Here is a 42966-nt window from a genome sequence, read left to right as displayed (position 1 = left end):
CACCACGACCGTCCGGCGGCTAACTGCTTGGCTTTTTCCACCACCACCCGCGGGCCGTGGCGCGATGACCTCGCGCCACGGCCCGTCGTCGTGCTCGTCCAGCGTCGAGCCCCGGAAGGTCGCGTCGAAATCCGGAGTTCCAGGCGCCCGACGTCTCAGCGTTGGTGGTGTGCGGCCAGCTGGTGGCCGCACCCGGGTCCGCCATTTAGGTTAGCGGTGTTATTCTTAGCCGTGAAATAGTATCGCGAGCGCGGAGGTGCACGAGGTGGCGCGACGCAACCGGTCCCGTCCTGATGCCGTGGACTTCATGCTGGCCGAGTGGCAGCGGGAGTGCCCGGACCTCGACGCTTCCGGGATGGCGGTGTTCGGGCGGTTGCACCGCGTCTTCCACCGCTACCAGGACCAGTTGAACCAGCTCTTCCACTCGTTCGACCTGACGATGGCAGGGTTCAGCATCCTGGCGTCGCTGCGTCGAGCCGGGAGCCCGTACCGGCGCACGGCCGGTGAACTGGCCGATGTCGCGCTGGTGACCACCGGCGGGATCTCGCAGCGGGTGGACAAGCTCGCCGCGGCGGGCCTGGTGTCCCGCGAGCGCGACGAGCGCGATCGCCGCACGGTCTACGTGCAGCTCACCGAGGAGGGGCTGGCCTTCGTCGACCGGGTCAGCGCCGCGCACTTCGCCAACGAGTCCCAGATGCTGTCGGGCCTGACGGCCACCGAGCAGGAGCGCTTGGCAGATCTGCTCAGCCGCCTGGAAGGTTCGCTCGATCACTCGGCGGCCCAGCGCGAGACCGCCGAGTGACCGGGCGCGAGGATCACCGCGCCCAGGGCAGCGGGTCCTCGTCGAGTCCCCAGTAGATGCTCTTCTGCCGCGTGTAGCGCAGGATCGCCTCGCGGCCCTTGTCGGTGCCCACGCCGCTGGCCTTCATCCCGCTGAACGGCGTGGAGATGCTGAACTGCTTGTAGGTGTTGATCCACACCGTCCCCGCGTCGATGCGTCGCGCCAGCCGCCAGGCCTGCCGGTAGTCCCGGGTCCAGATCCCGCAGGCCAGCCCGAAGATCGTGTCGTTGGCCTGGGCCACCAGGTCTTCCTCGTCGCGGTAGGACAGCACGACGCCGACCGGGCCGAAGATCTCCTCCTGGCAGGTTCGCGAGTCGTTGCCCAGTCCGCCCAGCAGCGTCGGCGAGTAGTAGGCGCCGCAGGCCAGGGCCGGGTCGTCGGGCACGTCGCCGCCGCAGAGCACGGTGGCTCCTTCGGCGCGCGCCCGGTCGACCATCGCCGCGACCCGGTCGCGGTGCTCGAAGGTCACCAGAGGCCCCACCTGGGTTCCCGGGTCGGTGCCGGGACCGACCCGCAGCCGGCGGGCCCCGGCGACGAGCCGGTCGACGAACTCCTCGTAGCGGCTCTCGGGCACGAAGATCCGCGAGCCGGCGATGCAGCTCTGCCCGCTGGAGGAGAAGATCCCGTAGAGGATCCCGGCCACGGCCTGCTCTGCATCGGCGTCGGGCAGCACGATCGTCGGTGACTTGCCGCCGAGCTCGCTGGTGAGCGGCATGAACTTGTCGGCGGCGAGGCGACCGATGGCGCGACCGGTGTCGGTACCGCCGGTGAAGGACACCTTGCCCACCAGCGGGTGCCGGACGATCGCGTCGCCGACCACCGATCCCTTGCCGGGCAGCACCGACAGCAGCGCCGGGGGAACCCCGGCTTCCACCACGAGTCGCGCTAGCGCGAGCGAGACCAGCGGCGTGGCTTCGGCGGGCTTGAGCAGCACGGCGTTGCCCGCGGCCAAGGCGGGGGCGATCTTCTGGGCGTCGCTGGCGATGGGGGAGTTCCACGGCGTGATCGCACCGACCACGCCGATGGGCTCGGCCACCCCCATCGTCAGGTACGGCCCGCGCGCCGGTGTCAGCGGCGTTTCGGTGGTTTCCAGCGCTGCGGCGTAGAAGCGGAAGGTTGCGGCGGCGCTGGCCACCAGGGCGCGGGTCTCGGTCAGCGCCTTGCCGGTGTTGCGGGTTTGCAGGTGGGCGAGTTCCTCCGCGCGCGCCTCGATCAGCTCCCCGATGCGCGTGAGGTAGCGGGCCCGCTGGTGCGGGAGCAGGTCCCGCCATCCGGGGTCGGCCGCCGCCGCGGCTCCGGCACCCGCGGCTTCGTCGACGTCGGCGGGTGAGGCCGCGGTGAGCTTCGCGATGACCTCGCCCGAAGCCGGGTCGACGCAGTCCAGCGGTCGGCCGCGGCCCGCGCGCCAGCGGCCCGCGACGTGGATCTCGTCCGGCGCCCCGGAACTCGTCATGCTGCACCTCCAGGTCTGAGCGGTGATGGCAAGAAAGCTTACTGCTAAGGGAGCTGGCGCGACAGGGCTGCTCCTTCCCGTGTGCTCGACGGGGCTCTCACCAGCGAATATCTGATGATCTACGACGAATTTCGGGATGGGGGGTTGCGTGGGTCACGTCGTCGTGGCAATACTTCTCACCGCTAGCTCACTTACCGCTAAGGGATTGAGGAGGTCGCCGCGATGACCGCAGCAGACGCCACGACGCACACCGACCTGGAAGGGCTGATCGACTCCTGCATCGCCTCCCGGGCGAGCAGGCACGAGGACTGGGACACCCTCGCGTTCCAGACCAAGGCCGGCGACGAGTTCCGCCGCGCGCAGATCCGCTACATCGGCTCCGGCGCCACCGGCAACCACGACGGCGACAGCCGGTCGCTGCCCTCGGAGCACTTCACCTTCTCCAACATGCGGCTGCCGGTGGGCGCGATCGGCCCCGAGCACACCCACCACGACGTCGAAGAGGTCTTCTTCGTCCTGGAGGGGCAGCTGGAGGTCAGCGTCCACGACGTCGAGGACGGCACCAAGACCGCCACCCGCGTGCTCGGCTACCGCGACCTGATCCGGGTGCCCGCCGGGGTGCCGCGCAGCCTCAAGGCCATCGGCGACACCGACGCGCTGTTCTGCGTGGTCATCGGCGCGCAGAAGCCGCAGCTGCCCACCTACCCGGCGACCTCGCCGGTGCACGGCGTCACGCGCGACTGAGAAGTCGAGGAAGGTCCGGGTGAGGAGCATGTCCCACGAAGTTCGCGTGCACAGCACGACGTGGCTGGCATCGGGTGTGGTGCAGGTGGAGTTCCGCGACCCGGCGGGAGCCGACCTGCCGGCGTGGGAGCCGGGAGCGCACCTGGCGCTGCAGCTGGGCAACGGCACGACGCGGGAGTACTCGCTGTGCGGCGACCCGGCCGACCGGCGCAGCTGGGCGGTCGCGGTGATGCGCGAGCCGAACTCGCGCGGCGGCAGCAGCTGGGTGCACGAGCGGTTGACCGCGGGCACGCTGCTGAAGGTCGACGGGCCGCGCAACAACTTCCCGCTGGAACCCGCCGAGCACCACCTCCTCATCGCGGGCGGCATCGGCGTGACCCCGATGCGGCCGATGGCCGCCGAGCTCGCCGACCGCGGCGGCGACTGGCGGATGCTCTACTGCGGACGGTCGCGGCAGAGCATGGCCTTCGCCGCGCAGCTGCGCGACATCGGCGGCGACCGGGTCCGCGTCCACGCCGACGACGAGCACGACGGCCCGCCGGACCTGCAGGCCGAACTGGCCGACCTAGCGCCCGGGACTCTGGTGTACTGCTGCGGCCCGGAACCGCTGATCAACGCCGTCGAATCGGCGTTGCCCGACCCGTCGGCGCTGCGCGTCGAGCGGTTCCGGGCACCCGATCAGCCACCGTCCACATCGGACGACGGTTTCGACGTCGTCTGCGAGGACTCCGGCGTGCGGGTGTTCGTCGGGCCGGACGTCTCCGTGCTCGACGCGCTGGCCGACGCCGGTGTGGACGTCCCGAACTCCTGCCAGGAAGGCGTGTGCGGGACCTGCGAGACCAAGGTGCTCGGCGGCGAGCCGGAGCACCGCGACCACGTGCTCAGCCCGGGAGAACGGGAATCCGGCGACACCATGATGCTCTGCGTGTCCCGCTGCCGCTCCGCCGAGCTGGTGCTGAACCTGTGAACGAGAACCACCATGACCGCCGTCGCAGTGCTCAACCACCGCCAGCTCGCCATGTTGCGGGCCGTCGCCGGTGGCCGAGCCGAGATCACCTGCAGCTGCGAACCCGACCTCTACGTCGACGGACTGCCCTGCTGCGACCAGAGCAGCGCCCGCGACCTGGTGCAGACCGGTCTGCTGCGCGCAGCCGGGACCGGGCCGACCGGACAGCGCGTCACCGCAGCGCTGACCGACCTCGGTCGCGCCGCGCTGCGCTAGGAGGCACGGGAACCGGTGTCGAAGCACTGGAGGAGAACTGACATGCCGCTGAACCTGGAGCCGGTGCAGACTCGGCTCGGGCCCACCACCAGCTACGCGGACGCCTTCGCCGACGAGCTCGAAGCCATCTACGGGCGAGGCGTGCACGACCTGCCCGGCGTGGTCGCCGCGCTCAACGAGACCGGGGTCCGTCCCGCCGACGGCTCGGACTGGACCGAGCAGACGTTCACCGGCGAACTCGCCCGCCTCGGCGCGAAGGAGATCTGACGATGACCACACCGCGAACGGAGCAGGACCTCCTGCTGCTCGGGCTGCGGGACCGCTGGTACCCGCTGTGCCCGTCGAGCCACGTCCGCTCCGGCGAGCTCACCCGACTGGACCGCGCGGGCGAGGAACTGCTGCTGTGGCGGGACAGTTCGGGCGTCGTGCACGTGCAGGAGGACCGCTGTCCGCACCGCGCCGCGCGGCTGTCGATGGGCGTGCACATGGGCGACCGGATCGCCTGCAACTACCACGGCGTGCAGCTCGACGGCGACGGCGTCGTCGCCTCGGTCCCCGGCAGCCCGGGGTGCGCGCTGGAAGGACGCCGAGCGCTGCGCACCTTCCCCGCCGAGGAGCACGCCGGAGCGATCTTCGCCTGGTTCGGCTCCGATGAGGACGCCGAGCCCACACCGCTGCAGGTCCCCGCACCGATCGGCGGAGGGGAGTGGGACAACTTCCTCTGCTACGTCGAGTGGGACGCCTCCTACCTGCTGTCGCTGGACAACCTGCTCGACCCGATGCACGGCGCCTTCCTGCACCGCAACAGCCACACCATGTACACCGGCAAGCGCGAAGCGGCCTTCCAGATCCGCGACACCGACACCGGTTTCGTGTTCGAGAAGACCGATCAGCGCGGCGTCAACTTCGACTGGTCGGAGTGGATCGACACCGGCGGCCTGCAGTCGGTGACCCTCGACATCCCGTACCCGGCAACCGCCGGTCCAGGCGGGCCGTTCACCATCGTCGCCTGCGTCACCGCGATCAACGAGCAGCAGCACGCCGGTTTCTTCTGGCGCTGCCGCAAGGTCAGCGGCTGGGAACGCGACAGCTGGCGGTTCCTCTACAAGAACCGGATCGAGGCGCGGCACTGGCAGGTGCTCGAGCAGGACCGGGCGATGGCCGAGGGCATGCCCGACGACGCCTGGGCCCGCGAAAACCTCTACCAGCACGACATCGCCCTCGTCCGGCTGCGCCGGGTGCTGCGCGCCGAGGCCAAGCGCCAGGCCACCGCGGCAGCCGCCCGCGCCGAGCGCAAACCCGCCCGCGCGGCCGCCCGCTGATTGGAGTGCCCGAACATGCGATTGCCCGATGACGGACCGGTGGTGAAGCTCCGGTCGCTGCGCTCGGTCAGCCTGCGCACCGAGCGGTTCGCCGAAGCCGCCGAGTTCTACCACGAGGTCTGGGGCCTCACCCCCGTCGAGACCGACCGCGAGGCCGCGTGGTTGCGCGGCACCGGTTCCGAGCACCACATCGTCGAACTGCAGCAGGCCGAGCAGAACGGGCTCGGCAAGATCGCCTTCGCCGTGGGCACCCCCGCCGAGATCGACGCCGCCGGAAAGCGCCTGGCGGACCTGGGGATCCCGATGCTCGCCGAACCCGGCCCGCTGGACCAGATCGGCGGCGGCTACGGGCTGCGCTTCGTCGACCTGGAAGGCCGGCTGGTCGAACTGTCCTGCAACGTGGAAGCCGTCGTGGCCCAAGACCCCTACGGCCTTCCCGCGGTGCCGCGCAAGGTGGCGCACGTGGTGCTCAACACCGTGGACATCGACGCCGCCTGCGACTTCTACACCCGGGTGCTGGGCATGCGGATCTCGGACTGGTCGGAGCACCAGATGGCGTTCCTGCGCTGCAACTCCGACCACCACGTGATCGCCTTCAACCAGGCCGAGTGGACCTCGATCAACCACGTCGCCTACGAGATGCCGTCGATGGACCACTTCATGCGCGGCATCGGGCGGCTCAAGCACAACGGCATCACCCCGCTGTGGGGGCCGGGACGGCACGGCCCCGGTTCCAACACCTTCTCCTACTTCGCCGACCCGGCCGGACTGGTCTGCGAGTACACCTCCGACGTCGCCCAGGTCGAAGAGGACGCCTGGCTGTGCCGGGTGTGGCGGCGCACCCCGGAGCTGTCCGACCAGTGGGGCACCGCCGGCCCGCCGTCGAAGGACGCCCGGGCGCACATGGCCGGCAAGCCCGACCCCGGCCACCGGGAGTGGGTGCGGGCATGAAGGTGGCGATCCTCGGCTGCGGCGCCATCGGCGGCGTCGTGGCCCGCGCGGTGCAGAACGGGGAGGTGGCCGGCGCCGAGCTCATCGGAGTCGTGCACGCCGAACCCGCTGACCCGCCCGGACTTCCGGTCCTGGACGTCGAGTCCGCGATCGCGCGGGCGGACCTGGTTGTCGAGTGCGCCGGGCAACGCGCACTGGCCGAGCTCGGCCCCTCCATCGTGGCCGCCGGGACCGATCTGCTGGTGGTGTCGGTCGGCGCGCTGGCCGACGACGCGCTGCTGGCCAAGCTCCGCGACACCGGCCCCGGGCGACTGCACCTGTGCAGCGGCGCGATCGGCGGGCTCGACGCGCTCGCCGCCACCGCCCGGATGGGCGGGCTGGACGCGGTGCGCATCGTGACCACGAAGAAGGCCCCCGCGCTGATCCAGAAGTGGATGGACGAGCCCACCGCGCAGCGGTTGCGCACCACCGGCGAACCGGTGCAGCTGATGCGGGCCCCGGCCCGCGAGGTCACCGCCGCGTTCCCGGCGTCGGCCAACGTGGCGGCCTCGGTGGCGCTCGCGGTGGGCGACTGGGACCTGGTGGAAGCGACCGTGGTCGCCGACCCGAACGCGCCGCTGACCAGCCACGTCATCACCGCCGACGGCAGTGCGGGCAGCTACCGGTTCGAGATCCGCAACCACCCGTCGGTGGACAACCCGGCCACCAGCGGTGTGGTGCCGCACGCGGTGCTGGCGTGCCTGGCCCGGCTGGCCCAACCCACCGGAGCGTTCGCGTGACCCGGGCGAGGGAGTCCGACGTGGACGTCGTGGAAGCGGGCAGCGGAACGCCCCTGGTGCTGCTGCACGGGATCGGCGGTGCGGCCGAGGCCTTCACCGCGCAGCTGTCGGGGCTGTCCTACGAGCACCGGGTGATCGCCTGGGACGCCCCCGGCTACGGGCGCTCCGCCGACCTGCCCGGCGAACCGGACCTCGACGCCTACGCCGACGCGGTCATCGCGCTCCTGCGCGACCTGGACGCGGAGCCTGCGCACCTGCTCGGGGTGTCCTGGGGAGGGGTGATCGCCACCCGCGTCGCGCTCCGCGCACCGGAGGTGCTGCGCTCGCTGGTGGTGGCCGACTCCTCCCGCGGGTCCGGCCGCACCGCCGAGGGCCGCGAGGCGATGGCCTCGCGGGTCGAGGAGCTGCGCACCCGCGGGGCGGGCGCCTTCGCCGCCGCGCGGGGACCACGTCTCACCGCGCCGGGAGCCGCGCAGCCGGTGGTCGACCAGGTCATCGCGCTGATGTCGCGGGTGCGCCTGCCCGGCTACCGCAACGCCGCGCGGGTGATGGCCGCGACCGACCACTCCGCGCAGCTGTCGCGGATCACCGCGCCGACGCTGGTGATCGTCGGAGCCCAGGACCAGATCACCGGGGTGGCCGAGAGCCGCGCCCTGGCCGAGCAGATCCCGCACTCCCGGCTGGTCGAGATCCCCGACGCGGGCCACGCGGCCAACCAGGAGGAACCCGAGGAGTTCAACGCCGCCGTGCGGCGATTCCTCGCCGAGGTCGACAGCAGCGGAGGTGCGCCGTGCTGAACGGACGACTGGTGGTGGTCACCGGAGCGGGCCGCGGCCTGGGACTGGCCATCGCGCACGACCTGGCCGACGCCGGGGCGCACCTGGTCATCGCCGAGCGCAACCCCGAGTTCGCGCAGGCGGCGGTGGCCGAGCTCGCCGAGGGCGGCGTCCCGGTGCACCGGGTGGACACCGACGTCTCCGACCCCGACTCGGTTCAGCGGCTGGCCGAGCGGGTCGCCGCGCTCGGCGGCGCGCACGGGGTGGTCAACAACGCCGCGCTGGCCGACGGCGTCGGCGGCAAGCACTTCCAGGACATCGAACCCGAGGAGTTCGATCGGATCATCTCGGTCAACCTGCGCGGGACCTGGTTGGTGTCCCGAGCGCTCTACCCGCAGCTGCGGGCCGCCGGCGGCGGCCGGATCCTCAACATCGCCTCCGACGTCGCCTTCTACGGTCCGCCCCGGCTGATGCACTACGTGGCCTCCAAGGGCGCGATCGTGGCCATGACGAGGGCGATGGCCCGCGACGCGGGCCCGGACGGCATCACCGTCAACGCCGTCGCGCCCGGCATCACCGAATGCGAAGCCACGCAAGCAGTTCCGGCCGAACGCCACGAGCTCTACCGGATCAACCGCGCGCTGCCGCGGACGCAGCAACCCGAAGACCTCGTCGGCGCGGTGCGGTTCCTGCTGTCCGACGCCGCCGCCTACATCACCGGCCAAACGCTGCTGGTGGACGGTGGATTCGTATGCCGTTGAGGAGGACGTGATGGATCTGGGCCTGACCGGTCGCACCGTGCTGGTGACCGGCGCGAGCTCCGGCGTCGGATTGGCCACCACCAGGATGCTGCTGGCCGAAGGAGCCAACGTCGCGGCGTGCGCCCGCGACGCGGAGCGGTTGAAGACCGCCCTGGACGGGCTGCCGGGCAACCTGCACCTCGGGGCGTGCGACGTCCTCGACCGCGACTGCGTGCAGGAGTTCGTCGAGCGCTCCGCCGAGCGCTTCGGCGGCATCGACGGGGTGGTCAACAACGCCGGGCGCTCGCTGATGGCGCGGCTGGCCGAGACCGAGGACCGCCAGTGGCGCGACGAGCTGGAGCTGAAGATCTTCAGCGTCCTGCACGTGGTCCGGGCCGCGCAGCCGTGGCTGCGCGAGTCCACTGCCGCGTCGGTGGTCAACATCAACGCGATCCTGGCCCGCCAGCCCGAAGCGCGGCTGGCCGCCACCTCCGCGGCGCGGGCCGCGCTGCTCAACCTCAGCAAGACGCTGGCCGGTGAGCTCGCCGCCGACGACATCCGGGTCAACTCGGTGTGCCTCGGACTGATCGACACCGGGCAGTGGCGGCGCCGCTACGAGCGATCCGGCTCCACCGCGGAGTTCTCCGAGTGGAGCGCCGAGCTGGCCGCCGACCGCGGCATCCCGCTGGGCCGGCTCGGCACCGCCGACGAGGTCGCCTTCCCGATCGTCGCGCTGCTCTCGCCGCGCGCCTCCTACCTCACCGGCACCGCCCTCGACGTCGGTGGCGGCATCGCCCGATACCTGTAGCAACCGAAGAGGACTGTCATGCCCCACTCTCACGGCGGTGACCTGCTCGTCCAGGTCATGCGCGACAACGGAGTCGACACCGCGTTCGGCGTGGTCAGCGTGCACAACCTGCCGCTGGTGGAAGCGGTGAGCCGCGAACTGCGGTTCGTGGCGGTGCGGCACGAGGCCGCCGCCGTCAACGCCGCCGACGGCCACGCCCGCGCCACCGGCGGTCTCGGCGTCGCGATCACCAGCACCGGGACCGGCGCGGGCAACGCCGCCGGTGCGCTGGTGGAGGCGCTGACCGCGGGCAGCCGGGTGCTGCACGTAACGGGTCAGATCGACTCGCCCTTCCTCGGGCAGGGGCGCGGCGTCATCCACGAGACCAAGGACCAGCTCGCGATGCTCGGCGCGGTCTCCAAGCACGCCGCCGCGATCACCGAGCCGGACGCGGCGGAGACCGCGCTGCGGCAGGCGGTGCGCACCGCGCTGTCGGTGCCCTGCGGACCGGCCAGCGTGGAGTGGCCGATCGACCTCCAGTACGCCCCGCAGCAGGTCAACCCGGCACTCGCCGAGCGGGGTTCGGAGCCACCGCCGGTCGATCCGGAGGCGGTGCGGCGCGCCGCCGAGCTGATCAGGGCGGCCGAACGGCCGATCCTGTGGGTCGGCGGTGGTGGCACCGGCGCGGGCGACCAGGTGCGCGAGCTCGCCGAACTGCTCGACGCGGGCGTGCTGACCAGCAACTCGGGCAGGGGAGCCGTCCCGGAGGACCACGAGCTGGTGATCGGCAACTTCGCCGCCAACCCGGCCGCCGCTCCGCTGCTGGCCGACGCCGACCTGCTGATCTCCATCGGGACGCACTTCCGCTCGAACGAGACCAAGCACTACGCGTTGGAACTGCCCGCCGACCACGTGCAGATCGACGTCGACCCGGCCGCCGTCGGCCGCGTCCACCCGGCCACCGCCGGTCTGGTCGGAACCGCCGAGCAGGTGCTGCCGCGGCTGCTCGCCGAGCTGGCCGGAACCGCCGGCGCCGGGCGGGGCTGGCGGGAGGAGGTCGTGCGCACCCGCGCCGCCGTGCGCGCGCACCTGCGGGAGGGCATCGGCAGCTACGCGCTGATCTGCGACGCGATCCGCGAGACGTTGCCCGCCGAGTCGGTGATCGCGCGGGACGTGACGATCCCGTCGAGCCAGTGGGGCAACCGGCTGCTCGACATCCACGATCCTCGCACCAACGTCTTCCCGGTCGGCGGCGGCATCGGCCAGGGACTGGCGCACGGCATCGGCGCGGCGCTCGGCGCGCCCGACGCGCCGACGCTGGTGCTGGCCGGTGACGGCGGGCTGAGCGTGCACCTCGGGGAACTGGCCACCTTCGCCCAGGAACAGCCCTGGATGGTGCTCGTGGTGTTCAACGACGGCGGCTACGGGGTGCTGCGCAACATGCAGGACCGGCACGCCGGGCGGCGTTCCGGCGTGGACCTGTTCACCCCGAACTTCGGTCGCCTCGCCGAAGCGCTGGACCTGCCGCACGCGCTGGTCAACCGCGCCGAATCGTTCGCCGAGACCTTCACCAAGGCCGTCGAGGAACGCGGGCCCTACCTGATCGAGGTCGACGTCACGGCCTTGGAGCCGACCCCGTCCCCGTTCGTGCCGCCGGTGCACGTGCCCAGTTAGAGGAGGCGCAGCGATGCTGACCGAACCGGCCCACCACCACGCGCACGGCCCCGCCAACCGGGGGAGGCGCGTGCTGCGCACCGCCGCACCGCTGTTCGTGCGCTTCCCGCGGATCCCGCCGCGCGCGGCGGTGGTGGTGCTGCACGACGCCTACGGCCTCACCGAACCGATCGAGGACTGCTGCCGGGCCCTGGCCCGCAGCGGCTACGTCGCCGTGGCCCCCTACCTCTACTACGAGACCGGGGGCAAGGAGTTCCGCCCCGAGCACGAGGACACCGCGAAAGCCGCGATGTCGCTGCTCGCCGACGACGACCTGGCCGCGGACGTCGCCGGTGCGCTCGACCACCTCAGCACCAGGCTGGCCGTGCCGGCGCGGACCACCGCGGTGCTCGGCGTCGGCACCAGCGGAGTGCTCGCGATGCGGGCCGCGGCCGACCACGAACTCCCGGCGGCCGCGGTGTGCGACCCGCTGGACAACACCGAGTACCCGGGAGTCGCACGCGACCGACGGGACGAAGCGATCCGGTTCATCAACGGCCGGATCGGCTGACCACACCGTTCACGAGGATCCCACGACCGGTCTCCAGACCCAGGAGGCACCACGCGCGAGACCGACCGGACTCGCCTGAAGCCACGGAAGTTACCGTTTCATGTCACGATCCCACCCGTGGCATGCGTGTCCCAAAGGAGGGGCGCATGAGCATCTCCGCTCCCGACCACACCGTCCAGCACGACATCGCCGCCCGGCTGGAGCGGCTGCCGATGTCGCGATGGCACGTGAGCATCCGCCTGATCATCGGCGTGGTCACCTTCTTCGAGGCCTTCGACCAGCTGCTCATCGCGTTCTCGCTGCCCGAGATCACCCGCGAGTGGGGGCTTTCGGCGGCGGGCGCCACCGCCACACTCACCGTCGGGTCGATCGGCATGCTGGTCGGTGCGCTGGCCTCGGGCTGGCTCGCCGACCGCATCGGCCGCGTCCGGGTGATCACGCTGTGCGTGGTGGTCACCGCGCTGGGCAACCTCGGCATGGCGTTGAGCCCGGCGCTGCTGCCGCTGCTGATCATGCGGTTCGTGCAGGGCTTGGCGATCGGCGGCGAGGTGCCCACCGCGGCCTCCTACATCGCCGAGCTCAGCCGGGCCAAGAAGCGCGGCCGCTTCGTGCTGATGTACGAGGTGGTGTTCCCGGCCGGGCTGACCGTCGGTGCGCTGGCCTCGGCGTGGATCGTGCCGAACTGGGGCTGGCGCGCGCTGTTCCTGATCGCCGCGGTCCCCGGCATCGCCGCGTTCTTCCTGCAGCGCAAGGTGCCGGAGTCGCCGCGCTGGCTGGCCGCGCGCGGCCAGAACGACAAGGCGCGCGAGGTGATGTCCCAGATCGAGTCGAAGGTGCGCGCGTCCACCGGTGCGGACCTTCCCGCCCCGGCCCCGGTCGCGGGCCTGGTCGGCACCGGGTCGGCGAGCAACGGGGCGCTGCGCGACCTGTTCACCGGCCGCTACCGGCGGCGCACGCTCGTCGTCTGGACGATCTGGTTCGTCGGCTACCTGGCCAACTACGGGCTGACGTCGTGGCTGCCGACGCTGTACAAGCAGGTCTTCCACCTGCCGATCGGCACCGCGCTGTGGTACAGCACCTTCGCGTCGGTGGCCGGGCTGGCCGGTTGCGTGCTGGCGGCGCTGACCATCGACCGCCTCGGCCGCCGCGTGGTGCTGAGCATCGGGCTCGGCGGCACCACGGTCGCGCTGGGCGTGCTGGCGCTGCTGGGCGTGACCTCGGTCGGTCAGCTCGTGGTGTTCTCGGCGTTCGCGGCGATGTTCAGCTTCACGGCCAACATCAGCCTCTACCTCTACACACCGGAGCTGTACCCGACCCGCAACCGCGCGCTGGGCTGCAGCATGGGCGGGGTGTTCAACCGGCTCGGCATCATCACCGGCCCGATCGTGGTGGCGATGGTGCTCTCCAGCGGAGCGGGCCTGTCGGCGGTGTTCGCCAGCATCGCCGCGATCACCCTGGTCGGCACGATGATCACCGCGGCCTTCGCCGAGGAGACCAAGGGACGCACCCTGGAGGAGCTGTCCCCGTGAGCGCCGCGGCGGGGGAGCCGGTGGGCGAACCGGCTCCCCAGCGGCGCGGGTGGTGAAAAACGCAGCAGGGCCCCGGACTTCGAGTCCGGGGCCCTGCTGCGATTTCGGCGTCAGGCCAGCGGGCCGACGACCTTCTCGGCCGCGGCGACCAGCTCACCGCTGCGGCACAGCTCGACGGCGGCCTCGATCTCGGGGGCCAGGTGGCGGTCGGTGCCGGGACCGGCGACCTCGCGGCGGATGCGGTCGCGCACCGCCGCGGTGGCGGGGGAGGGCTGCAGCGGCTCGCGCATGTCCAGCGCGCGGGCCGCGGTCAGCGCTTCGACCGCCAGCACGCGGGTGAGGCCGTCCACGGCGCGGCGCAGCTTGCGGGCCGCCGACCAGCCCATCGAGACGTGGTCCTCCTGCATCGCCGAGGACGGGATGGAGTCGGCGCTGGCGGGCACCGCCAGGCGCTTGAGCTCGGAGACGATGGCGGCCTGGGTGTACTGGGCGATCATGTGCCCGCTGTCGACGCCCGGGTCGTCGGCCAGGAACGCCGTGAGGCCGTGGTTGCGGGCCGGGTCCAGGAACCGGTCGGTCCGGCGCTCGCTGATGCTGGCCAGGTCGGCGGCGACGATGGCGAGGAAGTCCAGCACGTAGGCCACGGGTGCGCCGTGGAAGTTGCCGTTGGACTCCACGCGGCCGTCGGGGGTGACCACGGGGTTGTCCACCGCGCTGGCCAGCTCGGTGTCGGCCACCGATTCGGCGTGGGCGAGGGTGTCGCGGGCGCCGCCGGCCACCTGCGGAGCGCAGCGCAGCGAGTAGGCGTCTTGGACGCGGGTGCAGTCCGGGCCGGCGTGGCTGGCCACGATCCCGGAGTCGGCCAGCAGCAGCCGCATGTTGGCCGCCGCGTCGGCCTGGCCCCGGTGCGGGCGCAGTTGCTGCAGGTCGGCGGCGAAGACGCGATCGGTGCCCAGCTGGGCTTCCACGCTCATCGCGGCGGTGATGTCGGCCAGGCGCAGCAGGTTGCGCAGGTCGCGGCAGGCCAGCACGAGCTGTCCGAGCATGCCGTCGGTGCCGTTGATGAGCGCGAGGCCCTCCTTCTCGGCGAGCTCCACCGGGGCGATGTTCGCCGCGGCCAGGGCCTGCGCGGCCGGCATCGACCGGCCCTCGGCGTCGCGGACGGTGCCCTCGCCCATCAGCGCCAGCGCGACGTGCGCGAGCGGGGCCAGGTCGCCGGAGCAGCCCAGACTGCCGTACTCGTGGACGATCGGGGTGATCCCGGCCGACAGCAGCGCGGCGTAGGTGGTGGCGACCTCCGGGCGGACGCCGGTGCGGCCGGTGGCCAAGGTGGACAGCCGCAGCAGCATCAGCGAGCGGACGACCTCGCGCTCCACTTCGGACCCGGTCCCGGCGGCGTGCGAGCGCACGAGGCTCTTCTGCAGCTGCTGGCGCAACTCGGTCGGGATGTGCCGGGTGGCCAGGGCGCCGAAGCCGGTGGACACGCCGTAGACGGGCTTGGGTTCCTCGGCCAGGCTCTCGATGCGGACGCGGCTGGCCCCGATGGCCTCCAGCGCCTCGGCGGTGAGCTCCACGGCGGCACCGTCGCGCGCCACGCGCACCAGGTCGATCGCGCTGACCGCGCCCACGCCGACCTGGACGGGCGAGGTGGAGTGCTGCGGTGCGGTTCCGGTCGTGTACTGCGCGCTCATGCGCGAACCTTCTTTCTCACGAGGGTGGATCCTCGGCGCGAGGGAGCGCCGAGGCGGATCGCTCCCGCCGAGGCACCACTGCTGTGGTGCCTCGGCGGGCAACGAGGTGCGGTTGCCGTGAGGCGGACGGCAACCGCTTCAGCGAACGCTGGTTCCGGAAGGGGAACCGAGCTGGTGGTCGTCCAAGGCGCTGTCCTCGGCGGTGTTGCGGATGCGGAGCCAGTACACGAGCGAGAGCAGCGCGATCCACGCCGCCCCGACGTAGAGCGCGACCCGCGTGTCGGCCGAGAAGGCCAGAACGGCGAACACGAACACCAGGAAGGCGATCGTGATGATCTGGGCGTAGGGCCAGAAGGGTGCGGGGAACCGCAGCGCGGCCACCCGATCCGGGCTCATCGCCCGGCGCGCCCGGTACTGCGAGAGCGCGATCATCAGCCACACCCACACGGTCGCGAAGGTGGCGATCGAGGCGATGATCTCGAAGACGTTCTCCGGGATCAGGTAGTTGAGCACCACCCCGACCAGCAGCGCGGCGGTCATGATGACCACCGTCATCCACGGGACGCCGTTGCGCGAGACCTGCCGCATGACGGCCGGGGCCTGACCGCGCTGGGCCATGCCGTAGAGCATCCGGCCCGCGCCGAAGATGTCGCTGTTGATCGCCGACAGCGCGGCCGTGATGACCACGACGTTGAGCACGGCCGCCGCCGAGGTCAGCCCGAGCCCCTCGAAGATCTGCACGAAGGGGCTGCCGGAGGACCCGATGGTCTGCCACGGGGCGATCGACATGATCACCGCGAGGGTCAGCACGTAGAACAGCAGCACGCGCACCGGAACGGTGTTGACCGCGCGCGGGATCGTCTTCTGCGGGTCGGCGGCCTCACCGGCGCTGACGCCGATGATCTCGGTGCCGCCGAAGGCGAACATCACGACCGCGAACGAGAGCACGAAGCCCTCCAAGCCCATCGGGAAGAACCCGCCGTGCGACCACAGGTTGCTCACGCCCGCGCCGTGGTCGCCGGTGAACCCGAAGACCAGCACCGCGATGCCGCCGAGGATCATCGCGATGATCGCGCCGACCTTGGCGATGGAGAACCAGAACTCGAGCTCGCCGAACACCTTGACGCTGAGCAGGTTGGCCGCGCCGATGATGAACAACGTCGCCAGCACCCAGATCCACCTGGGCACGTCGGGGAACCAGAAGCCCATGTACACGCCGAGCGCGGTGACGTCGGCGATGCAGACGATGATCATCTCGAAGGCGTAGGTCCACCCGGTCAGGAACCCGGGCAGCCTGCCCAGGTGCCTGCTCGCGTACTCGCCGAACGATCCGGGCACCGGATCGTCGGCGGCCATCTCGCCGAGCGCGCGGAGCACCATGAACACCGCGGCGCCGCCGATCAGGTATGCCAGCAGCACTGACGGCCCCGCTTGGCTGATGGATTCCGAAGATCCGTAGAACAGCCCGGTGCCGATGGCCGAGCCGAGCGCGATGAAGCGGATGTGCCGTGCGTTGAGGCCTCGACTCAGCGCCGCCGTGCGTTCTTTCACCATGTCCTCCCTCGGGAACGTCATTGTTCCCTTAGCTGGCGGCTGGATTGGGGTGGGTCCGGAGCGTCCATCGGCCTGTACCGCGCAACACGCTCACGAACGACGCGATAGGTATAGTGCTGTATATACATTTACGTCAAGGGGGTGACGGCAGATCCATGAGCAAGGAATCCAGCACCTCGCCGGCCGTGGGGCGCGCGCTGGACATCCTGGTCCGGCTCGCCCAGCGGCCCGGTCCCGTGCGCGCCTCAGCGCTGGCCCGCGACCTCGGGCTGCCGCGCTCGTCGGTCTACCACATCCTGTCGGTGCTGGAAGACCGCGGTTTCGTCGTCTACGTGCCCAGCGAGAAGGCCTACGGCCTCGGCGTCTCCTCGTTCGAGATCGGGTCGGCCTACCTGCGGCAGGACCCGCTGGAACGGCTCGCCCAGCCGATCCTGGAACGCCTGGCCCGCAGCCTCGGGCAGACGGTGCACCTCGGCGTCCTGCACGGGGCCGAGACCGTGTACCTGCTCAAGCAGCGACCGTCCTCGGGCCCGTCCGCCGATGTCGCGCTCATCACCGACGTCGGGGTCCGGCTGCCCTCCCACCTGACCGCCAACGGCCGGGCGCTGCTGGCCGGCACCTCCGACGCCCAGCTCGCAGCCCTGTTCGCCCGCCCCGGGGCCTTCGTCACCCGCACCGGCGGCGGCCCGCGCTGCCTGCGCGACCTGCAGCGGATCCTCGACCAGGACCGGCGTCGCGGCTGGTCGGAGGAGGTCGAGCTCGTCTCGCAGGGACTGCGGTCGGTCGGGGTGGCCGCCTACGACCACGCGGGCAGGCCGGTGGCGGCGCTGAGCACCACCTGGTCGCGGCGCAGCGGTGACCGCGACCCGCAGGAGGTCGGCGAGATCCTGCGCAGGGGAGCGGCCAAGCTCACGACCAGCCTGCACGGCCGCGCGCCCGCGGCCTGAGCTCCGGGCTCACATCGAGTCGAAGGTGCCTTCCAGGCGGAAGCGCGATCCGGGGTGCAGCAGCCGGGCAGCGCTGACCAGCTGCCCCTCCGACCACGTCCGGCGGTGGATGAGCAGGCACGGCTCGGCCTCGGCGATGCCGAGCAGGGCGCAGTCCTCGGCGGTGCCCAGCACCGCCTCGACGATGTGCTCGCCCTTGCCCAGCGGCGCTATCCGCGAGAGGTAGTCGTTGGGCGTGCGCGCGGTGAAGTCCTGCTGCAGGTACTCCGGGGCGAGCTCGGGGTGGACGTGGCGGTCTTCGAGCTGGATCGCGTTGTCGTCCTCGAAGTGGACCACGCGCGAGTGGAAGATCGGATCGCCCTCGGCGATGCCGAACATCCGGTGCGCGCGCCGGTCCGCGGGTTCCTCGCGCACGAACACGACGTCCGTGCGGTGCCTGCGCCCGCGGCGGCTGACCTCCTCGGCGATGTTGCGCACCCCGTAGAGCGCCGAGCTGCTCTTGCGCTCGGCCACGAACGTCCCCACACCGGGCATCCGCACCAGGAGCCCGTCGGAGCTCAACTCCCGCAGCGCCCGGTTGATCGTCATCCGCGACAACCCCAACGACTCCACGAGCTGGTTCTCCGACGGCAGCAGCTCGCCCTCGGACCACCGCCCGGTGCCGATCTGCTCGGTGATGACGTTCTTGAGACGGCGGTAGGCGGGCGCCGATTCGCGGCGGCTGGCACCGAACAGCGCGGCGACGTCGAGCGCGTCGATGGCCACGCGGATCACCCGTTCCATTCGTCGATCATTCCGAGAGCGGACGACCAGCTTATCCGGTGTGGACCACACATCGCGGCAGGCCGGTCGCGACCGGTCTCGGATCCGAGAATCTCGCCGTTGCGCCTTGGCCGCCGATCCGGCACCGGGATTGCATGACGTGGTCAACAGTTCGCTTCGACCTCGGAGTTCCCCTATGACCAGCGTTCACCCGACCGCAGGCGCCCGGCCCGTCAGCGCTCCTCGCGGCACGACCCCCAGCTGCCTCGGGTGGCAGCAGGAGGGCGCGCTGCGGATGTTGATGAACAACCTCGACCCCGAGGTCGCCGAGGACCCGGACGCCCTCGTCGTGTACGGCGGGACCGGCAAGGCCGCGCGCAACTGGGCCGCCTTCGACTCGATCGTCGACGCGCTGCGGACGCTGGAGGACGACCAGACCCTCCTGGTGCAGTCCGGCAAACCGGTGGGCGTGCTGCGCACCCACGAGTGGGCGCCGCGGGTGCTGATCGCGAACTCGAACCTGGTGGGCGACTGGGCCAACTGGGAGGAGTTCCGGCGGCTGGAGGCCGAGGGCCTGATGATGTACGGCCAGATGACCGCCGGTTCCTGGATCTACATCGGCAGCCAGGGGATCCTGCAGGGCACCTACGAGACCTTCGGCGCCGTGGCGCGCAAGAAGTTCGGCGGGAGCCTGGCCGGCACGATCACGCTGACCGCCGGTCTCGGCGGCATGGGCGGCGCCCAGCCGCTGGCGGTGACGATGAACGACGGCGTGGCGATCTGCGTGGACGTCGACCCCCAGCGCATCCAGCGCCGCATCGACCACCGCTACCTCGACGTCGATGCCGTCGACGTCGCGCAGGCGCTCGAACTCGCCCGCCGCGCCCGCGACGCGCGCGAACCGCTGTCGATCGGGCTGCGCGGCAACGCCGCCGAGATCTTCCCGCAGCTGCTGGCGATGGACGCGCCCATCGACATCGTCACCGACCAGACCTCCGCCCACGACCCGCTGTCCTACCTGCCGCTGGGCGTCGAACTCGACGACTGGCAGGCCGAGGCGCAGCGCGACCCGGCCGGGTTCACCGAGCGCGCTCGCGCCAGCATGGCCCGCCACGTGGAGGCGATGGTCGGCTTCCTCGACAAGGGCGTCGAGGTCTTCGACTACGGCAACTCGATCCGCGACGAAGCCCGCAAGGCCGGCTACGACCGGGCTTTCGACTTCCCCGGGTTCGTGCCCGCCCACATCCGCCCGCTGTTCGAGGAGGGCCTCGGCCCGTTCCGGTGGGCCGCGCTCTCCGGTGACCCGGCCGACATCGCCGCCACCGACAAGGCGATCCTGGAGCTCTTCCCGGACAACGACCACCTGCGCCGGTGGATCACGATGGCCGGCGAGCGCGTGCAGTTCGAGGGCCTGCCGGCGCGGATCTGCTGGCTGGGCTACGGCGAACGCCACCTCGCCGGGCTGAAGTTCAACGAGATGGTCGCCTCCGGCGAGCTGTCGGCCCCGGTGGCCATCGGCCGCGACCACCTGGACTCGGGCTCGGTCGCCTCGCCGTACCGCGAAACCGAGGCGATGGCCGACGGTTCCGACGCGGTCGCCGACTGGCCGCTGCTCAACGCGCTGGTCAACACCTCCTCCGGCGCGTCCTGGGTGTCGCTGCACCACGGCGGTGGTGTCGGCATGGGCCGCTCGATGCACGCCGGTCAGGTCTGCATCGCCGACGGGACCGACCTCGCCGCGCAGAAGCTCGCCCGCGTGCTGACCAACGACCCGGCGATGGGCGTGCTGCGCCACACCGACGCCGGGTACGAGCACGCCGCTTCGGTCGCGCGCGAGCGCGGGATCCACGTCCCGACGCTGCACGGCTGACCAGACTCGGGCGCCCCGGGCGGTTGCGGCACGAGCCCCGCCCGGGGCGCCCGGACCACGAACGACTCACGATGAACGGAGATGTGGCCATGCAGGGAACCGCGAGCAGGTCGGTGCCGGTGTGGACCGGTCGCGACGACGGTCCCGGCGCCGAGCACCTCCGCTGGCACCACGTCGTGCACCGGTGGGACGGCACCGGCGGACCGGGCGGTTGCGCCTTCGTGGGGTTCCGCAGCGACGAAGGAGTTCGCCGCAACAAGGGCCGCCAGGGGGCCGCCAACGGGCCCGATGCGCTGCGCGGTGCCCTGGCCTCGATGGCGCTGCCCGCCCCGCGATCGGCCTTCGACGCAGGCGACGTCGAGGTCACCGGAGGAGACCTGGAGTCCGGTCAGCACGAGCTCGGGCGCGTGGTGACCGGTCTGATCGACGCCGGGCAGCTGCCGGTGGTCTTCGGCGGCGGGCACGAGGTGGCCTTCGGCAGCTACCTGGGGCTGGTGCACGCCGCGCAGGTGGCGCAGGGCGCCCGCATCGGGGTGCTCAACCTCGACGCGCACTTCGACCTGCGCGCAGACGAGACCCCGAGCTCGGGAACCCCGTTCCGGCAGATGGCCGAGCGAGAACGGGTCAGGGGAGCGGACTTCCGCTACGCGGTGCTGGGCATCAGCCAGCCGAGCAACACCGCCGGGCTGTTCGCCACCGCCGATGAGCTCGGCGTCCAGTACCTCACCGACGACCGCTGCGGCGTGCTCGACCGGCCGCTGGTCGACGACTTCCTGGACGACTTCCTCGACACCTGCGACCTGGTCCACCTGACCATCGACCTGGACGTGCTGCCGGCGTCGGTGGCACCGGGGGTGAGCGCCCCGGCCGCGTTCGGGGTTCCGGTGGAGATCATCGAGCACGCCTGCAGCCGGGTCGCCGCCAGCAGCAAGCTCGCGCTGTGCGACGTCGCCGAGCTCAACCCGGACCTGGACATCGACTCCCGCACCGCCCGCACGGCCGCCCGCCTGGTGCACCGGGTCTTGACCACTCCGCCGAGCCGAGCCGGTGCGGCGCCGCGCTCCCGCGCCCGAGGCGGGTTCGAGCGCCTGCTCGACGACGACGGCCGCACCATCCACCGCGGACTGGAGTGACCGTCTACTGCGGACGGTAGGCGCGCAGGAACGTCTTGACACCGGCCGTGACGATCTCCTCGCGCTCGGCGTCGTCGAGTGGGACCGCCCCGAAGTAGCGCGGGTTCCCCCCGGCGCCCCCCCCCCCCGTCCCTAGTGCCCCCCCCGCCCGCTTGGCGTCCTGGACGTCGAGCAGCCCGTGCTCGGCCAAGCCCGCCAAGCGGTGCGCCAGGTCGGCCTGCACCTGCTCGGGGCCCGTTTCCTGCCACGCGCGCAGCACGTCGACCGGGATGTGCCCGACCTCGGCGTGGATCTGGCGCACCAGCGCGAAGTGCGCGCTGAACCGGGGCATCACCGTGGTGAACGCCAGACCCAGCGCGATGAGGTCTGATTCCAGGTCGACGATCTTGCCCAGGTTCCGGTCCAGGTCGCCCAGCTGGACCTCGCGGACCTGCTCCGCGCTCTCCAGGATCACCGTGCGGAACAGCTCCTCCTTGTCCTGGAAGTGGTTGTAGATGGTGCGGGTCGACACGTCGGCGGCCTTGGCGATCGCACCGATGCTGGCGCGCGTGTAGCCGTCCCGGCCGAACACCTCGCGGGCTCCTTCGAGGACCGCCCGACGCTTCTCGGGTCCGCGCGCGGTGGCGTTGTCGCTGCTCAAAGCACACTCCCGGAAATAAGTACAACGAGCATTGCAGTAAGTGCATTACATGTTGTACTTTACCACTCGTCAGGTTCGAGCACACCGATTCCCCAGGAGTGAAGATGTCCGCACTGCGCCTCGCCGTGATCATCGGGAGCAACCGCGAAGGCCGCTTCGGGCCGACCGTGGCCGACTGGTTCGCCGAGCAGGCCCGGCAGTTCGACGGGCTGGAGGTCGACGTCATCGACCTCGCCGAGATCCCGCTGCCCACCGTCATCGACTTCGGCGCCGCCCCGGACGCGCACGTCAGCCAGCTGGGCGAGCGACTGGAGCGCGCCGACGCCTACGTCGTGGTCACCCCCGAGTACAACCACAGCTTCCCCGCAGCGCTGAAGAACGCGATCGACCTCTACCGCGAGCAGTGGCGGGCGAAGCCGGTCGGCTTCGTCTCCTACGGCGGCATGGGTGGTGGCCTGCGCGCCGTCGAGCAGCTGCGGTTGGTCTTCGCCGAGCTGCACACCGTCACGGTGCGCGACAGCGTCAGCTTCCACAACGCCTGGGACCGCTTCGACGCCCACGGCCGGCCCGTCGACGAGGGCTGCAACGCCGCGGCCAAGGGAACGCTCAACCAGCTCACCTGGTGGGCGCGCGCGCTGCGCAACGCCAAAACCGCCGAACCGTACGACGTCTGAGCGGGAAGGTCACCGAACCGTGAAGAACAAGTTGACGCTGGCGGTCGTGCTGCTCGGCTACCTGGCGCTGCCGATGTCGATGTCGGGAACGACGGTCGCGCTGCCGCAGATCGGGGCCGCCCTCGGCGCCTCCGGCGGCGCGCTGCAGTGGGTCGTGACCGGCTACTTCCTCACCGCGTCGTCGTTCATGCTGGTCGCCGGGTCCACCGGGGACCTCTTCGGCCGCAGGCGGATCTACCGCCTCGGCGCCGCGACCTACGCGCTGGGCAGCCTCGTCGCCGCGCTCACGCCCCACGTGCTGCTGCTGGACGTGGCGCGCACCGTCACCGGCGTCGGAGCGGCCGGGGTGATGGCCGGTGGCGGCGCGATCCTCGCCTCCACCTTCACCGGCGGCGAGCGGACCAAGGCGTTCGCCGCGATGGGCACGACCGCCGGCGTGGGCATGGCGATCGGCCCGACGCTGGCGGGCTGGCTGGTCGGCGCGCTCGGCTGGCGCGCCACCTTCGGCGCGTTCGCCGTCACCGGATTGCTCCTGCTGGCAGGCACCGTCGCGATGGCCGAGTCCCGCGCCCAGCGGCGCGCCCGGGTGGACTGGCTCGGCGCGGTGAGCTTCATCGCCGGGCTCGCCTCGATCATGTTCGCGATCACCCAGAGCTCCCGGGCGGGGTGGACCAGCCCGCTGGTGCTCGGTCTGCTCGCGGCCGGAGCGGGGTTCCTCGGCGTCTTCGCGGCCGCCGAGCGGCGCAGCGCGAACCCGGTGCTGGACCTGACGTTGCTGGGCAACCGGCGGTTCGTGGGCTGGCTGCTGGCCGGGGTGGTGATGGTGCTGGGCTTCGGCGGCATGATGTCGTTCCTGCCGACCTACCTGCAGGGCGCGAGCGCGATGTCGGCCCGGGACTCCGGTCTGGTCATGCTGTTCTCCACCGCACCGACGCTGGCCCTGCCGATCCTCACCAGCCGCCTGGTCAACCGGGGCGTCTCACCACGGATGCTCATCACCGGCGGTCTGCTGCTGATCGCGATCGGCAACGCGTGGCTGACCCGGCTGCACCCCGGGATCGGGGGAGCCGAACTGCTCGGCCCGCTGCTGACGGTCGGCATCGGGATCGGCCTGGCCACCGGGTTGATCGACGCGCAGGCGATGAACCAGGTGGACCGCTCCCGCACCGGCATGGCAGCCGGATTGCTCAACACGGTGCGGGGAGGCACCCAAACGCTGGTGATGGCGCTGTTCGGCTCGGTGCTGATCACGGTGCTGACCAGCAGGCTCGGCGGAGAGCAGGCCGACCGGGTGGCCACCGGAGAGCTCGCCGGAGCTCACCAGGCCGCGCAGCTGACCGACGCCTGGCAGCTCGTGCTCTGGGGGATCGCTGGGCTGACCGCACTCGGCGCGCTGGCGGTGGCCACCCTGCTCGCCCCGCCACGCGAGGTCGTGCAGCCCGCGGAGCCGGTCGCGGCGCCCGCCTGAGGCGACCTACGGCGCGGCCAGCCCCCCACCGGTGTCCTCCCGCAGCAGGTGCAGGAACGCCTCCGTGGCGGGCGAGGTCCCGGAGGACGGCCACAGCACCTGCACCGTGCGGGGCGGCACACCGGTGGTGGGGACGCTGTGCACGTGGTCCTCCGCCTGACGCTCTGACCACAGTGGACAAAATCCGGAAACCCCTCCAGGAGCGCGAATTCGCGGTGGACGGCGGTGAATCCACAGATGTGGCGCGCTAAGGTGTGCTTCGCCCGACCGACGAACTGATCACCGGGAAGACTCATGCGCGACTCCGATCCACCACCGGGGAGCTCCACGGAGTTCCCGTGGTTCGAGCGCACCCAGGTCGTGGTCGTCGAGGGAGAGGTCCTGGCCTCGACCTACGAGCAGCCGGGACCTGGCCACGACGCCTTGTTGCCGCCGCGTTCGGGCTGCTAATCCTCGTGCAGGATCTCGGCGAGCGAAGGAGCTGACCGGTGAGCGCAGGGGAGTTCGACGGGCTGGCGGCGGTGGTGACCGGCGGCGGTTCGGGCATCGGTCTGGCGGTGGCGCGCATGTTGGCCGACCGCGGTGCCAAGGTCGCGGCGCTGGACCTGGACCCGGGCGGGGTTCCGGCCGGAGTCGTGGGGCTGAAGTGCGACGTCACGGACGAGGACGCGGTGCGCGCGGCGGTGGAGGAGGCCACCGAACGCCACGGCGGTCTGGACGTGCTGGTCAACAACGCGGGCATCGGCGCGCAGGGCACGGTGGAGACCAACTCCTACGACGAGTGGCGCACCGTCCTGGACGTCAACGTGCTGGGCATCGTGCGCACGTCCCGCGCCGCGCTGCCGCACCTGCGCAGGTCGTCGGCCGCGTCGATCGTGAACACCTGCTCGATCGCGGCGACGGCGGGCCTGCCGGATCGCGCGCTCTACAGCGCCAGCAAGGGCGCTGTCCTGTCGTTGACGCAGGCGATGGCGGCCGACCACATCGCCGAGGGGATCCGGGTGAACTGTGTGAACCCGGGCACCGCCGACACGCCGTGGGTGCGCCGGTTGTTATCGGTGGCCGACGACCCGGCCGCGGAACTGGCGGCGCTCAACGCCCGGCAGCCCTCCGGCCGGCTGGTCTCCGCCGACGAGGTCGCCGCGGCGGTGGCCTACCTGGCCGGTCCTTCGGCCGGGGCGACGACGGGAACGTCGCTGGCCGTCGACGGCGGCATGCAGGGCCTGCGGTTGCGGAAGTGACGGTCCTGGGCGGCTCCGGGGTGCGGGTGAGCGCCCTGGGGTTCGGTGGTGCGGTGATCGGCAACCTCTACCGCGAGGTGTCCGATGAGGCGGCGTCGGCGACGGTGGACGCGGCCTGGGAGTCGGGCGTGCGCTATTTCGACACCGCACCGCACTACGGGCTGGGTTTGGCCGAACGCAGGCTCGGCGCGGCCCTCGCCGCGCGGCCCCGCGAGCAGTTCGCGGTGTCGACCAAGGTCGGCAGGCTGCTGGAACCGGTCCCGAACCCGGACCGCGCCCAGGACGTGCCGGGCGGGTTCGCGGTGCCCGCGGACTTCGCCCGCCGCTGGGACTTCAGCGCCGACGGCGTCCGCCGGTCCCTCGAATCCAGCCTGCAGCGGCTGGGACTCGAGCGCGTCGACCTGGTGCTGCTGCACGACCCGGACGAGCACTGGCAGCAAGCCGTGGACGAGGCCTACCCGGCCCTGCACGCGCTGCGGGAGCAGGGCGTGGTCGGTGCCATCGGTGCCGGGATGAACCAGTGGCCGATGCTGCGCCGCTTCGTGGTCGAGACCGATGTGGACGCGGTCATGCTCGCCGGCCGGTACACGCTGCTGGATCACAGCGGTGAGCCGCTGCTGGCCGAGTGCGCCGGGCGGGGCGTTCCGGTGCTGGCCGCAGGGGTGTTCAACGGCGGCCTGCTGGCCACCGATGCCCCGGCAGCGCAGCCCGTCTACGACTACCGGCCCGCGCCCCCGGAGCTGGTCGCCAGAGCGGAGCGGCTGGTCGAGATCTGCCGACGACGCGGTGTTTCCCTTCCGCAGGCGGCGATCGCGTTCGTGGCCCGGCATCCGGCGGTGGCATCGGTCGTGCTCGGCGCTCGCTCCCCCGAGGAGGTCCGGCGCAACGCCGAATCGCTGAACGCGCCCGTGCCCGAGGAGTTGTGGGAGGAGCTGGCAGCGGAGACCGCGTGCTGAGCCCGGCCTCCGCGCGCCATCAGAACCGGATGCCGAGCCGGCCCCGGGTGCCTCCGGCTTCGAGACGGCGGTGCGCTTCGCACCCCGCTCGGCCGGGTAGGTGTCGGCGACGCGCGGCGTCAGCGCACCGTCCTCGACCTGCTGCCGGAGCGCGTCGAGCTCGTCGCGCTCCTGCCAGTGGTCCCGGACGAGGACCGGCGTGCCGCTCGGGCACGTCGTGGATCCCCAGCACTTCCGGACCGCCGAACTCGGTGAGACCCACAACACGCATGCCGAGCACAACCTCGCGCCCGGGCGCTATTCCGCGACGTCATATGCCTCACGCGTGAGCGGGCCGCTAAGGTTTGCGCCCATGCGCAGGTTCCAGCAGGTCGACGTGTTCACCGACACCCCCTACTACGGCAACCCGGTCGCCGTCGTGCTCGACGCGGAGGGCATGTCGGACGAGGCGATGCAACGGTTCGCGGCGTGGACGAACCTGTCGGAGACGACCTTCGTGCTGCCCGCGACGAGCCGGGACGCCGACTACCGGGTGCGGATCTTCACCCCCTCCGAGGAACTGCCCTTCGCCGGACACCCGACGCTGGGCACCTGCCACGCGTGGCAGGTGCTGCACGGTGAGCGCGAGACGGTGGTCCAGGAGTGCGGTGCCGGGCTGGTGACGGTCCGGCGCACCCGCGACGGTCTGGCCTTCGCCGCCCCTGCGCTGGTGCGGTCCGGGCCGGTCGAACCCGAGGTGCTGGAGCAGGTCGCCGCCGCCCTGGGCATCGACCGAGCCCAGATCGTCGACGCGCAGTGGGCGGACAACGGCCCCGGGTGGGTCGCGGTGCTGCTCGCCGACGCCGAGGCCGTGCTCGCGCTGACGCCGTCCTACCGGGACGACTGGAAGATCGGGGTGGCCGGGCCCCACCGGGCCGACGGGCCCGCCAGGTTCGAGGTGCGCGCGTTCGCGCCCCTGGGCGGAGGCGGCTGCGTGGAGGACCCCGTGACCGGCAGCCTCAACGCGTCGCTGGCGCAGTGGCTGCTGAGCTCGGGCCGGACGACCGCGCCGTACACGACCCGGCAGGGAACCGCTCTGGGCCGCGCCGGGGAGGTCCGGATCGACACCGACGACGAGGGCGCGATCTGGGTGGGCGGGAGCACGGTCACCTGCATCGACGGCACCGTCGAGATCTGAGGCGAATCCACCGGGAAGACCGCCGCATCGAGCCCCGGGTGCGTGAAAGACCTTGACTCGACGGCGAAATGCGACCAGGGTCGGGTGCGGACCGCTCGAGGTGATGTTCGTGGACGACCAGCAAACCGACAGCACCGACTCCGCCCCGGGCCCGCTGTCCGGGCTGCTGGTGGCGGACTTCTCCCGGATCCTCGCCGGGCCGTACGCCACGATGCTGCTGGCGAACCTGGGCGCCGAGGTGGTCAAGGTGGAGAGCCCGGGCGGGGACGACACCCGCACGTGGATGCCGCCGGAACGCGACGGCGTGTCGACCTACTACATGGCGATCAACCGCAACAAGCGCTCCATCGCGCTCGACCTCCACGACCCCGACGACCTCGACGCGGCGCGGGAACTGGCCCGGCGGGCCGATGTGCTGATCGAGAACTTCCGGCCCGGCGGGCTGGCCCGGTTCGGCCTGGACTACGAGTCCGCCTCGGCGGCCAACCCCGGCCTGGTCTACGCCTCGATCAGCGGTTTCGGCACGCACGAGGGCGCGGGCCTGGCCGGCTACGACCTGCTGGTGCAGGCCATGTCCGGGCTGATGAGCCTCACCGGCGATCCCGGCGGACCGCCGTACCGCTCGGGGATCTCGGTGTTCGACATCATGACCGGCATGCACGCGGCCATCGGTGTGCTGTCGGCGCTGCACCACCGGGCACCAGCGGCAGCGGCCAGCACGTCGAGGTGAACCTGCTGTCCTCGGCGTTGTCCGGCCTGGTCAACCACAGCACCGGCTACGTCGCGGGTGACACCGTGCCGCACCGCATGGGCAACGCCCACCCGAGCCTGTTCCCGTACGAGCCGCTGCCGACCGCCGACGACGACCTGATCGTCATCGCGGGCAACGACCGCCAGTTCGCCGCGCTGTGCTCGGTGCTCGGCCTCGACGAGCTGGTCGACGACGACCGGTTCCGGCACAACGACGACCGCACCCGCAACCGGGAGCAGCTGCGGCCGCTGCTGGAGGCCGCGCTCAGGCAGCGCCCCGCGCTGGAGTGGTGGCGCGCGCTCAGCCGCGCGGGCGTGGCGTGCGGACCGATCAACACCGTCGACGGGGGAGTGTCGCTGGCCGCCGAACTCGGCCTGGACCCGGTGGTGCGGGTCGGTGAGGGGGACCAGGCGGTCCCGATGATCCGCAACCCGATCGGTTTCAGCGACACACCGCCCCGGCACGTGCTGCCGCCCCCGGGGCTGGACCAGCACGGCGCCGAGATCCGCAGGTGGCTGAGCGAGTAGGTCCCGCCGCGCATTCGACGTGCCAGCCTCGAACCCGTCAGCAGCCCCGAGCGAACCAGGAGCAGGCGGCGTGAGCGTCGAACAACCGCGTTCTCCCACTTCGATCGGCACCTCGGACCCGACCACGATCACCCTCCTCGGACAGGACCTCGCCGCCGACCTGATGGGCACGATCTCCTTCGGCGAGCTCGCGTTCCAGCTCACCGCGCAGCGCAGGCCCACTGCGGGGCAGCTGCGGGTGTTCGAGGCGGTGCTGGTGGCGCTGGACGACCACGGCTTCACCCCGACGGCCATCGCCTCCCGGCTGACCCTGCTGTCGGCCCCGGAGTCCATCCAGGGCGCGATGGCCGCGGGCCTGCTCGGCGGCGGGTCCCGCTTCCTCGGCGTCACCGAGGACACCGCCCGGTTCCTGGCCGACACCCTCGCCGACAACGACACCCCGGAGACCCGGGAGGACTGGAACGACCTCGCCCGCAAGGCGATCCGCCAGCGCCGCGAACGCGACCAGCTCGTACCGGGCCTGGGCCACCCGGTGCACAAGATCGAGGACCCCCGCACCCCGGTGCTGATCCGCATCGCCCTCGAATCCGGCACGCACGGCCCGCACCTCGCCCTGTTCGAGGCGATCGGCGCGGTCGCCCCCGACGAGCTCGGCCGCCGGTTGCCCCTCAACGGCGCGGGCGTCTGCGGTGCCGCCCTGGCCGACCTCGGCCTGCCGGTGGAACTGCTGCGCGGCTACGCCCTGCTCGCCCGGGCCGCCGGCCTGCTGGGCCACCTGGCCGAGGAGATGCGCAACCCCGTCGCCCACGACATCTACCTCTCGGTGGACCGCAACGCCGAATACGTCGACCCGACCCAGAGCTGAGCCCGGAGGCCGCCGCTCGGAGATCGAGGTTCGTTGCGGTGGTGGGCTTTCCGCGACGCGGAACCGGTCTCGCTCGGTGCTGGTGCAACGGGGCATCGTGGGTGATGTCGCGGGTGAGCGCGATCACTCCCGGACAGGCCCGGGATCGCGAAGTCTCCTCCCCGCGCGGATGCGTCGTGCCGATCACCGAGGAACGGGGCCCACATGAGCATGACCACGCGTGCCGCCATCTGCCGGGAACCCGGACGGCCGTGGGAGATCACGGACGTCGAGCTCGACGAACCCGAGGCCAACGAGGTGCGGGTGCGGTTCCACGCCGCCGGCTTGTGCCACTCCGACGACCACATCCAGAAGGGCGACGCGTTCATGCGCTTCCCCGTGGTCGGCGGGCACGAAGGCGCCGGGATCGTGGAGGCCGTCGGCGAAGGCGTGACCCGCGTCGCGGTCGGCGACCACGTGGTGTGCTCGTTCATCCCGGCCTGCGGGTCCTGCCGGTACTGCTCCACCGGCCGCCAGAACCTGTGCGACGCCGGGAAGAACGCCTCCACCGGCATGTTCGCCGACGGCACCTTCCGGTTCCACCTCGACGGCGAGGACCTGGGCGGGCTGTGCGTGCTGGGCACCTTCTCCGAGCGCGCGGTGATCTCGGAGTTCTCCTGCATCAGGATCGCCGAGGAGATCCCGTTCGAAGTCGCCGCCCTGGTCAGTTGCGGGGTGCCCACGGGTTGGGGTTCGGCGGTGCACGCGGCGGGGGTGCGGGCCGGGGACACGGTGGTGATCTACGGAGCTGGGGGTGTGGGCAGCAACGCGGTGCAGGGGGCGCGTTTCGCCGGGGCGAAGAACGTGGTGGTGGTCGATCCGGTGGAGTTCAAGCGGGACATGGCGAAGGTCTTCGGTGCCACGCACACCTTCCCGGACGCGGCCTCGGCGCACGAGTTCGTCGTGGAAACCACCTGGGGCGAGCTGGCCGACCACGCCATCATCACCGTCGGCGTGCTGCACGACGCGGTCATCGACTCGGCGCTGCAGGTCGTCGGCAAGAGCGGCCAGGTCACCATCACCGCCGTCGGCAACGGCAGCATCGACGCCCCCGCCGGGATGTTCATCGGCTACCAGCGGCGAGTGCAGGGCGCCATCTTCGGCGGCTGCAACCCGCTGCACGACGTGCCCCGGCTGCTCGGCCTCTACCAGTCCGGAGACCTCAAGCTCGACGAGCTGATCACCCGCAAGTACCGGCTCGAGGACGTCAACCAGGGATACCAGGACATGTTGGACGGCAAGAACATTCGCGGCGTCGTCGTCCACGAGCAGTGACCAGCTAGGAGCCGATCAATGACGATTGCCCCAGCCGACCCCCTCGCCCCGCTGCCCGCACCCGAGGCCCACCTCATCGGCGGCGAGTGGGCCCCCGCCGCCGGCGGCGAGACCATCGAGGTCCGCAACCCGGCCACCGGCGCCGTTCTCGCGCGCGTCCCGCGCGGCGGCCCCGACGACGTGGACCGGGCCGTGCGCGCCGCCGAAGCCGCCTTCCCCGCCTGGCGGGACACCAACGCCACCGCCCGCGGCGAACTCATCACCGCGTGGGCGCGGCTCGTCGAGCAGCACGAGACCGAGATCGACCAGCTGGAATCCCAGGAGGTCGGCCGGCCGCACTGGGGCCCGCCGCCGATGGCGCGGATCCTGAAGTTCCTCGCCGGCCAAGCCGACAAGGTCTCCGGCCTGTCGCTGCCCACCTACACGCCCGACGCGATCGGGCTGACGCTGCGCGAACCCTACGGCGTCGTGGGCAGCATCATCCCCTGGAACGCGCCCGGCCCGATGTTCGTCAACGACGTGGGCGCGGCCATCGCCGCGGGCAACACCATCGTCGTCAAACCCGCCGAGGACGCCCCGCTCACCCCGCTGCTGCTAACCCGGCTGGCGCTGGAGGCGGGGATCCCGCCCGGCGTGGTCAACGTCGTCACCGGCTACGGCACCGAAGCGGGCGCGGCGATCCCCGCCCATCCCGGGATCCGGCGGATGAGCTTCACCGGCTCCCCGGATACCGGATCGGCCGTGATGAGCGCCTGCGCCCGAAACCTGGTGCCGCTGCACCTGGAACTGGGCGGCAAATCCCCGCAGGTGATCTTCGACGACGCCGACCTCGACGCCGCGATCCCGCAGATCGTCAACGGCATCACCCTCAACACCGGCCAGATCTGCGCCGCCGGGTCACGGGTGGTCGTGCAGCGCTCGGTGCACGCCGAGGTGGTGCGCCGGCTCGCCGAGGAGATGCGCGCGGTCACCATCGGGCCCTGGCACGCACGGGTCCGCATGGGCCCGCTGATCAGCGCCGAGCAGCGCGAACGGGTTCTGGGCTACATCGACTCCGGCCGGGAGGAAGGCGCCGAGCTCGTCACCGGTGGCGGCGTTCCCGACGGCTTCGACCAGGGCTACTTCGTGCAGCCGACCCTGTTCGACCAGGTGCGGCCGGACATGCGCATCGCCCGGGAGGAGATCTTCGGGCCGGTGCTGTCGGTCATCCCGGCCGACGACGAGCAGCACGCCCTCGACATCGCCAACGGCACCGACTACGGCCTGGTCGCCTCGGTGTGGACCAGGGACGTCGGGCGCGCCGTGCGCATGTCGAGAGGACTGCAGGCCGGGCAGGTCGCCGTCAACGCCGCGCTGGGTGCCGGTGTCATCGGCGGGCCGTTCGGCGGGTACAAGCGCAGCGGGTTCGGCCGCACGATGGGCGCCGACGCCGTGCTGGAGCACACGCAGGTCAAGACGGTGGCGTTCCGTGGCACCGCGTGAGCCCGGCCGGGTCCGGATGCGGGTGCTCATGGAACCCCGCCACGGAGCCCGCTACGCCGACATCCTGGCGCTGGCGCTGGCCACCGAGCGGGCCGGGTTCGAGGCGTTCTTCCGCTCCGACCACCTGCTCGGCGTCGACCCGCACGACCCCGAGTACCGGCCCACCGACTGCTGGACGACCCTGGGCGGACTGGCCCGCGACACCAGCCGCGTCCGCCTCGGATCGCTGGTCACCGCGGCCACGTTCCGACCACCGGGGCTGCTGGCCACCATCGTCGCCTCGGTCGACGAGATGAGCGGCGGACGCATCGAGCTCGGCATCGGAACCGGCTGGTACGGCAGGGAGCACGACGCCTTCGGACTCGGATTCCCCGCCACCGGGCAGCGTTTCGACCGGCTCGACGAGGCGCTGGCCATCATCACCGGCCTGTGGGCCACCGAACCCGGTGCCGAACCAGGTTTTTCCTTCGCCGGCGAGCACTTCCGCATCGACGACAACCGCACGCCACCGCGCCCCGCCCAGCGGCCGGGACCTCCGATCATCATCGGTGGCGCCGGGCCGAAGCGAACCCCGGCCCTGGCCGCGCGCTACGCCACGGAGTTCAACGGGGCGCTCGGCGGTGACCTGCGGGAGCGCTACGCGATCTTCGACCGCGCCTGCGAGGTGATCGGCCGCGATCCCGGCCAGGCCGGGCACTCCGCGGTGCTCCCGGTCGCCTGCGGCACCACCAGCGCCGACGTCCAGCGGCGCGCCGAGGTCATCGGCTCGGAGTTCATGCGCACCCACGCCGCCATCGGCACCCCGCAACACCTCACCGACCGGATCGCAGAACTCGCCGGAATCGGTGCCGACACCGTCTACCTGCACATCTACGACGTCCACGACCTCGACCAGATCGCGCTGATCGGTGCCGAGGTGCTGCCGCACGTGCCCGGTGCGGCACGGCCGGAAACGGGGGTCACCTCATGACCGTCACCGAGACCACCACCACGCGCGCCGCCATCGCCCGCGGCCCGCACCACGGCTGGGAGCTCGCCGAGCTCACCCTCGACGAACCCCGCTCGCACGAGGTGCGGGTGCGGTTCCACGCCGCCGGGTTGTGCCACTCCGACGACCACATCACCCAGGGCGATGCGCCCGTGCGGTTCCCGATCGTCGGCGGGCACGAAGGCGCCGGGATCGTGGAATCCGTCGGACCGGACGTGCGGCGGGTCCAACCCGGCGACCGCATCGTCTGCTCCTACATCCCCGCCTGCGGCGCGTGCCGGCCGTGCTCGACCGGGCACCAGAACATGTGCGTGAAGGGCCTCAACGCGGGCACCGGCATGTTCCTCGACGGCACCTTCCGGTTCCACCTCGATGGCGAGGACCTGGGCGGTTTCTGCACCCTGGGCACCTTCTCGCAGCGCGCGGTGGTCTCGGAGTGGGCGTGCGTGCCGCTGGCCGAGGACATCCCCTTCGAGATCGGCGCCCTCGTCGGCTGCGGGGTGCCCACGGGTTGGGGTTCGGCGGTGCATGCGGCCGGAGTGCGCGCCGGGGACACGGTGGTGATCTACGGGTCGGGCGGTGTGGGCAGCAACGCCGTGCAGGGCGCGCGTTTCGCCGGGGCGAAGAACGTCGTGGTGGTCGACCCGGTGGAGTTCAAGCGGGACATGGCGAAGGTCTTCGGTGCCACCCACACCTTCCCGGACGCGGCCTCGGCGCACGAGTTCGTCGTGGAAACCACCTGGGGGCAGCTGGCCGACCACGCCATCTGCACCCCCGGCGTGCTCTCCGAGGAGGTCGTGAACGCGGCCGTGCAGGTCGTCGGCAAGGGCGGCAAGGTCACCATCACCGCCGTCGGCAAGCTCGGCGAGAACACCGTGCACGTCCACGCCGGCAACACCATCAGCTACCAGCGCCAGATCCGCGGCGCCCTGTTCGGCGACTCCAACCCGCTGCACGACATCCCGCGGCTCCTCGGGCTCTACCGCTCCGGGGACCTCAAGCTCGACGAACTGGTCACCCGCAAGTACCGGCTGGAGCAGATCAACGACGCCTACCAGGACATGGCCGACGGCAAGAACATCCGCGGCGTCATCGTCCACGACTCCTAGTCACCGGAGGATCACCTTGGTCACGCCGAGCTTCGCAGCGCCCGACGACCGCGACGCCGTGTTCGAACTGCTCCGGGCCCAGCTGGAAGGACTGCCCGCGCGATCCCCGTTCTACGCCGAGAGGTTCGCCGAGCACGGCATCACCCCCGCGGCGTTCGACTCGCTGGAAGACCTGGCGAAGTTCCCGTTCACCACCAAACCGATGCTGCGCGACTCGCAAGCCGCCCAACCACCGCTGGGCCGCCACGCCGGGGCGGACCTCACCGAGGTGGTGCGGGTGCACGCCTCCACCGGCACCACCGGCACCCCCAGCTGGGTGGGGGTCACCCGGCGAGACGCGTCGGCCTGGACCGAGATGGTCGCCCGCGCCTTCCGCACGATGGGAGCCACCAGCGACGACGTCGTCGTGCACGCCGCCGGTCTCACCCTGTTCGTCGGTGGGCTCCCGGTGCGCGACGCGTTCGAACGCATCGGCTCGACCTTCGTGCCCATCGGCACCGGGGCCTCCGAGAAGGTCGTGCAGGCCGTGGAAACCCTCGGCGTCACCGCCCTGCACTCCACGCCGTCCTACGCCCGCTACCTCGCCGAGCACCTGCGGGCGCGCGGGCGCGACCCGAAGGAGTTCGGGCTGCGGCGCATCTTCGTCGGCGGTGAACCCGGCGGCGGAGAACCCGCCTTCCGCGAGCACGTCGAGCGGGAGTGGGGCGCCCCGGTCACCGAAGGACTCGGCAACGCCGACATGGCCCCCGTCCTGTTCGGCGAACGCCCGGGGACCGGCGGCATGCGCTTCACCGGTGGCCGGCACGTCCTCGTCGAGCTCGTCGACCCCGACAGCGGGGAGGTGATCGTGCCCGAAACCGGTGCGCGCGGCGAACTCGTCTACACCTCGGTGGACCGGGAGTGCTGCCCGCTTGTGCGGTTCCGCACCGGGGACCGGGTGGTGGTCACCGAGGTCGCCGCCGACGGGATGCCGCTGATCCGCTGCTTCGGCCGCACCGACGACATGCTCATCGTCCTCGGCGTCAACGTGTTCCCCTCGGCGATCCGCGACCTCGTGCAGGCCATGCACCCGCGCACCACCGGGGCCATCCAGGTCGTGCTGCCCGCGCCAGGGCCGCGCGTGGAACCGCCGCTGCGCGTCGACGTCGAGTGGGGCGAGCAGGCCGGTGACCACGCGGAGCTGACCCGCCACGTCGAGGACACCATCCGGGCCCGGCTGTCGGTGCGCGCCCGGGTTCACCTGGTGCCGCCGGGATCGGTCGAGCGGTCCGAGATGAAGACCCGCCTCACCCGCGTCGAGAGCTGAGAGGAGCCGACGTTGCCCAACACCATCCTGGACCCCACCGGGCGGGCGAGCACCGCTGCCGCGGTGGGGGAGACGAAGCTCGCCGCCCGCCCGGCCGAGCTGGCCGGTGCCCGCATCGGGCTGCTGGAGAACACCAAGCAGAACGCCGGACTGCTGCTGACCGAGATCGCCGAGCTGCTGCGCACCGAGCACGGCGCTGCCGGCGTCGAAATCCACCGCACCAAACGCCTCTTCGCGCAACCCGCGCCGGCGGAGCTGGTCGCCGAGTACACCGGGAACTGCGACGTGGTCGTCACCGGTGTCGGCGACTGCGGTTCGTGCAGCGCATCGGCCGTGGCCGACGGACTGCTGTTCGAGCGGGCCGGGCTTCCCGCGGCGGTGATCTGCAGCGACGCGTTCGTGGCCACCGCGGACGCGATGGCCGAGCTGCGCGGGCACCCCGGCTACCGCTACGTCACCACCGCCCACCCGGTCGCGATCCTCACCCCGGAGCAGGTGCGGCAGCGGGCCCGGGACGTGCTGCCCGCCGTCCTGGCGCTGCTGACCGGAGCGGGCTCGTGACCGGGCCCGATCCCGACCTCGCCCAGGAGGCCATCGAGCACTGCTACCAGCACGACTGGTCCGACGGGCTGCCGCTGGTGCCCGCCTCGCAGCCGCTGGTGGACCGCTTCCTCGCCGAGGTCGACCGCGCACCCGACGCGGAGATCGGACGGTTGCCGCAGTTCGAACGCGTCGTGACCGTGGAACTGGCCGCCATCAACGCCGCGATGGCCGGCTGCCGCCCGGAGTACTTCCCGGTGGTGCTGGCCGCGTGGGAGGCGCTGATGCGGGAGCGGGCCGCCACCGGCGGCGGCTGGCAGTCCACCAGCGGCCCCGCGCCGCTGATCGTGGTCAACGGCCCGGTGCGGGAACGGCTCGGCTTCAACCGGGCCGGCGGAGCGTTCGGCCCCGGGTTCCGCGCCAACGCCACCGTGGCGCGGGCCATCGGCCTGATCGTGCGCAACGTCTTCGGCGTGCACCCGCACGTGCTCGAACAGGCCACCCAGGGACTGCCGGGCCGGTGGCAGATCTGCCTCGCCGAGAACGAGGAGGAATCGCCCTGGGAATCCCTCGCCGAGGAGACCGGCGCCCCGGCGGGTGCTTCGGCCGTGTCGGCGACCCTGCTGCGGACCTGCGAGTTCGTCGACAACCGGCACACCAGCGACCCCGAGCAGCTGCTCGCCGACTTCGCCGACACGATCTCGCGCACCGGGTCCTGGATCTTCCGGCACGCCGGAGCGGGCGTCGTGTTCTGCCCCGAGCACGCCCAGCTGCTCGCCGCCGCCGGGTTCGGCAAGGCCGACGTGCGCAGCTGGCTGGTCGAGCGCTGCGGGCGCAGCGTCGGCGACCTGGCCGCCGTCGGCAAGGACGGGCTCGGCGACAACGGCGTCCGGCACGCCGACGGCACCCGGCTCGAGGCGTTCGACCCGCTGCTGCCCGCCGATTCCCGCACCCACCTGCCCCTGCTGGTGGCCGGGGCGCGCAACGCCGGGATCTCGATGGTCGTGCGGCTGTTCGGCGAGTGGTCGGGCACGTCCGCGCGGATCGACGACCCACCCCCACACCGAACTGGAGGGCAGTGATGAGCGAGAAGGTGCGCGCCGCCGTGCAAACCGGGCCGCGGAAGATCGAGATCCGCGAGTTCGACCGCCCCGCGATCGGCGCCGACGACGGGTTGCTGCGGGTGGAGGCCAACGGCATCTGCGGCAGCGACGTCGAGATGTACAACGGCCACATGACGATGCGCGGCGGGTTCCCGGTCATCCCCGGCCACGAACCGATGGGCATCATCGAGGAGATCGGCGACGCGGCGGCCGAGCGCTGGGGGGTGCAGCCCGGCGACCGCGTGGCGCTGGAGGTCATCGTCCCGTGCCGGGTCTGCGGCGACTGCCTCACCGGCCGCTACCAGGGCTGCAAGAACCGCACCATCGGGCACGGGGTCACCGGCATCGACGTCGCGCCGAGCCTGTGGGGCGGCATGGCCGAACACCTCTACCTGACGCCGAACGCGATCCTCCACAAGATCGACGCCACGCTGCCCGCCGAGGTCGCGGCCATGTTCAACCCGCTGGGCGCCGGGGTGCGCTGGGCGGCCAAGCTCGGGGGCGTCCAGCTCGGCGACACCGTGGTGGTGCTCGGCGCGGGCCAGCGCGGCATCGCCGCCGTCATCGCCGCCCGCGCCGCCGGAGCCGGCACGATCATCATCACCGGTCTGGCCGCCGACGCCCACAAGCTGGCCCTGGCCGCGGAGTTCGGCGCCGACCACACCATCACCGTCGACGGCGACGCCGCCGAGGACACCGTCCAGCGGGTCACCGAGATCACCGGCGGCGCGATGGCCGACGTGGTCCTGGAGCTCACCCCGATGGCCGCGCAACCGGTCACCGACGCGCTGCTGGCCGCCAAGCACGGCGGCCGGGTCGTGCTGGCCGGGCTGAAGGGCAACCGCGAGGTGCCGCTGCGCACCGACCTGATCATCAACCGAGCCCTGCAGGTCTTCGGCGCGTTCGGCGTCGACGCCGAGTCCAACGCCGCCGCCATCCGCCTCATCGAGTCCCGCAGGTTCCCGCTGGAGAAGCTGCACACACACACCTTCGGCCTCGAAGACACCGCCCTCGCGATGGAAACGCTCGCCGGGGAGGTGGAAGGCGAAGCGCCCGTGCACGTTTCCGTCCACCCCCACCGCTGAACCGCCGGAGGACCCCGTGCTGGTCGACACGCACGCGCACCTGCTGCCCCACGACTACCCGGCCGACGCACCGGACTGCTTCCCGCGCATGGAACCGATCGACGGTGACAGCGCGCGGACGCTGCTGTTCGGGGCGATGCGGTTCCGGGCCAGGGACGTGTTCTTCAACGCCGAGCGGCGCATCGAGGCGCAGGACGCCGCGGGCGTGGACCTCGAGGTGCTCAGCCCGATGCCACCGCTGCTGCGCTACGACCTGCCGCCGGCCGACGGGATGTCGCTGGCCCGGCACGTCAACGAGTTCACCGCCGCGCTCTGCCGAACGCACCCGCACCGGCTGGTGGGGCTGGGCATGGTGCCGCTGCAGGACCCGGAGTCGGCCGCGGCGGAGCTCACCGCGATCCGCGACCAGGGCTTGCGCGGTGTGGAGATCGCCTCCAACGTCGCCGGCGAGTCCATCGGTGACGAGCGGTTCCTGCCGTTGTTCGCCGAGGCCGAACGGCTCGGGCTGGCGGTGTTCGTGCACGCCATGCCCACCGCGACCGACCGCCTCCCGCAGTCCGCGATGGGCACCTACGTCGTGGGCCTGGAGGGGGCGCTGGGGGCGTCGTCGCTGGTGGCGGGCGGGACCGCGGCCAAGTGCCCGGAGCTGCGCATCGCCTTCAGCCACGCCGCCGGCGGCTATCCGTTGATGCTGCCGCGCGCCCAGTACTTCTGGGGCGGTTCCTGGAACGAGGAACCGGTCGACCTCGACCGGGCCGTGGCGCCCGACGACGGCCCGTCCCCGCTGGAGTTCGCGCGGCGCTTCTACTACGACTCCCTGGTGTTCGACCACCGCGCCATCCGTTACCTGATCGACCTGCTCGGCGCGGACCGGCTGCTCGTCGGCTCCGACTTCCCGGCCATGCCGCGCGAGGACCCGGCGGGCCGCACCCTGCGCGGCATGCACCTGCCCGAGCAGGTGCTGCGGCAGATCACCTGCGACAACGCCTTCACCTGGCTGGGGATGGATCCGCCGGGCTGACCTACTGCCTGGGCACCGGCCGCAGCGGCAACCTGCGGCCGGGATCCAGCGCCCGGGAGATCGCGCGGGACGCCTGGGTCAGCAGCGCGGTGAGTTCGCGCGGGCGGGCGTCGGCGCTTTCGACCACGACGCTGATCGCGGCGATGACCTCGCCGCGCGGGCTGTGCACCGGCACCGCCACCACCATGTCCGGCAGCGTGATCTGCCCGCGCGCCACCGCCACGCCCGTCTGCCGGATCTGCGCCAGGTTGCGCCGCAGCTCCGTCGGGTCGACGACCGTCAGCGCCGAGAACCGCTCCAGCGGTGCGGCCAGCACCTGCTCCTGCAGCTGCGAGTCGGCGAAGGCCAGCAGCACCAGCCCGGTGCCGGTCACGTGCATCGGCCAGCGGTCGCCGGTGCGGCTCGACACCGGGTTGCGCACCCGCGCGCGGATCGCCTCGACGTAGACGACCTCCACGCCGTCGCGGACGCCGAGGTGCACGTTGCCGCGGGTGATCTGGTGCAGGTCCTGCAGGTAGGGGAACGCGGCCTCGCGCAGCTCCAGGCCGCGCGGCGCCAGCGCCGAGAGCTCCAGCAGCCGCAGCCCCACCGAGTAGCGGCCTTCGCCGTCGCGTTCCAGCGCGCCCCAGCTGAGCAGCTCGCGCACCAGCCGGTGCGCGGTGGGCAGCGTCAGGCCCGCGCGGCGGGAGATCTCGCTGAGCGACAGGGTCCGGTGCCGGGGCCCGAACGCGTCGAGCACCGCCAGCACCTTCCCGGCCGCGGTGGGCCTGCGCTCGCCCGGGTCTTGCGCTGTCGTGGTGTCCACATCCGGTGCAACCGTCATCACGCCGACCCCTTTGTCAACGTCGCCAGCTCGAACGCCTGGTGCCTCCGCTACAGTCTTGCCAGCTCGGTCGCGACGTCACAAGGGAAGCGGACCGCTTTCGGCCACCTCCGCCGCAACTTCGCACCCCTCCCGCGACAAACGACGTAGGACCGCTACGGCCATCGGGGGCGTGCGCCGTTGGCCCGGCCGCAACCACCGGTGGGCGGACGGGCCGGGTGTGAACTTTCCCTTTCGTCCCGCGAAAGCAGCCTGCACCGCATCGGCTGGGTTGGTGACTCTGTAGCGGCGAGAAGGTGAGCGCAGTCACTGCCGACGCGATGGTGAAAGCTCCTGGAGTACCGCCGCGTTCGCGCAACGCTCGCCCCACCACGGATCGGCAGCGGCGCCGTTGAACGAGCGTTCCCGCGCCGGTTCGCAACCCGAAGCGGGAGTGCTCAGGTGAGAAGCAGAATGCGACCGCGGGCAGCGAAGCGGGTTCCCTCGACGAGAGCATCACTGATCCCGGCCGTGCTGTCGCTGCTGCTGGTGGCCACCGCCTGCGGCAGCGGCGGCGGAGCCGTGGACGCCCGGCCCTCCGGGCCGCCGCAGCGCGGCGGTGAGCTCACCGTGCTGGCCGACGCCAGCTTCGGCGGCGGGTGGCCCACCGGGCTCGATCCGGCGACCAACACCACCGGCGGCGCCAACATCTCCCAGATGTTCGCCGTCTACGGCGGGCTGTTCCAGCTGCGCGCCCGCAACGACGACGGCAGCGGCGCCGAGGTGGTGCCGCACCAGGCCGAGAGCTACGAGCTGCTCGACGGCGGGCGCAACGTGCGCATCACGCTGCGCGAAGGCCTCCGGTTCTCCGACGGCACCCCGATGGACGCCGAAGCGGTCGCGTTCAACCTGCGCCGCGCCATGAGCTCGCCGTGCACCTGCCGGCCGGCCTGGCCGCTGGCCGACAACGGCGTGAGCGTGGAGGACCCGCGCACCGTGGTGCTGCACTTCACCCGCCCCTACGGCGCGGCGATCAACAGCATGCCGACCTCCAACGCGAACTGGATCGCCTCGCCCACGGCGCTGCGGCAGCTGGGGGAGGAGGCCTTCAAGATCACCCCGGTGGGTGCGGGCCCGTTCGTCGTGGAGTCCAACAAGCTCTCCTCGGAACTGGTGCTCAAGCGCAACCCCGACTACTTCGAACCGGGCCTGCCCTACCTGGACAAGCTCACCTTCAAATCCATCGGCGGCGACCAGCCCGCCTACCAGGCGCTGCTGGCCGGGCAGGCCCAGGCCTACGAGGGGCTCAACACCACGCCGCTGCTCGAACAGGCCCGCAGCAGCGGCAGACTCGTGGTCACCGCGCAGCCGCCGACCTCGCCCTACGTCGTGCAGCTCAACACCGAGGCCGCGCCGTTCAACGACAAGCGCGCCCGCGACGCCATCTACGCCGCCACCGACTTCCGGGCCATCTCCCAGGGCCTGTTCCGCGGCCAGTACCCGGTCAGCCAGTCCTTCACCGGGGCAGGTGGGCTGTTCCACCGCGACACCGTCGAGGGCTACCCACCGCACGACCCCGCCCGCGCCAGGCAGCTGGTCGCCGAGATGGGCGGGCTGACCGTCGAACTCGGCACCCTCGGCAACTACGTGGCCCAGCAGGTGATGACCGCGCTGCAGACCCAGTGGCAGCAGGCCGGCATCAAGGTCAACGTCCACAAGTACGAACTGTCCACATTGGTCCAGCAGTTCAACTCCGGGAAGTGGCAATCGATGCTGCAGACCGCAGGCGCCTGGGACCCGGCGTCGGGAGTGGGCGTGGCGTTCCGGTTCAACTCCGCCTCCCCGTTCAGCGGGGTGTCGGACCCGGCGCTGGACGAGCTGCTCAACAGCGCCGCCGCCACCGCCGATCCCGCCCAGCGCCAAGCGCTCTACGACCAGGCGGGCAAGCACATCAGCGCCAACGCCTACGCCCCGTTCGGCCTGGCCTTCGCCCCGGCCAACCTCGCCACCGAGGGGGTCCACGGGCCGGGCCTGACCACCAAGATCCCGCCGATGCTGGTCAACAGCGGCATCTTGTGGGACGAGGTCTGGAGGGAGCGGCAGTGACCGCCGCCGTGGCCACCCGGCCCCGCCTGGCCCGGGTCACCTCCTCACCGAGCCTGCGGCTGATCGGCAAGCGGGTGCTGATGGCCGTGCCGATCCTGCTCGGGGTGAGCGTGCTGACCTTCTGGGTGCTCAACCTCATCCCCGGCAGCGCCGCCCAGCAGCTCCTCGGCGCCGAAGCGACCCCGGAGCAGATCCGAGCGCTGGAACAGCAGCTCGGCCTCGACCGGCCCGCCCCCGTGCGCTACCTGCAGTGGCTGGGCGCGGCCGTCACCGGCGACCTGGGCACCTCGATGGTCAGCGGCCAGCCCGTCACCGGCCTGCTCGGCGACCACCTGGCCGTCAGCGGTGAACTGCTGGCGCTGGCGTTCCTGTTCTCCCTCGGCGCGGCCGTGCCGGTGGCGCTGCTGGCCGCGTTCCGGCCCCACGGTTGGTTCGACCGGCTGAGCATGCTGGTGAGCATCACCGGGCTGTCGGTGGCCAACTACG

Annotated in this window: 42 protein-coding genes and 1 pseudogene (1 of these 43 running past the window's edge); 36 read left to right on the top strand and 7 right to left on the bottom strand. The window is 71.9% G+C overall.

Annotated features, from left to right (window positions below; translation table 11 throughout):
* Window positions 1-265: 265 nt before the first annotated feature.
* A complete protein-coding gene (locus R4I43_RS16865) occupies window positions 266-802 on the top strand; it encodes a MarR family winged helix-turn-helix transcriptional regulator (RefSeq protein WP_324266576.1) in 537 nt (178 codons plus the stop codon).
* A 13-nt stretch (window positions 803-815) separates the two neighbouring features.
* On the opposite strand, the gene R4I43_RS16860 is transcribed toward R4I43_RS16865, so the two are convergent.
* Window positions 816-2294, bottom strand: coding sequence for an aldehyde dehydrogenase (locus R4I43_RS16860; protein WP_324266575.1), 1479 nt, complete (start codon window positions 2292-2294; stop codon window positions 816-818).
* Window positions 2295-2516: 222 nt separating this feature from the next.
* Here R4I43_RS16860 and R4I43_RS16855 point away from each other — a divergent pair, with 222 nt between their 5' ends.
* The 13 genes from R4I43_RS16855 (at window position 2517) to R4I43_RS16795 (ending at window position 13368) form a co-directional block, all read left to right on the top strand.
* On the top strand, window positions 2517-3038 hold the full coding sequence (locus tag R4I43_RS16855; RefSeq protein ID WP_324266574.1) for a cupin domain-containing protein: 522 nt from the start codon (window positions 2517-2519) through the stop codon (window positions 3036-3038).
* Between the two features lie 28 nt (window positions 3039-3066).
* On the top strand, window positions 3067-4005 hold the full coding sequence (locus R4I43_RS16850; protein ID WP_324266573.1) for a PDR/VanB family oxidoreductase: 939 nt from the start codon (window positions 3067-3069) through the stop codon (window positions 4003-4005).
* Between the two features lie 12 nt (window positions 4006-4017).
* A complete protein-coding gene (locus R4I43_RS16845; RefSeq protein WP_324266572.1) occupies window positions 4018-4260 on the top strand; it encodes a hypothetical protein in 243 nt (80 codons plus the stop codon).
* Window positions 4261-4302: 42 nt separating this feature from the next.
* Window positions 4303-4527, top strand: a complete 225-nt coding sequence (locus R4I43_RS16840) for a recombinase-like helix-turn-helix domain-containing protein (RefSeq protein ID WP_324266571.1) — start codon at window positions 4303-4305, stop codon at window positions 4525-4527.
* A 2-nt stretch (window positions 4528-4529) separates the two neighbouring features.
* Window positions 4530-5582: a Rieske 2Fe-2S domain-containing protein gene (locus R4I43_RS16835; RefSeq protein ID WP_324266570.1), complete on the top strand. Its 1053-nt coding sequence runs from the start codon at window positions 4530-4532 to the stop codon at window positions 5580-5582.
* 15 nt (window positions 5583-5597) lie between these two features.
* A complete protein-coding gene (locus R4I43_RS16830; RefSeq protein WP_324266569.1) occupies window positions 5598-6533 on the top strand; it encodes a VOC family protein in 936 nt (311 codons plus the stop codon).
* The gene (locus R4I43_RS16825) at window positions 6530-7312 is read left to right on the top strand and encodes an aspartate dehydrogenase domain-containing protein (RefSeq protein WP_324266568.1); all 783 of its coding nucleotides are present in this window, start codon (window positions 6530-6532) and stop codon (window positions 7310-7312) included. The genes R4I43_RS16830 and R4I43_RS16825 overlap by 4 nt, the downstream gene beginning before the upstream one ends.
* A gap of 20 nt (window positions 7313-7332) precedes the next feature.
* Window positions 7333-8109, top strand: a complete 777-nt coding sequence (locus tag R4I43_RS16820) for an alpha/beta fold hydrolase (RefSeq protein WP_324266567.1) — start codon at window positions 7333-7335, stop codon at window positions 8107-8109.
* The gene (locus R4I43_RS16815) at window positions 8103-8849 is read left to right on the top strand and encodes a 3-oxoacyl-ACP reductase family protein (RefSeq protein ID WP_324266566.1); all 747 of its coding nucleotides are present in this window, start codon (window positions 8103-8105) and stop codon (window positions 8847-8849) included. The genes R4I43_RS16820 and R4I43_RS16815 overlap by 7 nt, the downstream gene beginning before the upstream one ends.
* Window positions 8850-8859: 10 nt before the next feature.
* Complete coding sequence (locus tag R4I43_RS16810; protein ID WP_324266565.1) at window positions 8860-9636, top strand: SDR family oxidoreductase; 777 nt, start codon at window positions 8860-8862, stop codon at window positions 9634-9636.
* 18 nt (window positions 9637-9654) lie between these two features.
* Complete coding sequence (locus R4I43_RS16805) at window positions 9655-11289, top strand: thiamine pyrophosphate-binding protein (RefSeq protein WP_324266564.1); 1635 nt, start codon at window positions 9655-9657, stop codon at window positions 11287-11289.
* A gap of 13 nt (window positions 11290-11302) precedes the next feature.
* Window positions 11303-11839 carry a dienelactone hydrolase family protein gene (locus tag R4I43_RS16800; RefSeq protein WP_324266563.1) on the top strand — a complete coding sequence of 179 codons (537 nt, stop codon included), beginning with the start codon at window positions 11303-11305 and terminating at the stop codon, window positions 11837-11839.
* 146 nt (window positions 11840-11985) lie between these two features.
* Window positions 11986-13368 (top strand): MFS transporter, encoded by a 1383-nt coding sequence (locus R4I43_RS16795; protein ID WP_324266562.1) that lies wholly within the window; start codon window positions 11986-11988, stop codon window positions 13366-13368.
* A 110-nt stretch (window positions 13369-13478) separates the two neighbouring features.
* Here the strand turns inward: R4I43_RS16795 and hutH are convergent, their stop codons facing one another.
* Window positions 13479-15059 carry a histidine ammonia-lyase gene (gene hutH, locus R4I43_RS16790; RefSeq protein WP_324266561.1) on the bottom strand — a complete coding sequence of 527 codons (1581 nt, stop codon included), beginning with the start codon at window positions 15057-15059 and terminating at the stop codon, window positions 13479-13481.
* A gap of 138 nt (window positions 15060-15197) precedes the next feature.
* A complete protein-coding gene (locus R4I43_RS16785; RefSeq protein WP_324266560.1) occupies window positions 15198-16610 on the bottom strand; it encodes an amino acid permease in 1413 nt (470 codons plus the stop codon).
* A gap of 158 nt (window positions 16611-16768) precedes the next feature.
* On the opposite strand from R4I43_RS16785, the gene R4I43_RS16780 reads away from it, so the two are divergent.
* Window positions 16769-17560, top strand: a complete 792-nt coding sequence (locus R4I43_RS16780; protein WP_324266559.1) for an IclR family transcriptional regulator — start codon at window positions 16769-16771, stop codon at window positions 17558-17560.
* 9 nt (window positions 17561-17569) lie between these two features.
* Here R4I43_RS16780 and hutC read toward each other — a convergent pair whose 3' ends face one another.
* Window positions 17570-18343 carry a histidine utilization repressor gene (gene hutC, locus R4I43_RS16775; protein ID WP_324266558.1) on the bottom strand — a complete coding sequence of 258 codons (774 nt, stop codon included), beginning with the start codon at window positions 18341-18343 and terminating at the stop codon, window positions 17570-17572.
* 175 nt (window positions 18344-18518) lie between these two features.
* Between hutC and hutU the strand changes: the two genes are divergently transcribed.
* Window positions 18519-20192 (top strand): urocanate hydratase, encoded by a 1674-nt coding sequence (gene hutU, locus R4I43_RS16770; RefSeq protein WP_324266557.1) that lies wholly within the window; start codon window positions 18519-18521, stop codon window positions 20190-20192.
* A gap of 89 nt (window positions 20193-20281) precedes the next feature.
* A complete protein-coding gene (hutG, locus tag R4I43_RS16765; protein ID WP_324266556.1) occupies window positions 20282-21325 on the top strand; it encodes a formimidoylglutamase in 1044 nt (347 codons plus the stop codon).
* 4 nt (window positions 21326-21329) lie between these two features.
* Here hutG and R4I43_RS16760 read toward each other — a convergent pair whose 3' ends face one another.
* Complete coding sequence (locus tag R4I43_RS16760) at window positions 21330-21965, bottom strand: TetR/AcrR family transcriptional regulator (protein ID WP_324266555.1); 636 nt, start codon at window positions 21963-21965, stop codon at window positions 21330-21332.
* 104 nt (window positions 21966-22069) lie between these two features.
* Between R4I43_RS16760 and R4I43_RS16755 the strand changes: the two genes are divergently transcribed.
* Both R4I43_RS16755 and R4I43_RS16750 read left to right on the top strand, forming a co-directional pair.
* Entirely contained in the window at window positions 22070-22639 is a 570-nt protein-coding gene (locus R4I43_RS16755; RefSeq protein WP_324266554.1) for an NADPH-dependent FMN reductase, read from the top strand.
* Between the two features lie 19 nt (window positions 22640-22658).
* Entirely contained in the window at window positions 22659-24107 is a 1449-nt protein-coding gene (locus R4I43_RS16750; protein WP_324266553.1) for an MFS transporter, read from the top strand.
* Between the two features lie 6 nt (window positions 24108-24113).
* Here the strand turns inward: R4I43_RS16750 and R4I43_RS16745 are convergent, their stop codons facing one another.
* Entirely contained in the window at window positions 24114-24251 is a 138-nt protein-coding gene (locus R4I43_RS16745; protein ID WP_324266552.1) for a hypothetical protein, read from the bottom strand.
* Window positions 24252-24401: 150 nt separating this feature from the next.
* On the opposite strand from R4I43_RS16745, the gene R4I43_RS16740 reads away from it, so the two are divergent.
* From R4I43_RS16740 to R4I43_RS16670, 15 genes and pseudogenes are all read left to right on the top strand, one after another.
* The gene (locus R4I43_RS16740) at window positions 24402-24557 is read left to right on the top strand and encodes a hypothetical protein (RefSeq protein ID WP_324266551.1); all 156 of its coding nucleotides are present in this window, start codon (window positions 24402-24404) and stop codon (window positions 24555-24557) included.
* 38 nt (window positions 24558-24595) lie between these two features.
* Window positions 24596-25348, top strand: coding sequence for an SDR family NAD(P)-dependent oxidoreductase (locus R4I43_RS16735; protein WP_324266550.1), 753 nt, complete (start codon window positions 24596-24598; stop codon window positions 25346-25348).
* Window positions 25345-26304: an aldo/keto reductase gene (locus R4I43_RS16730; RefSeq protein ID WP_324266549.1), complete on the top strand. Its 960-nt coding sequence runs from the start codon at window positions 25345-25347 to the stop codon at window positions 26302-26304. Before R4I43_RS16735 ends, R4I43_RS16730 begins: the two co-directional genes overlap by 4 nt.
* A 352-nt stretch (window positions 26305-26656) precedes the next feature.
* Window positions 26657-27481 carry a PhzF family phenazine biosynthesis protein gene (locus tag R4I43_RS16725; protein WP_324266548.1) on the top strand — a complete coding sequence of 275 codons (825 nt, stop codon included), beginning with the start codon at window positions 26657-26659 and terminating at the stop codon, window positions 27479-27481.
* A 103-nt stretch (window positions 27482-27584) separates the two neighbouring features.
* Window positions 27585-28759, top strand: a pseudogene (locus R4I43_RS16720) (CaiB/BaiF CoA transferase family protein).
* A gap of 70 nt (window positions 28760-28829) precedes the next feature.
* Window positions 28830-29624: a citryl-CoA lyase gene (locus tag R4I43_RS16715; RefSeq protein ID WP_324266547.1), complete on the top strand. Its 795-nt coding sequence runs from the start codon at window positions 28830-28832 to the stop codon at window positions 29622-29624.
* Between the two features lie 204 nt (window positions 29625-29828).
* Window positions 29829-30938 (top strand): NDMA-dependent alcohol dehydrogenase, encoded by a 1110-nt coding sequence (locus R4I43_RS16710; protein ID WP_324266546.1) that lies wholly within the window; start codon window positions 29829-29831, stop codon window positions 30936-30938.
* 18 nt (window positions 30939-30956) lie between these two features.
* On the top strand, window positions 30957-32420 hold the full coding sequence (locus R4I43_RS16705) for an aldehyde dehydrogenase family protein (RefSeq protein ID WP_324266545.1): 1464 nt from the start codon (window positions 30957-30959) through the stop codon (window positions 32418-32420).
* A gap of 16 nt (window positions 32421-32436) precedes the next feature.
* A complete protein-coding gene (locus R4I43_RS16700; RefSeq protein WP_407691262.1) occupies window positions 32437-33390 on the top strand; it encodes a TIGR03560 family F420-dependent LLM class oxidoreductase in 954 nt (317 codons plus the stop codon).
* The gene (locus R4I43_RS16695) at window positions 33387-34517 is read left to right on the top strand and encodes an NDMA-dependent alcohol dehydrogenase (protein WP_324266543.1); all 1131 of its coding nucleotides are present in this window, start codon (window positions 33387-33389) and stop codon (window positions 34515-34517) included. The genes R4I43_RS16700 and R4I43_RS16695 overlap by 4 nt, the downstream gene beginning before the upstream one ends.
* A gap of 16 nt (window positions 34518-34533) precedes the next feature.
* Window positions 34534-35823, top strand: a complete 1290-nt coding sequence (locus tag R4I43_RS16690) for a phenylacetate--CoA ligase family protein (protein ID WP_324266542.1) — start codon at window positions 34534-34536, stop codon at window positions 35821-35823.
* A gap of 12 nt (window positions 35824-35835) precedes the next feature.
* On the top strand, window positions 35836-36384 hold the full coding sequence (locus R4I43_RS16685; RefSeq protein ID WP_324266541.1) for a UGSC family (seleno)protein: 549 nt from the start codon (window positions 35836-35838) through the stop codon (window positions 36382-36384).
* Window positions 36381-37445, top strand: coding sequence for a hypothetical protein (locus R4I43_RS16680; protein ID WP_324266540.1), 1065 nt, complete (start codon window positions 36381-36383; stop codon window positions 37443-37445). Before R4I43_RS16685 ends, R4I43_RS16680 begins: the two co-directional genes overlap by 4 nt.
* Window positions 37445-38551, top strand: coding sequence for a zinc-dependent alcohol dehydrogenase (locus R4I43_RS16675; protein WP_324266539.1), 1107 nt, complete (start codon window positions 37445-37447; stop codon window positions 38549-38551). Before R4I43_RS16680 ends, R4I43_RS16675 begins: the two co-directional genes overlap by 1 nt.
* Before the next feature lie 16 nt (window positions 38552-38567).
* A complete protein-coding gene (locus tag R4I43_RS16670) occupies window positions 38568-39572 on the top strand; it encodes an amidohydrolase family protein (RefSeq protein ID WP_324266538.1) in 1005 nt (334 codons plus the stop codon).
* A 1-nt stretch (window position 39573) separates the two neighbouring features.
* On the opposite strand, the gene R4I43_RS16665 is transcribed toward R4I43_RS16670, so the two are convergent.
* A complete protein-coding gene (locus R4I43_RS16665; protein ID WP_324266537.1) occupies window positions 39574-40395 on the bottom strand; it encodes an IclR family transcriptional regulator in 822 nt (273 codons plus the stop codon).
* 453 nt (window positions 40396-40848) lie between these two features.
* Between R4I43_RS16665 and R4I43_RS16660 the strand changes: the two genes are divergently transcribed.
* Complete coding sequence (locus tag R4I43_RS16660; RefSeq protein WP_324266536.1) at window positions 40849-42480, top strand: ABC transporter substrate-binding protein; 1632 nt, start codon at window positions 40849-40851, stop codon at window positions 42478-42480.
* On the top strand, window positions 42477-42966 hold the 5' portion of the coding sequence (locus tag R4I43_RS16655) for an ABC transporter permease (protein WP_324266535.1). It continues 518 nt past the right edge of the window; only the first 490 of its 1008 coding nucleotides appear in the window; the start codon lies at window positions 42477-42479; the stop codon falls past the right edge of the window. The genes R4I43_RS16660 and R4I43_RS16655 overlap by 4 nt, the downstream gene beginning before the upstream one ends.

Source organism: Saccharopolyspora mangrovi (assembly GCF_035320975.1).
Classification (GTDB): domain Bacteria; phylum Actinomycetota; class Actinomycetes; order Mycobacteriales; family Pseudonocardiaceae; genus Saccharopolyspora; species Saccharopolyspora mangrovi.
The sequence above is the reverse complement of the archived record's forward strand: the minus strand, read 5'-3'. Positions and strand labels throughout refer to the sequence as shown.

What these genes read in the sequence shown, in the direction of transcription:
- hutH (WP_324266561.1), bottom strand. Translation starts at nt 15,059, where the DNA reads ATGAGCGCGCAGTACACGACCGGAACCGCACCGCAGCACTCCACCTCG.
- R4I43_RS16675 (WP_324266539.1), top strand. Translation starts at nt 37,445, where the DNA reads ATGAGCGAGAAGGTGCGCGCCGCCGTGCAAACCGGGCCGCGGAAGATC.
- R4I43_RS16800 (WP_324266563.1), top strand. Translation starts at nt 11,303, where the DNA reads ATGCTGACCGAACCGGCCCACCACCACGCGCACGGCCCCGCCAACCGG.
- R4I43_RS16780 (WP_324266559.1), top strand. Translation starts at nt 16,769, where the DNA reads ATGAGCAAGGAATCCAGCACCTCGCCGGCCGTGGGGCGCGCGCTGGAC.
- R4I43_RS16665 (WP_324266537.1), bottom strand. Translation starts at nt 40,395, where the DNA reads ATGACGGTTGCACCGGATGTGGACACCACGACAGCGCAAGACCCGGGC.
- R4I43_RS16755 (WP_324266554.1), top strand. Translation starts at nt 22,070, where the DNA reads ATGTCCGCACTGCGCCTCGCCGTGATCATCGGGAGCAACCGCGAAGGC.
- R4I43_RS16855 (WP_324266574.1), top strand. Translation starts at nt 2,517, where the DNA reads ATGACCGCAGCAGACGCCACGACGCACACCGACCTGGAAGGGCTGATC.
- hutC (WP_324266558.1), bottom strand. Translation starts at nt 18,343, where the DNA reads ATGGAACGGGTGATCCGCGTGGCCATCGACGCGCTCGACGTCGCCGCG.
- R4I43_RS16805 (WP_324266564.1), top strand. Translation starts at nt 9,655, where the DNA reads ATGCCCCACTCTCACGGCGGTGACCTGCTCGTCCAGGTCATGCGCGAC.
- R4I43_RS16840 (WP_324266571.1), top strand. Translation starts at nt 4,303, where the DNA reads ATGCCGCTGAACCTGGAGCCGGTGCAGACTCGGCTCGGGCCCACCACC.
- R4I43_RS16860 (WP_324266575.1), bottom strand. Translation starts at nt 2,294, where the DNA reads ATGACGAGTTCCGGGGCGCCGGACGAGATCCACGTCGCGGGCCGCTGG.
- R4I43_RS16850 (WP_324266573.1), top strand. Translation starts at nt 3,067, where the DNA reads ATGTCCCACGAAGTTCGCGTGCACAGCACGACGTGGCTGGCATCGGGT.
- R4I43_RS16825 (WP_324266568.1), top strand. Translation starts at nt 6,530, where the DNA reads ATGAAGGTGGCGATCCTCGGCTGCGGCGCCATCGGCGGCGTCGTGGCC.
- R4I43_RS16725 (WP_324266548.1), top strand. Translation starts at nt 26,657, where the DNA reads ATGCGCAGGTTCCAGCAGGTCGACGTGTTCACCGACACCCCCTACTAC.
- hutG (WP_324266556.1), top strand. Translation starts at nt 20,282, where the DNA reads ATGCAGGGAACCGCGAGCAGGTCGGTGCCGGTGTGGACCGGTCGCGAC.
- R4I43_RS16710 (WP_324266546.1), top strand. Translation starts at nt 29,829, where the DNA reads ATGAGCATGACCACGCGTGCCGCCATCTGCCGGGAACCCGGACGGCCG.
- R4I43_RS16795 (WP_324266562.1), top strand. Translation starts at nt 11,986, where the DNA reads ATGAGCATCTCCGCTCCCGACCACACCGTCCAGCACGACATCGCCGCC.
- hutU (WP_324266557.1), top strand. Translation starts at nt 18,519, where the DNA reads ATGACCAGCGTTCACCCGACCGCAGGCGCCCGGCCCGTCAGCGCTCCT.
- R4I43_RS16810 (WP_324266565.1), top strand. Translation starts at nt 8,860, where the DNA reads ATGGATCTGGGCCTGACCGGTCGCACCGTGCTGGTGACCGGCGCGAGC.
- R4I43_RS16835 (WP_324266570.1), top strand. Translation starts at nt 4,530, where the DNA reads ATGACCACACCGCGAACGGAGCAGGACCTCCTGCTGCTCGGGCTGCGG.
- R4I43_RS16845 (WP_324266572.1), top strand. Translation starts at nt 4,018, where the DNA reads ATGACCGCCGTCGCAGTGCTCAACCACCGCCAGCTCGCCATGTTGCGG.
- R4I43_RS16705 (WP_324266545.1), top strand. Translation starts at nt 30,957, where the DNA reads ATGACGATTGCCCCAGCCGACCCCCTCGCCCCGCTGCCCGCACCCGAG.
- R4I43_RS16695 (WP_324266543.1), top strand. Translation starts at nt 33,387, where the DNA reads ATGACCGTCACCGAGACCACCACCACGCGCGCCGCCATCGCCCGCGGC.
- R4I43_RS16660 (WP_324266536.1), top strand. Translation starts at nt 40,849, where the DNA reads ATGCGACCGCGGGCAGCGAAGCGGGTTCCCTCGACGAGAGCATCACTG.
- R4I43_RS16740 (WP_324266551.1), top strand. Translation starts at nt 24,402, where the DNA reads ATGCGCGACTCCGATCCACCACCGGGGAGCTCCACGGAGTTCCCGTGG.
- R4I43_RS16700 (WP_407691262.1), top strand. Translation starts at nt 32,437, where the DNA reads ATGCGGGTGCTCATGGAACCCCGCCACGGAGCCCGCTACGCCGACATC.
- R4I43_RS16830 (WP_324266569.1), top strand. Translation starts at nt 5,598, where the DNA reads ATGCGATTGCCCGATGACGGACCGGTGGTGAAGCTCCGGTCGCTGCGC.